Annotated in this window: 44 protein-coding genes and 2 pseudogenes (2 of these 46 cut by a window edge); 17 read left to right on the top strand and 29 right to left on the bottom strand. The window is 59.6% G+C overall.

What is annotated here, in order from left to right; all coding sequences use genetic code 11:
* From PSPTO_RS26205 to alaC, 8 genes are all read right to left on the bottom strand, one after another.
* Window positions 1-497 (bottom strand): IS3-like element ISPsy8 family transposase gene (locus PSPTO_RS26205; RefSeq protein WP_122722792.1). Its coding sequence is split into 2 segments (ribosomal slippage): window positions 1-38 and window positions 38-497, totalling 1,353 coding nucleotides (it extends 855 nt beyond the left edge of the window); the frame shifts between segments, so codons are not numbered across the junction.
* A gap of 106 nt (window positions 498-603) precedes the next feature.
* Window positions 604-1,389: a 2-oxo-tetronate isomerase gene (otnI, locus tag PSPTO_RS26200; protein WP_011105295.1), complete on the bottom strand. Its 786-nt coding sequence runs from the start codon at window positions 1,387-1,389 to the stop codon at window positions 604-606.
* Between the two features lie 22 nt (window positions 1,390-1,411).
* Window positions 1,412-2,869 carry a GntP family transporter gene (locus tag PSPTO_RS26195; protein ID WP_007247340.1) on the bottom strand — a complete coding sequence of 486 codons (1,458 nt, stop codon included), beginning with the start codon at window positions 2,867-2,869 and terminating at the stop codon, window positions 1,412-1,414.
* A gap of 135 nt (window positions 2,870-3,004) precedes the next feature.
* Window positions 3,005-3,643, bottom strand: coding sequence for an aldolase (locus PSPTO_RS26190; RefSeq protein WP_005765392.1), 639 nt, complete (start codon window positions 3,641-3,643; stop codon window positions 3,005-3,007).
* Complete coding sequence (otnK, locus tag PSPTO_RS26185; RefSeq protein ID WP_005765391.1) at window positions 3,643-4,932, bottom strand: 3-oxo-tetronate kinase; 1,290 nt, start codon at window positions 4,930-4,932, stop codon at window positions 3,643-3,645. The genes PSPTO_RS26190 and otnK overlap by 1 nt, the downstream gene beginning before the upstream one ends.
* 10 nt (window positions 4,933-4,942) lie before the next feature.
* On the bottom strand, window positions 4,943-5,875 hold the full coding sequence (gene ltnD, locus PSPTO_RS26180; RefSeq protein ID WP_327191876.1) for an L-threonate dehydrogenase: 933 nt from the start codon (window positions 5,873-5,875) through the stop codon (window positions 4,943-4,945).
* Window positions 5,876-6,089: 214 nt separating this feature from the next.
* Window positions 6,090-6,545 carry a YkgJ family cysteine cluster protein gene (locus tag PSPTO_RS26175; protein WP_003383161.1) on the bottom strand — a complete coding sequence of 152 codons (456 nt, stop codon included), beginning with the start codon at window positions 6,543-6,545 and terminating at the stop codon, window positions 6,090-6,092.
* Window positions 6,546-6,716: 171 nt separating this feature from the next.
* The gene (alaC, locus tag PSPTO_RS26170) at window positions 6,717-7,925 is read right to left on the bottom strand and encodes an alanine transaminase (RefSeq protein ID WP_005739631.1); all 1,209 of its coding nucleotides are present in this window, start codon (window positions 7,923-7,925) and stop codon (window positions 6,717-6,719) included.
* A gap of 339 nt (window positions 7,926-8,264) precedes the next feature.
* On the opposite strand from alaC, the gene ilvD reads away from it, so the two are divergent.
* The 5 genes and pseudogenes from ilvD to PSPTO_RS26145 all read left to right on the top strand — a co-directional run bounded on the left by ilvD (window position 8,265) and on the right by PSPTO_RS26145 (window position 17,117).
* On the top strand, window positions 8,265-10,112 hold the full coding sequence (gene ilvD, locus PSPTO_RS26165; protein WP_011105291.1) for a dihydroxy-acid dehydratase: 1,848 nt from the start codon (window positions 8,265-8,267) through the stop codon (window positions 10,110-10,112).
* Between the two features lie 342 nt (window positions 10,113-10,454).
* A pseudogene (locus tag PSPTO_RS26160) lies at window positions 10,455-13,012 on the top strand (type VI secretion system Vgr family protein).
* Window positions 13,012-15,036: a DUF3274 domain-containing protein gene (locus tag PSPTO_RS26155; protein WP_011105290.1), complete on the top strand. Its 2,025-nt coding sequence runs from the start codon at window positions 13,012-13,014 to the stop codon at window positions 15,034-15,036. The pseudogene PSPTO_RS26160 and the gene PSPTO_RS26155 overlap by 1 nt, the downstream one beginning before the upstream one ends.
* Entirely contained in the window at window positions 15,033-16,697 is a 1,665-nt protein-coding gene (locus PSPTO_RS26150; protein ID WP_011105289.1) for a type VI lipase adapter Tla3 domain-containing protein, read from the top strand. Before PSPTO_RS26155 ends, PSPTO_RS26150 begins: the two co-directional genes overlap by 4 nt.
* A gap of 84 nt (window positions 16,698-16,781) precedes the next feature.
* Complete coding sequence (locus PSPTO_RS26145) at window positions 16,782-17,117, top strand: hypothetical protein (RefSeq protein ID WP_003345152.1); 336 nt, start codon at window positions 16,782-16,784, stop codon at window positions 17,115-17,117.
* A gap of 187 nt (window positions 17,118-17,304) precedes the next feature.
* Here the strand turns inward: PSPTO_RS26145 and PSPTO_RS26140 are convergent, their stop codons facing one another.
* From PSPTO_RS26140 to PSPTO_RS26100, 8 genes are all read right to left on the bottom strand, one after another.
* Entirely contained in the window at window positions 17,305-17,628 is a 324-nt protein-coding gene (locus PSPTO_RS26140; protein ID WP_011105288.1) for a DUF3392 domain-containing protein, read from the bottom strand.
* Window positions 17,629-17,637: 9 nt separating this feature from the next.
* Complete coding sequence (gene hemW, locus PSPTO_RS26135) at window positions 17,638-18,852, bottom strand: radical SAM family heme chaperone HemW (protein WP_011105287.1); 1,215 nt, start codon at window positions 18,850-18,852, stop codon at window positions 17,638-17,640.
* Window positions 18,849-19,445, bottom strand: coding sequence for an RdgB/HAM1 family non-canonical purine NTP pyrophosphatase (gene rdgB / locus PSPTO_RS26130; RefSeq protein WP_046463894.1), 597 nt, complete (start codon window positions 19,443-19,445; stop codon window positions 18,849-18,851). Before rdgB ends, hemW begins: the two co-directional genes overlap by 4 nt.
* Before the next feature lie 30 nt (window positions 19,446-19,475).
* Window positions 19,476-20,096, bottom strand: a complete 621-nt coding sequence (gene metW, locus PSPTO_RS26125; RefSeq protein WP_003377217.1) for a methionine biosynthesis protein MetW — start codon at window positions 20,094-20,096, stop codon at window positions 19,476-19,478.
* A gap of 7 nt (window positions 20,097-20,103) precedes the next feature.
* Window positions 20,104-21,243 (bottom strand): homoserine O-succinyltransferase MetX, encoded by a 1,140-nt coding sequence (locus PSPTO_RS26120; protein WP_005621066.1) that lies wholly within the window; start codon window positions 21,241-21,243, stop codon window positions 20,104-20,106.
* A 289-nt stretch (window positions 21,244-21,532) separates the two neighbouring features.
* A complete protein-coding gene (locus tag PSPTO_RS26110; RefSeq protein ID WP_003377215.1) occupies window positions 21,533-22,123 on the bottom strand; it encodes a YggT family protein in 591 nt (196 codons plus the stop codon).
* A gap of 25 nt (window positions 22,124-22,148) precedes the next feature.
* The gene (proC, locus tag PSPTO_RS26105; RefSeq protein ID WP_005769432.1) at window positions 22,149-22,967 is read right to left on the bottom strand and encodes a pyrroline-5-carboxylate reductase; all 819 of its coding nucleotides are present in this window, start codon (window positions 22,965-22,967) and stop codon (window positions 22,149-22,151) included.
* Window positions 22,968-23,019: 52 nt separating this feature from the next.
* The gene (locus tag PSPTO_RS26100) at window positions 23,020-23,706 is read right to left on the bottom strand and encodes a YggS family pyridoxal phosphate-dependent enzyme (protein WP_011105285.1); all 687 of its coding nucleotides are present in this window, start codon (window positions 23,704-23,706) and stop codon (window positions 23,020-23,022) included.
* Window positions 23,707-23,761: 55 nt separating this feature from the next.
* Here PSPTO_RS26100 and PSPTO_RS26095 point away from each other — a divergent pair, with 55 nt between their 5' ends.
* Window positions 23,762-24,796 (top strand): type IV pilus twitching motility protein PilT, encoded by a 1,035-nt coding sequence (locus PSPTO_RS26095; RefSeq protein WP_003377212.1) that lies wholly within the window; start codon window positions 23,762-23,764, stop codon window positions 24,794-24,796.
* A gap of 96 nt (window positions 24,797-24,892) precedes the next feature.
* Here the strand turns inward: PSPTO_RS26095 and PSPTO_RS26090 are convergent, their stop codons facing one another.
* Window positions 24,893-25,531: a C40 family peptidase gene (locus tag PSPTO_RS26090; protein ID WP_005769426.1), complete on the bottom strand. Its 639-nt coding sequence runs from the start codon at window positions 25,529-25,531 to the stop codon at window positions 24,893-24,895.
* A gap of 292 nt (window positions 25,532-25,823) precedes the next feature.
* On the opposite strand from PSPTO_RS26090, the gene PSPTO_RS26085 reads away from it, so the two are divergent.
* Entirely contained in the window at window positions 25,824-26,228 is a 405-nt protein-coding gene (locus PSPTO_RS26085) for an NINE protein (protein ID WP_005769424.1), read from the top strand.
* A gap of 217 nt (window positions 26,229-26,445) precedes the next feature.
* Here PSPTO_RS26085 and PSPTO_RS26075 read toward each other — a convergent pair whose 3' ends face one another.
* The 7 genes from PSPTO_RS26075 to gshB all read right to left on the bottom strand — a co-directional run bounded on the left by PSPTO_RS26075 (window position 26,446) and on the right by gshB (window position 32,685).
* Window positions 26,446-27,717 carry a dihydroorotase gene (locus PSPTO_RS26075; RefSeq protein WP_007247057.1) on the bottom strand — a complete coding sequence of 424 codons (1,272 nt, stop codon included), beginning with the start codon at window positions 27,715-27,717 and terminating at the stop codon, window positions 26,446-26,448.
* Window positions 27,714-28,718 carry an aspartate carbamoyltransferase catalytic subunit gene (locus PSPTO_RS26070; RefSeq protein WP_005736952.1) on the bottom strand — a complete coding sequence of 335 codons (1,005 nt, stop codon included), beginning with the start codon at window positions 28,716-28,718 and terminating at the stop codon, window positions 27,714-27,716. Before PSPTO_RS26070 ends, PSPTO_RS26075 begins: the two co-directional genes overlap by 4 nt.
* Window positions 28,719-28,730: 12 nt before the next feature.
* Window positions 28,731-29,243 (bottom strand): bifunctional pyr operon transcriptional regulator/uracil phosphoribosyltransferase PyrR, encoded by a 513-nt coding sequence (gene pyrR, locus PSPTO_RS26065; RefSeq protein WP_005736951.1) that lies wholly within the window; start codon window positions 29,241-29,243, stop codon window positions 28,731-28,733.
* 242 nt (window positions 29,244-29,485) lie between these two features.
* The gene (gene ruvX / locus PSPTO_RS26060) at window positions 29,486-29,926 is read right to left on the bottom strand and encodes a Holliday junction resolvase RuvX (protein WP_003377205.1); all 441 of its coding nucleotides are present in this window, start codon (window positions 29,924-29,926) and stop codon (window positions 29,486-29,488) included.
* Complete coding sequence (locus PSPTO_RS26055; protein ID WP_005769417.1) at window positions 29,926-30,498, bottom strand: YqgE/AlgH family protein; 573 nt, start codon at window positions 30,496-30,498, stop codon at window positions 29,926-29,928. The genes ruvX and PSPTO_RS26055 overlap by 1 nt, the downstream gene beginning before the upstream one ends.
* A 75-nt stretch (window positions 30,499-30,573) precedes the next feature.
* Window positions 30,574-31,476: an energy transducer TonB gene (locus PSPTO_RS26050; RefSeq protein ID WP_005736950.1), complete on the bottom strand. Its 903-nt coding sequence runs from the start codon at window positions 31,474-31,476 to the stop codon at window positions 30,574-30,576.
* Window positions 31,477-31,725: 249 nt separating this feature from the next.
* A complete protein-coding gene (gene gshB / locus PSPTO_RS26045; protein ID WP_003377199.1) occupies window positions 31,726-32,685 on the bottom strand; it encodes a glutathione synthase in 960 nt (319 codons plus the stop codon).
* A gap of 244 nt (window positions 32,686-32,929) precedes the next feature.
* On the opposite strand from gshB, the gene pilG reads away from it, so the two are divergent.
* From pilG to PSPTO_RS26015, 6 genes are read left to right on the top strand one after another with little or no spacing between them, the layout of a single operon-like run.
* Window positions 32,930-33,340, top strand: coding sequence for a twitching motility response regulator PilG (pilG, locus tag PSPTO_RS26040; protein ID WP_002551738.1), 411 nt, complete (start codon window positions 32,930-32,932; stop codon window positions 33,338-33,340).
* Between the two features lie 46 nt (window positions 33,341-33,386).
* Complete coding sequence (gene pilH / locus PSPTO_RS26035) at window positions 33,387-33,752, top strand: twitching motility response regulator PilH (RefSeq protein WP_003377196.1); 366 nt, start codon at window positions 33,387-33,389, stop codon at window positions 33,750-33,752.
* A gap of 14 nt (window positions 33,753-33,766) precedes the next feature.
* Window positions 33,767-34,306: a chemotaxis protein CheW gene (locus tag PSPTO_RS26030; protein ID WP_011105281.1), complete on the top strand. Its 540-nt coding sequence runs from the start codon at window positions 33,767-33,769 to the stop codon at window positions 34,304-34,306.
* A gap of 32 nt (window positions 34,307-34,338) precedes the next feature.
* Window positions 34,339-36,381 carry a methyl-accepting chemotaxis protein gene (locus PSPTO_RS26025; RefSeq protein WP_005621029.1) on the top strand — a complete coding sequence of 681 codons (2,043 nt, stop codon included), beginning with the start codon at window positions 34,339-34,341 and terminating at the stop codon, window positions 36,379-36,381.
* Window positions 36,382-36,428: 47 nt separating this feature from the next.
* Complete coding sequence (locus PSPTO_RS26020; RefSeq protein WP_011105280.1) at window positions 36,429-42,392, top strand: Hpt domain-containing protein; 5,964 nt, start codon at window positions 36,429-36,431, stop codon at window positions 42,390-42,392.
* Window positions 42,385-42,855, top strand: coding sequence for a chemotaxis protein CheW (locus tag PSPTO_RS26015; protein ID WP_005769407.1), 471 nt, complete (start codon window positions 42,385-42,387; stop codon window positions 42,853-42,855). Before PSPTO_RS26020 ends, PSPTO_RS26015 begins: the two co-directional genes overlap by 8 nt.
* Window positions 42,856-43,125: 270 nt before the next feature.
* On the opposite strand, the gene selO is transcribed toward PSPTO_RS26015, so the two are convergent.
* The 3 genes and pseudogenes from selO to PSPTO_RS25995 all read right to left on the bottom strand — a co-directional run.
* The gene (gene selO, locus PSPTO_RS26005) at window positions 43,126-44,589 is read right to left on the bottom strand and encodes a protein adenylyltransferase SelO (protein WP_011105279.1); all 1,464 of its coding nucleotides are present in this window, start codon (window positions 44,587-44,589) and stop codon (window positions 43,126-43,128) included.
* A 129-nt stretch (window positions 44,590-44,718) separates the two neighbouring features.
* Window positions 44,719-45,393, bottom strand: coding sequence for a GntR family transcriptional regulator (locus PSPTO_RS26000; RefSeq protein WP_011105278.1), 675 nt, complete (start codon window positions 45,391-45,393; stop codon window positions 44,719-44,721).
* Window positions 45,394-45,552: 159 nt separating this feature from the next.
* Window positions 45,553-45,678: pseudogene (locus tag PSPTO_RS25995) on the bottom strand (Imm5 family immunity protein); the annotation flags it as partial.
* A gap of 162 nt (window positions 45,679-45,840) precedes the next feature.
* Here PSPTO_RS25995 and PSPTO_RS25990 point away from each other — a divergent pair.
* Window positions 45,841-46,146: a hypothetical protein gene (locus PSPTO_RS25990; protein ID WP_046463898.1), complete on the top strand. Its 306-nt coding sequence runs from the start codon at window positions 45,841-45,843 to the stop codon at window positions 46,144-46,146.
* A 224-nt stretch (window positions 46,147-46,370) separates the two neighbouring features.
* The gene (locus PSPTO_RS25985; RefSeq protein WP_024668007.1) at window positions 46,371-46,637 is read left to right on the top strand and encodes a hypothetical protein; all 267 of its coding nucleotides are present in this window, start codon (window positions 46,371-46,373) and stop codon (window positions 46,635-46,637) included.
* A 66-nt stretch (window positions 46,638-46,703) separates the two neighbouring features.
* Here the strand turns inward: PSPTO_RS25985 and mscK are convergent, their stop codons facing one another.
* Together mscK and PSPTO_RS25975 are read right to left on the bottom strand one after the other, a co-directional pair.
* Window positions 46,704-50,093, bottom strand: a complete 3,390-nt coding sequence (gene mscK / locus PSPTO_RS25980; RefSeq protein WP_046463895.1) for a mechanosensitive channel MscK — start codon at window positions 50,091-50,093, stop codon at window positions 46,704-46,706.
* A 38-nt stretch (window positions 50,094-50,131) separates the two neighbouring features.
* Window positions 50,132-51,874 (bottom strand): potassium/proton antiporter, encoded by a 1,743-nt coding sequence (locus PSPTO_RS25975; protein WP_005771787.1) that lies wholly within the window; start codon window positions 51,872-51,874, stop codon window positions 50,132-50,134.
* 250 nt (window positions 51,875-52,124) lie between these two features.
* Between PSPTO_RS25975 and PSPTO_RS25970 the strand changes: the two genes are divergently transcribed.
* Together PSPTO_RS25970 and PSPTO_RS25965 are read left to right on the top strand one after the other, a co-directional pair.
* Window positions 52,125-55,253: a dermonecrotic toxin domain-containing protein gene (locus PSPTO_RS25970; RefSeq protein WP_011105274.1), complete on the top strand. Its 3,129-nt coding sequence runs from the start codon at window positions 52,125-52,127 to the stop codon at window positions 55,251-55,253.
* 136 nt (window positions 55,254-55,389) lie between these two features.
* A protein-coding gene (locus PSPTO_RS25965; RefSeq protein ID WP_011105273.1) for a dermonecrotic toxin domain-containing protein crosses the window boundary here: on the top strand, window positions 55,390-57,671 show its 5' portion. It continues 340 nt past the right edge of the window; the window shows 2,282 of its 2,622 coding nt (coding positions 1-2,282); the start codon lies at window positions 55,390-55,392; its stop codon lies beyond the right edge, outside the window.

Below are 57,671 nucleotides of genomic sequence, written 5' to 3'. Positions count from 1 at the left end.
CGTCGTTGCTGCTCCTTCAACTCTTCCAACTTTTTTAGGTAAGCGTTCTCCATGCGCAGGTATTCGAGCTCTGCCATTAACTGGTCACGCGTCTTCTGCGTATCGTCGTCGATTACTGGTGCGGTGGGATAAGGCTTCTTGGGCATGGCAACAGACTTTCTTCTCTTGGGAACGTAGGGGGCTAGATCGTTACTGTAATGCTGCTGTTCCCAAATGACTATTTGGCCAGGATCACCAATACCAAAATGCGCTGCGGTCTGGCGAAGGGACAGCCCGTGCTCGCGCTTGTGCTCCAGCACTGAGCGTTTGAAGGCTTCGCTGTACCGAAGACCAGGCTTACGATGGCCTGTGTGCCCATGGCTCTTGTAATTGGCGACCCAGCGTCGAAGCAGGCTGGAATCGATCGAGAACTGGCTGGACACCTTGCGAAAGCCTATGTTGCCTGCAAGATAGGCTTTGACGACGGTGAGCTTGAATTGCTCTGAATACTTGGCCATTTGAACACCCCCATTAGGTCGGATTGGTGTCCAACTTCTTGGGGGCAGTCCAAAAGCCAAGCTTTTCGGGCTCTTTCAGAGTTGCGTATGACGCTGAGCGCTCAGTTCAGCCCTTCGCCTGCAACGCCCGCAACCACGACAACCCTTCGCTGGTGTCGCCTTTGGGGCGGTATTCACAGCCTATCCAGCCGGTATAGCCCAGCTCGTCGATAACGTTGAACAGGTGTTCGTAATTCAGCTCGCCCAGGTTCGGTTCATGGCGATCCGGTACCCCTGCAATCTGAATGTGGCCAATACCCGCAAAGTCGCGGCGCAGTTTGCTGGTCAGGTCGCCTTCGACGATCTGACAGTGATAGCAGTCAAATTGCACCTTCAGGTTATCTGCACCCACCTGCTTGCAGATGGCCTGCGCCTGATCCTGACGGTTGAGAAAGAAGCCCGGCATGTCGCGGGTGTTGATCGGTTCGATCAGAATCGTGACGCCAGCTGACTTCGCCTGCTCGGCCGCAAACGCCAGGTTTTCCAGATAAACCGCTTGATGGCGCTCACGCAAAGCTTCGCTGGGCAGCAGACCGGCCATCACGTGCACACGGTCGTTGCCCAGCACCTGCGCATATTCCAGCGCACGTTCGATGCCGCTGCGAAAGTCCGCTTCGCGGCCCGGCAGCGTGGCGATCCCGCGCTCGCAGTTATCCCAGTCGCCCGGCGGGGCGTTGAACAGCGCCTGCACCAGACCGTTGTCGCTCAGGCGTTGTTTGAGTTCCTGCGGCGTGTAGGCGTAAGGAAACAGGTACTCGACCGCGCCGAAACCATCGGCGGCGGCTGCGGCAAAGCGCTCAAGAAAATCATGCTGCGGGTATAGCATGCTGAGGTTGGCGGCAAAACGAGGCATGTTAACTCCAGTCTTCAAAGGGTCAGACGAATGGCCAAAGCAGCAGGGTGATCACAAAGCCCAGCGTGCCGAGCAGCGTGACCAGTACGGTCCAGGTGCGCAAGCCGTCGGCGACGTTGAGGCCCGCCAGCTTGGTGAACATCCAGTAACCGGCATCGTTGATGTGCGACATGGCCAGACCGCCACCGCCCATCGCCAGACACAACAGAGCCAAGTGGTTGGCGCTCAGGTCCAGCGTGGCGATCAGCGGGCTGAGAATGCCGGCAGTGGTCACCAGCGCAACGGTGGTCGAGCCCTGCACCGCGCGCAGCAACAGCGTCAGCAGAAAGCCCAGCGCCAGCACCGGCAAACCGGTATTGCGCAACGCCTCGGAAACCACCGCACCGATACCGGTATCCACCAGCACCTTGCCGAACACGCCACCGGCACCGGCAATCAGGATAACCATCGCCACACCCGGCAAGGCAGAGCCGATTACGTCGGACACCTGCGTGCGGCTCCAGCCACGACGCGAACCCAGCAGCCAGGCGCACAGCAGTGTGTCGATCAGTAGCGCCACCAGAGGCGCGCCGAGAACCGTCAGCACTGCACGCAGCGTGGACGTCGCAGGCAGCAAAGTGGTGGCCAGCGTGCCCATCAGGATCAGCACGATCGGCAGCAGAATCAGCGCAATGATCAGCCCGAAACCCGGTGCAGGCGCTGGAGGCAGTTTGCTCGCCAGGCTGCTGGCGCTTTCTTCCGCGCCCAGGGTTTTGGTTTCGGTGGCTTCACGCGCGCCGGAATAATCGTTGCGCGCCCAAGCTTCCAGGTCTTCGTTGGTGACATGCGGGCCGTAGACTTCTGCGCGAATATCATCGGTCATCGGGTAGGTCTTGCGAGTCATGCGGCCTGCCACGAAGTAGCCGATCATGCACAGCACCGCGACAATCGGGATACCCAGCATCAACACACGACCCAGGTCCGCGCCCAACTGGCTGGCCGCAGCAACGGCGCCAGGGTGTGGCGGCAGGAACGCATGCACCGCCAGCAACGCAGCACACATCGGCAGCGCGAAAATCAGCAGCGGTTTGCGCGCCGCACGGGCCACGCCGTAGGCCAACGGCATGAGAATGATCACGCCGACCTCGAAGAACACCGGAATACCCACCATGAAGCCGGCAACGGTCAGCGCCAGCGGCGTGCGCCTGTTGCCGAAACGGTTGATCAGCGTCTTGGCCAGTGCTTCGGCCCCGCCCGACAGCTCGATGATGCGTCCGATCATCGCGCCCAGGGCGATGATGATCGCGATGTGGCCGAGGGTCTTGCCCATGCCGCCTTCAATGGTTGCCACCAGATCTGCCGGCTTAACACCGGCGACCAGCGCCACGATGATGCTGACCAGCATCAACGCAACGAACGGCTGAAATTTATACTTGAGCACCAGAAACAACAGCAGTGCGATGCCCGCACCGGCCACGACCATCAACATGAGCGGCGTCATGCCCGTGCACTCCGGTCAATGGCAGTAAAGAGTGACAACGAAACAGCGGGGTAAGGGTGAGTCATGCTCTCGATTCCTGTTGTTATTGTTTTTCGGCCGCGAGGCGCAGTGCGCCCCTCGATCAATGTGTGTCCGTTACCACTTCGCGCCGAACACCTGACGCAATTCTTCCAGCGCCGCCGGGGCCAGCGGTGCAGGTTTAGGGTTGCTTATCAGCCACAGACGGGCGGTTTCTTCCAGCTCTTCCAGGGCGTAACAAGCCTTGGCCACCGAGCTTTCCCAGACCACCGGGCCGAGCCGCTCAAGCATCACGCCGCGTACGCTGTTGGCCAGCTCCGCCACGCGCTCGGCGACTTTCGGCGAGCCCGGACGCTCGTAAGGGATCAACGGAATGTGCCCGACTTTCATGACTTGATAGGGCGTCAGTGGCGGCAGGATGTCATCTTCACGCCACACGCCGGCCAGGGTCAGCGCCACCAGATGCGTCGAGTGGGTGTGCACCACGCCGCCGACTTCCGGGTTGCGGTCATAAACTTCGCGGTGCAGCGCCAATGTCTTGGACGGCTTGCTGCCGGACACCCATTCACCGGCCAGATTGACTTTGGCGATGTCTGCCGGGTCCATGCGGCCCAGGCAGGCGTCGGTCGGGGTGATCAGCCAGCCGTCATCAAGACGTGCGCTGATGTTGCCCGCGCTGCCGACCGTGTAGCCACGGCCATACAACAGCCGGCCGACGTCGCAGATTTCCTGACGCAGGGCGTTTTCATCAATCATCAGGCTTCTCCCGCCAATTGCTTGAGGGCCTTGGAGAAGAAGTCGCGTGCGCCGAAGTTGCCGGATTTCAGCGCCAGTGCCAGCGGTTGCGCGCCGCTGCTGACGGTGGCCGGAACGCCCGGATCGATCTGTGCGCCGATCTGCAGCAACTGCACGCCCAGCGCCTGAACGACAGCCCCGGAGGTTTCGCCGCCAGCGACCACAAAACGGCGCACACCCGCGTCCAGCAGCCCTTTGGCGATTTCGCCCAACGCGGCTTCGACCATCGCCCCGGAGCGCTCGACGCCCAGCTCGTTCTGTACGGCTTTGACTTCATCCGGCGTGCTGGTGGCGTAAATCAGTACGGTTTGCCCGGCGTCTCTGGCAAACGCCAGCGCCTGCTCGACCACCGGCTTGCCTGCGGCCAGATCCAACGGATTGATGCGCAGGGCAGGGCGATTGGCTTCCAGCCAGGCCGCGACCTGGCTGTTGGTGGCAACCGAAGCGCTGCCTGCCAGCACCACTTCGCCGCCGCTGATCGCAATCTGTTTGGCCGCGTCTATGTCGCGCAGCTTGCCCGCCTTGCGGAAGTTGCCCGGCAGGCCCAACGCCAGCCCCGAACCACCAGTCAGCAATGGCAGGTCGGCGCAGGCTTCGCCCAGTGTGTACAAATCGGCGTCCGATAGCGCATCGGCAATCGCCATACGCACACCTTCAGCGCGCAGTTCGGCAATTCTGTTGCGCACGCCCTCGACACCTTGGGCAATGCTGTCGTAGCGCAACAGGCCGACTTTGCCGGTGGTCTGCGCTTGCAGCACGCGCACCAGATTGGCATCGGTCATTGGCGTCAGCGGGTGGTTCTGCATGCCCGATTCGCTTAGCAACTGGTCCTGTACGAACAAATGACCGCGGAAAATCGTGCGGCCGTTTTCCGGGAAGGCCGGGCAGGCCAGAGTGAAGTCGCTGCCCAGTTGTTCCAGCAGTGCCTCGCTGACCTGACCGATGTTGCCGGCGGCAGTCGAATCGAAGGTCGAGCAATACTTGAAGAAGATCTGCTCGCACCCGCGCTCGCGCAGCCATTCCAGCGCAGCGAGGGATTCAGCCACGGCATCAGCGCTTGGCGTGGTGCGCGATTTCAGGGCAATGACAATCGCATCGGCGTCCAGGCCTGCAGCCATCTCGGCGCTAGGGATGCCGATGCTCTGCACGGTGCGCATGCCGCCGCGCACCAGCATGTTGGCCAGGTCGGTCGCGCCGGTGAAATCGTCAGCAATGCAGCCCAGCAGCGGGCGAGCGTTATTCAGGCTCATCAGTCGCTCCTCAGGCTTTTTCAGGCTTGGCTTTCGGCAATTCGATGCCCGGGAAAATCTTGATCACCGCCGAGTCGTCTTCGCGGCCGAAACCGGCACTGGAGGCCTGCATGAACATCTGGTGCGCAGTGGCCGACAGTGGCAGCGGGAATTTGCTGCTGCGTGCGGTATCCAGCACCAGGCCCAGGTCCTTGACGAAGATATCCACAGCCGACAGCGGCGTGTAGTCGGCATTGAGGATGTGCGGCACGCGGTTTTCGAACATCCACGAGTTACCGGCACTGTTGGTGATCACTTCGTACAGCGCGTCCGCATCGACGCCTTCACGCAGGCCGAGCGCCATCGCTTCGGCACTGGCAGCAATGTGCACGCCGGCCAGCAACTGGTTGATGATTTTGACTTTCGAGCCCAGCCCGTGAACGTCGCCCAAGCGGTAGACCTTGCCGGCCATGCCAGTGAGGATGGCTTCGGCCTTGGCGTAGGACTCGTTCGGGCCGGAGGTCATCATGGTCATCTGGCCGGAAGCGGCCTTGGCTGCGCCGCCGGAGATCGGGGCGTCGAGGTACAGCAGGTTCTGCGCGGTCAGGCGTTCACCCAGCTCGACAGCGAAAGTCGGCGCCACGGTGGCGCAGCCGATCACCAGGCTGCCCGGACGCAGGGCCGCGATGGCGCCGTTTTCACCAAACAGGACAGTTTCAGTCTGCTCGGCATTGACCACAACGGTAATGATCACGTCGCAGGCAGCGGCCATGCTGGCTGGGGATTGGCAGGCAACACCGCCTTCCTGGGCGAACGCTTCGGTCACGCTGGTGCGCACATCGCAGGCATGCACAGTGAAGCCGCTGCGCAGCAACGAGCGGGCAATGCCCAGACCCATTGCACCCAGGCCGATAACGCCGACATTTTTGCTGTTCATGCAGTAATCCTCAAAGTCAGTGCCGATGCCTGTGTTGCCGGCATTCGAGCGTTTATTGTTCTGATCTGTGAATCCGATAGTGAATCAATGACTGGATAATGTGAAGTATTTTTATTTTTAACAAAATTTAACATCGATAGGGTTTCTCCATCAGGCTTTTCCATCGCCCACAAAAAAGCCCCTGATAGGGGCTTGATTGGAACCGTTCGGTCAGCAACGTAGAGCATCGCTTGCTACACGATCAGAATTTCGGCACCGGTGCGCTGGTGGCGTTGCGCAGCGAGCCGCTTTCCTGACGTACAACCTCTTTGGGCTTGTAGGCACAAAAGCCTGGGCGCGGTCCGATTTTCGGATGGTTGCGGCAGGTGTCCGGGCGCTTTTCATAGATGGTGCACAGGCGGCTTTTGCGATCCAGGTACAGGCAGTCATTGTTGCTCATGCGCTGCAACGTGAAGATTTCCGACTTCTGGTTGTAACGCTCAACGATGCCTTCCTTCTGCAGACGCTTGGCGATGTTCTTCGCCGGGTCGCCACGCTCAAACTCATCGACGATGCCGATGCGGATCAGGTCCTTGATCTTCACTTCTACCGGCAACGTGCAGCAACTGGAGATACAGCCCCCGCACATATGGCTGGAGTACTTGGCCCAGGTGTCGATGCGATCGAGTTCTGCGGCGGCGATCAAGGTGGGTTTCATTTTATTTCAGAATTCCGGGTGTATCGGGGCGCGCGATCATACCGGTCCGCGGCCATTTGCAGTAAGTAAAAATTGCCGAGGCGACTGTCGGTATTGCTCGTATCACCGGTTGCCACTGCCACGCCTGCCGAAAGTACTCAGTCAGCAGGCGTGGTCATGCAGACGGCTGACTCAGGACTTGAGCTTGTCGTCGGCCCTGAACATGCTGCGGATCCCGCGCACGGCCTGGCGGATGCGGTCCTGATTCTCGATCAGCGCGAAACGCACGTGATCGTCGCCGTATTCACCAAAACCGATGCCCGGCGAAACACAGACCTTGGCTTCGGCCAACAGCTTCTTGGCGAACTCCAGCGAACCCAAGTGCGCGTAGGCTTCGGGGATCTTCGCCCAGACATACATCGACGCCTTGGGGTTTTCGACCATCCAGCCCAGTTCGTGCAGGCCTTTGACCAGTACGTTGCGGCGCTGGCGATACTGCTCGGCGATGTCGAGCACGCACTGCTGATCGCCTTCCAGCGCGGCAATGGCGGCGACCTGCAACGGCGTGAAGGTGCCGTAGTCGTGGTAACTCTTGATCCGCGCCAGTGCGTTCACCAGCTCGGGGTTACCAACCATGAAGCCGATCCGCCAGCCCGCCATGTTGTAGCTCTTGGACAGGGTGAAAAACTCGACGGCAATGTCCTTGGCGCCCGGCACCTGCATGATCGACGGGGCTTTCCAGCCGTCGTAGACGATGTCGGCGTACGCCAGGTCGTGAATCACCAGCACGTCGTATTGCTTGGCCAGCGCCACCACGCGCTCGAAGAAATCCAGCTCCACGCACTGCGCGGTCGGGTTCGACGGGAAGCCGAGAATCATCATTTTCGGCTTGGGAATCGAGCCGCGGATGGCCTTTTCCAGCTCGGCGAAGAAGTCCACGCCCGGCACCAGTGGCACCGACCGCACCTGGGCGCCGGCAATCACGGCACCGTAGATGTGAATCGGGTAGCTGGGGTTGGGTACCAGCACGGTATCGCCCTGATCCAGCGTGGCGAGCATCAAGTGCGCCAGGCCTTCCTTTGAGCCGATGGTCACGATGGCTTCGCTTTCAGGGTCGATATCGACCTCGTAGCGTTTCTTGTACCAGTTGGAAATGGCCCGGCGCAGGCGCGGAATGCCGCGTGAGGTGGAGTAACCGTGGGTGTCTTCGCGCTGGGCGACGGTGACCAGTTTTTCGACGATGTGCGGCGGCGTGGCCCCGTCGGGGTTGCCCATGCTCAGGTCGATGATGTCTTCACCACGACGGCGCGCAGCCATCTTCAGCTCGGCGGTGATGTTGAACACGTAAGGGGGGAGTCGATCTATGCGCGCAAAGCGGCGCGGCGAACCTTGGTCAGCCATGAGTGTCTCGCAAACGTAAGCGCCCGGAACCGTCCGAGCGACGTGGCCACATGAGGCGGCCTGCTGCGCAAGATAAGGGGGGCGATGGCGTTTTGTCCACAGGGTTTTTCAGCCAGGCACCGCCCGCGACATTCGGCCCCCACCAAACGGTAGCGGCGGTGTAGAATCGCGCTATTCATCGCCATTCATCCCCCGGCGGGTTTATGAGCTCAGGCCGAGTACACGGTGATCCCGTGGTGTTCGGTTTCTTCGCTGCCTGTGGTCACTGCCGCTCGCCCGCGACGTCAATAGAAGCTCACTCCCTACCCTGATCAGCCCTAGTTTTGCCGGAGTGCTCCAATGCCTGATTACCGCTCGAAAACGTCCACCCACGGCCGCAACATGGCCGGCGCCCGTGCCCTGTGGCGCGCAACGGGCATGAAGGACGAAGATTTCAAGAAACCGATCATCGCCATCGCCAACTCCTTCACCCAGTTCGTACCGGGCCACGTGCACCTCAAGGACATGGGCCAACTGGTCGCCCGTGAAGTCGAACGCGCCGGTGGCGTGGCCAAGGAATTCAACACCATTGCGGTCGATGACGGCATTGCGATGGGCCATGACGGCATGCTGTATTCGCTGCCAAGCCGCGAGATCATCGCCGACTCGGTCGAATATATGGTCAACGCGCATTGCGCCGACGCCATCGTGTGCATTTCCAACTGCGACAAGATCACCCCCGGCATGCTGATGGCGGCACTGCGCCTCAATATCCCGGTGGTTTTCGTGTCTGGCGGGCCGATGGAAGCGGGCAAGACCAAACTGGCCAGCCACGGCCTGGACCTGGTCGATGCAATGGTGATCGCTGCCGACTCCACCGCCAGCGACGAAAAAGTTGCCGAATACGAGCGCAGCGCCTGCCCAACGTGCGGTTCGTGCTCGGGCATGTTCACCGCCAACTCGATGAACTGCCTGACCGAAGCGCTGGGCCTGGCACTGCCGGGCAACGGCTCTGCACTGGCCACCCACAGCGACCGCGAGCAACTGTTCCTGCAGGCTGGCCGCACCATCGTTGACCTGTGCCGACAGTACTACAAGGAAAACGACTATTCGGTGTTGCCACGCAACATCGCCAACTTCAAGGCGTTCGAAAACGCCATGACGCTGGACATCGCCATGGGCGGTTCGACCAACACCATCCTGCACTTGCTGGCGGCTGCTCAGGAAGCCGAGATCGACTTCGACCTGCACCACATCGACCGTCTGTCACGCAAGGTTCCACAGCTGTGCAAGGTCGCGCCTAACATCCAGAAGTACCACATGGAAGACGTACACCGCGCGGGCGGGATCTTCAGCATCCTCGGCGAGCTGGCACGCGGCGGCTTGCTGCACACCGACCTGCCGACCGTGCACAGCAAAACCATGGCCGAAGGCATCGCCAAATGGGACATCACCCAGACTGACGACGAAGCGGTGCACACCTTCTTCAAGGCAGGCCCGGCCGGCATCCCGACGCAGACCGCGTTCAGCCAGTCGACCCGTTGGGAAAGCCTGGACGACGACCGTGAAAACGGCTGCATCCGCAGCGTCGAGCATGCCTATTCTCAGGAAGGCGGCCTGGCCGTGCTGTACGGCAACATCGCGCTGGATGGCTGCGTGGTGAAAACCGCCGGTGTCGATGAGTCGATCCACGTCTTTGAAGGCAACGCGAAGATCTTCGAAAGCCAGGACAGCGCCGTGCGCGGGATTCTTGCTGACGAAGTGAAGGCGGGCGACATCGTCATCATTCGTTACGAAGGCCCGAAAGGCGGTCCGGGCATGCAGGAAATGCTCTACCCGACCTCGTACCTGAAGTCCAAAGGGCTGGGTAAAGACTGTGCGCTGCTCACCGATGGCCGTTTCTCGGGCGGTACCTCTGGCCTGTCCATCGGCCACGCCTCGCCGGAAGCAGCAGCGGGTGGTGCGATTGGTCTGGTGCGCGATGGTGACAAAGTGCTGATCGACATCCCGAACCGCTCGATCAACCTGATGATCGACGACGCCGAGATGGCCGAACGTCGCGCCGAACAGGACAAGAAAGGCTGGAAACCGGTCGAGTCGCGTCCACGTAAAGTGACCACCGCACTCAAGGCCTACGCCCTGCTGGCGACCAGCGCCGACAAGGGCGCTGTGCGTGACAAGGCGTTGCTGGACAAATTGGTGCCTTGATTTGCCCGATCAAAAAAAGCCCTGACGTTCACTAGTCGGGGCTTTTCTTTATTTAACACAGCCCCCTCTTTTCAAGCCCGACGCCTTAAGCCAACGTTGCGGGCCGCAGTCTGATTACTCCGCTCATTACTCTGTAAGAAATGAGCGACAGCCTCTTATGAATTAGCCGACGCGCCCGTTGGCCATCTTGTACTACTTCAACGCCGTATCAGTAGTAACGTTGCTCGACGACCTGATCCGGCAATTTGATGGTGTAAGCCCGGAAAGAAGCGTATAGATTCCCGCCCTCTCTATTTCAGCACTCTTCATCAAAAGAGTCGCCGGTTTTATATCGGAGCAACAATGTTAAAGGATCTAGCCGCTGTATTCGCGCCACAAAACCGTCGCCTGATCAAGTTGTCGACCGTTGCCCGAGACGAACAGGAACTGTTGCTGGAAAAGTTTACCGGCACCGAAGGCCTGTCCAACTGTTCAGTTTTGAGTTATCGATGATCAGCCGCGATGCGGGGATTGAGCTCAAGTCGCAGATCGGCCAGCCGGCGCAATTGGCGATAGAACTGGCCACCGGCGAAGCGCGCTACATCAATGGCTATATCAGTGCGTTCAGCCTGCAAGGCAGTGACGGCGGCCTGGCCCGCTACAGCGCCACACTCAGCCCTTGGCTATGGATGCTCTCGCGGCGTATCGACTCGCGGATTTTCCAGGAACAGACCATCGAAGCCGTTATACGCACGGTATTTGAAGCCTACGGCGCATTGCCCGACTTCAAGTTTCAACTCAGCCAGCCTCTCAAGACGCACAGCTACATCACGCAATACCGTGAAAGCGACCTGACATTTGTTCTGCGACTGCTGGAACACGAAGGGCTGTTCTTCTATTTTGATCACGATAAAGAAAAGCACACGCTAATCATTCTTGATCACTCGCGCGACCTCGTGCCGCTGCCACAACAGCCGCAAATCCGTTATCACACGGCGTCTGTGACCGAGACTTCAGACTCGATTACTGAATGGAGCAGCCACCGACGCCTGCAATCAGGGCGCATGTCCATTCAGACATACGATTACAAGCAACCGCGTAACCAGTTGCCGGTCGGTATGCCCAGTCTCAACGAGCAGGGCAACGTCGAATCGTACGAAGTGTATGACTTCCTCGATCACTACAGCCACGGCACGTTCGCTGACGGCGAACATCTGGTGCGCCAGCGCCTTGAAGCGATTGAAGTGCAGGGCAAGACATTCACTGGCCACAGTAACTGCCGCGCCATGTACCCCGGCCATACCTTTGAATTGACCCAGCACTTTGATCACGACCGCGGTTCTGCCGAAGATCGCCGTTTTCTGCTGTTATCGGTCAAGCACGAGGGCTGCAACAATTACCTCTCGGATGAAGACGCAGGCTACACAAACGAGTTTGAGTGCATTCGTCACAAGATTCCGTATCGCCATCCGATCACCGTGCCCCGCCCGCTGATCCATGGTCCACATACTGCCATTGTGGTCGGGCCACAGGGCGAAGAGGTGTTTACCGATGAACTGGCGCGCATCCAGATCAGATTCCACTGGCAGCGCGGCGACAGCCTTCCGCAGGGCACCACGTGGCTGAGTGTGGCCATGCCCAGCGCAGGCAGCGGCTTTGGTCACCAGTTTCTGCCGCGCATCGGCCAGGAAGTGCTGGTGACGTTTGTCGCCGGGGATATTGATCGTCCGCTCGTCACGTCAGTGGTCTACAACAACCATAATTTGCCGCCGCGCTTCAGTAAGGCTTCGGGGCTGCCGGGCAACCGCACGCTGTCGGGGATCCGTACGCAGGAGCACAAGGGCGACGGCTTCAACGAACTGCTGTTCGATGACACCCCCGGTTCGCTGCGCGCACGCATGGGCACGACCCATCAGGCCACGGCGCTCAACCTGGGCAAACTGACCGACCCACGCACCGACGGCACCGCCCAGCCGCGTGGCAACGGTGCAGAGCTGCGCACCGATGCCGCCATTGCGCTACGTGCCGCGCAGGGCATGTTGCTGACCACTTATGCGCGCACCGACGCCAAAGGCTCGCAACTGGACCGCGAAGAGCTGCTCAAACTGCTGGCCGAGTGCGGCGAGCTGTTCAAATCCCTCGGCGAAACCGCTGCCGCTCGCGGTGGTCAGGCAGTGGACGTCAAAGGCATTGAAGCCTTGCGTCAGTCGCTCGATCAATGGCCCGCGCCGGAGAGCAATAGCCTCGGCGACCCGGTTCTGGCCATGACCGCCGCTGGCGGTATCACCAGCGCCACGCCACGCTCGCAGGTGCACTACGCCGGCGAAAATCACGACACCACCGCGCAGGACAACCTGCAATTGACCAGCGGCGCAGCCCTGCACCTGCAAGCGGGCAAAGGGCTGTCGGCCTTCGCCCAGGACGCCGGCATCAGCGCCATCGCCAACCGGGGCAAAGTGCTGGTGCAGGCCCAGGAAGACGACATCGCCCTCAATGCCCAGAAAAACCTGCACGTCTCGGCTGTCGAAGGCGAAGTGGTCATCACCGCGCCGACCATTCGCCTGGTGGCCGATGACGGCAGTTACATCAAGATCGGCGGCGGCGTCGAGATTGGCTCGCAAGGCAAGGTCACCGTGCACGCCAGCGAACACGACTGGATCGGCCCAAAAACCGACAGCGCCTCGATCCCCTCTTTCGGCCGCGACCCCGCCGCCCAACAGGTCACATTCCACTACCCCGGCCACAGCGAAGCAAGCCCGCGGGCAGCGGCGGACCATTCTTATGAAATCAAACTGGAAGATGGCAGCACAGTGAAAGGATTGACGGACGCAGGCGGACTGACAGAGCGAGTGGAGCGCGAAATGATGCATCAGGCACACGTCTCGGCATTACGCAGCGGCGCACCCAAAGGAGGTGCGTAATGAACGGTGCCGATGAATACGCCGTTGCCCAAGGCAACACACGGCTGATCCCCAACCTCAACACCACCTGCAAAATGGAAGTGCCCGCCGACCTGCCGGGCGTGGTGATCTTTCTGCATGGTGTGAATGATCCGGGGGCTTCTTATGAGTCGGTGGAGACGGGGTTGTGTCAGGGGGTGAATGAGCGGCTGGATCGGCCGGATCTGGTGCCGGGGCGGTATGGGGGAAAATACAAAGAAGCAGGAAACGTCCCCTACGAGAAAAGGGACAGTGACCAGAAAGTCATCCTCGATGATCCTGATACTTATCTCTACCGGCGCGACGCATCTGATCCGAAAACCCATAGCCTGCTAATTCCCTTTTATTGGGGACATCGGGCAGCACCCGATCAAATCAAGCGTGATGACGCGGGCGACCCGTTCAGAATGCGTAATCAGTTTCAGGACATTAATGGCAACCGGCTGGATCGCCACTTTGCCAAAGCGGGAGGGTTTATTGCCAACGCGACCAATAACATACCGGATGTCTATGGTGAAGGTTTTAGGCCCAATCTGAAAAGCATCGCTCTGGAAACGTTCAAGCCAGACAACGCTTTGTATTTTGGTCACTCGCCAGCGCGGCACTATTGCGTATTGGCGGCTCACCGTTTGGCTATGCTGATACGCGAGATCCGTCGCGTGTCGCCTGACGAGACCATAACAATCATGGGCCACAGCCAAGGCACGATAGTCACCTTGCTGGCGCAAGCGTTGCTGGTAGATGGGGGAGACCGTTGCGCAGATACTTTTATCATGGTTGATACGCCTTATTGTGTGTTGCCTGGTAACACTCCCAAAGACCAAGACACATTTTCAACGCTGGTCGGGATCGTAACTGCGATAACCAATATGCCACACACACAACCAGCCATGTCAGAACTCAGGGACGCTAAAACCTACTGCGGCAGAAGCGGTTCTCGATGGTTACCCACTCAAGGTATCCGCAAAAATAAAGTGGGCAGCATGACGGTCTTTCCCGAGCGCGATAACCGAGGAAAGGTGTATCTGTATTTCTGCCCGGATGACACCACTGTCTCACTGGATGACGTCCAAGGCATCGGGACCTATGGAATGCCTGATGCTCTACCTGATGGACGAATGGCAATGATGGTGCTCCCGCAACTACGCTTCTACCAACGCATGTGGACTAAGCGCCATCGCTATGGCGAGGCGATCCTGATCGGCAACACGCCACAACCTGAACTCATGCGTGCCACAGGCGAAGCTCGATACCCAGGTAGCTCATTTGGAGCCGGTATGATTGCTCGCGCGCCTATCCTGGAGGGGCAAGAGCGCCTTATCAATGCAGAAGCGCTGAGTCCGCCTCATGAACCAGAAATGTTCGGCGGCGAAGCGAGCAGGGGCACCCCGACGACTTCAGGTTTGGACAGGCCCGACGATGTTGCGAAGGGCGTTGCGCTGGGAAAGGATGAAGCCACGTTCATGTGGGTAAGAATGCCGTCCGAGTACGATTCTCCGAACATGTCACAACAAGAGGCACAAAACGCTTTTAACGCATTGTCCGACGACCCGGAAAACCATACTCGCGCATTACGAAAAATAAAATCCACGACAAATAGTAGCTCTCATCATGAAAGAGAGGAAACACCCAGAGAAGCACGCGAACGTATGGAGAAAAACCGTGATGCCTGGAGCGAAAACTCCTATCACTCAGGCATACTGCGCAGCCCGGAAAATCATCGCTGGGTGACTGCAATGGACATCGCTATTGGCCAGGCTAAATGCTTGGATGATCCGGCGATGCGTGATGTTCTGATTGCGATTGCGGATTGGAAAATTGACAAAAAAGTATTCGAGTACATTGAAAAGTTACCTGATTGGGTGCGATTGAGCCATAAAGCACAGGCTCTGGTAAAGGCTAGCAATGATTATTATGTAAAAGGTAAATTCCCTCCCTCAAGTTTAGTACCTCTTACACCCCCACCTTTGGTCGGCCCTGCTTTAAATGCAGGAACTGTCGCATGAAAGGCCGCCAATCGAAAAGTCTAATCCGACCAAGCTTGAAGCCTTATCTCGGGATAGCTAGCGTATTACTCATTCTCTGGACTGGATTCGTCCTGTTTGTCTATTACAAAACACAGGAAAGCAACATGAAACTCATCGACATGGGCACCGTGCTACGCTGGAGCATTGCAGTAGTTTTAGGAACCGCACTACTAGCGTACAGCGGGCATTGGTGGGGCAAAGCCATAGCCCATGAGAGAGCCGAACTTGTAGCGTATAAAACCAAGATAATGGCCCAAAATTCTGAACAACAGGCTACGCAAAAACGGACCTATGCGCTGGAAATACGTGGGGTCGGGATTGGTATCTATCACGATCACCAGTCTGAGATCTGGAAGCTCATAAAAAAGAAGAGTAATAATTTTGTCTCAATATACTCCCGAGACCCGAAAGACTATGATGCTTCTGTTGACTCGCGCGAAATAAGTAGAGACATTAAAATCCAAGTAGCGTTCCAGCATTCTGCGGATGCTTCAGTAGCTTACTGGCCTATACCTGTGTTTGCAATTGTCCCACCCAAGCAACCGTCAGATGTTGGTGCTGCCGATAATATTGTCAATGGTAGGAATGCAGCCACCCTAGGGGTAACTCTCTTTTTGTGGCAAGACGCCGATAACACCACACAAGCCCAAAGCATGATTGAGCGTCTTTACAAATTTTTTGATGAAAATCAGCAAGTGCCTCAAGCATTGATTGTAAGTGAAGATGGCGATGTCACGCGAAATGGCCTGCGCGTGGCAGGTACTCCTGGATTGCAACACGGACAGGTTGTACCCACAATCTACGAAAGTATGACTGGATTGTTGGTCACTCGGTCAGATCGGGTGGATCGCTACATTCGTCCCTATGCCATTGATGAAACCGAAAACAATCAGAACAAAAACACAGATCTGGGAAAACTTTGGGCTTTTTACTGGAATCGTGACGACGCATTCACGGAACAGTATGAAAACGAACAAAGCGCCAAAGGCGTTTTAATTCCCAAATCCCCAGGCACCATGTCCACCGCCTACTGGCAAGCCCAACTCCCCACCCTCTGGAAAACCATCAGCAACCGTGGCCCCGGCAATTTCGAGCCTTCCCCTTGGCTGCCCATCCGCTGGGGGCAGCATCAGGTCAAGGAGTTCGACGCCGCGCCGGTGCTCGGCTACCTGCATCGCCCGATCAAGGCGCCCATGCAGGATGAAAACGGCAAGCGCCTGAAACCTGCCTTGCAAGCCAAAGCCCTGCAAGCCGCGTGGATGCAGGCGCTGGACACTCTGCCCGAAGGTCAGAAACCTGTGCGGGTGTTCTACGACAGCACCAACAACCCGGAAGCCGAAATTGCTCTGAACAATGCACTGCACGACCTGAACAAGGACGGCCACGGCCTTGAACTGGGCAACGTCGAAGAAGGCTACGACATCGGTCGCCGTCTGGGTAATACCGGGGTCAGCGGTGCGCTGGTCGAGATCAATCTGGCGACCATCGCCAGCTACAAGGACGGCGGCGTCAGTGCGGTGGTCTACGCAGGCACCGATGGCAGCCTGACCGTACAAATGGTCCGCCCACCCGATGAAGCCCGCAAAGCGAAGAACAGCCAGAACCGTGGTGCCGACCCGTTCACCTACGGCTCACCCTAAGTACGAGCCGCGCGAGAGGTGTGACGTTTTACTATCGAAGAAAAAACCTGCACGCCAACTGTGTAGAAAAACAGGGATCGAACAATGACTACAGAAGCTAAAAATCATATCGGCCACTATTTTATCCTCACGCTCATTGGCTTGGGCATCTGGCTGCCCATTAGCGGTATAGCCTTTTGTATATACGTGCTTCGAACGGCCAGCAATCTAGGCATGGGGGGACTGACTGTCGTCGGAACGATATTCTCACTCCTGTGCATAGAGTTCGTCGCAACTGGAATGTTGCTTATATACGCATATTTGAAAATGCCGTGGAGGCTTTCCAGAAAAATCCGAACAGTTTTTTTCATGCACGCCTTGGCAGCAGGCTTGACCGCACTCTCAGCTTTTATATTATTTTTAATTATCAAGCTGCAATGAGGTTCAAAAGTCACACCCTGAAAAAATAGTTAACCTATGTAGGCGCAAAATTAAAGAAGACTATGATGAGTCGGTCATAGGCGCGGTCTTATCACAAAAGACCAACCTGTAACGAACGCATATAAGAAAGCCCCAACTCTCACGAGCCAAGGCTTTTTATTTACCACTGGTTTTACGCCGGGTGTGTTCACTTGCGGTCAGCAATCACCCCGATCAATACCAGCACTACCAACAGCACCGGTGCCAGGCTGTAGTTGTTGAACTGGTTGAGACCGCGCACCACCCATGGGGTGGCGTAGATCAGTGCTGCGCCGCTGCCGACGGCGCAGAGCAGGGCGATGAGCGGGATGCGCAGGGCGCCTGTGATGCCGCTGATGCGTTGCTCCAGCCAGCCTTTGATGTCCGAGCCGAACAGCACCAGCAGGCAGCCCACCAGTGCGAGGGCGATTTCCGAAAGATTGCTGCGACTCCAGCGCGAAACGGTGGCGAGCAGGTCGAGTACGAAATCCATGCAGGGTCCTTAGATCAGAAAATATTGCAGCAAGTCATTGAGGAACAGCTGGCCTTGCGGGGTCGCGATCAGGCGTGCCGGATCTTCATGCAGCAGGCCTTTTTGTTCGGCTTGCCTGCGTGCCTCGGCGAGCGAATCGAGGCTTAGACCCGTTCTTTCCCGAAATAACGCAGCGTCCACACCATTTGTCAGTCGCAATGCATTCATCAAGAATTCAAACGGCAATTCGTCCAGCGGCAACAGCTTTGAACCGGCCTGAAACGGTTTGTCCGGGTTCAGGTAATCCTTGGGCAGCCGGGTCTTCCAGGTGCGGATAATGCGCCCGTCCGGATGGCTCAGCTTGCCGTGCGCGCCTGCGCCGATGCCGATGAAATCACCAAACGCCCAGTAGTTGAGGTTATGCCGCGCCGGTTTCCCGGGTTGCGCATAAGCCGACACTTCGTACTGCGCGTAACCCTGAGTGGCCAGCAACTGCTGTCCGGTTTCCTGAATGTCCCAAAGAATGTCGTCTTCCGGCAAAACCGGCGGCTGGTTCCAGAAGACGGTGTTGGGTTCCAGCGTCAGTTGATACCAGGACAAGTGCGTCGGCGCGAGGGCGATGGCCTGGCGCAGATCGTCCAGCGCCTCGTCCTGGGACTGGTCCGGCAGGCCGTGCATCAGGTCCAAGTTGAAGTTGTCGAAACCGGCCTGACGTGCCATGTCGGCGGCGCGAATCGCTTCGTCGCCGTTGTGGATACGGCCCAGCGCCTTGAGTTTGGATGCCTGAAAGCTCTGAATGCCGATGGACAGCCGATTGATCCCCAGACCGCGATAGGCGCTGAATTTCGCCTGTTCAGAGGTGCCGGGGTTGGCTTCCAGGGTGATCTCGATGTCGCTGGCAAAGCGGATACGTTGTTCGACGCCTCGCAGCAAACGGCCCAGCGCGTTGGCGCTGAACAGGCTCGGCGTGCCTCCACCGAAGAAGATCGATTGCAGTTCACGGCCGTAGACGTGCGGCAGGTCGAGGTCCAGATCGGCGAGCAGCGCGTCGACGTATTCCTGTTCCGGCAGCACGGGGCTTGCGGTGTGCGAATTGAAGTCGCAGTACGGGCATTTGCGCACGCACCACGGAATGTGGATGTACAGCGACAGCGGGGGCAGGTGCGGCAGTGCAGGGCGTGGCGTCTCTGACGAGAAACCGCTCTCGCCGAGAAACAGCGGCTGCGCAGGCGAATCGTGGGTCATTGCAGACCCAGGCGTTGGCGCAACAGGACCATGGCTCGGGCGCGATGGCTGAGCTGGTTTTTCTCGCTCGGGCCGAGTTCGGCGCTGGAGCAGTTGCGCTCCGGCACCCAGAACAGCGGATCGTAGCCAAAACCGTACTCGCCGCTGGCAGCGTGCAGGATGCGCCCATGCCACAGGCCTTCGCAGAGGATCGGCAACGGGTCGTCGGCGTGACGCACCAGCGCCAGTACGCAAACGAACTGCGCGCCACGCTGCTCGTCCGGCACGTCTTTGAGCGCCTCCAGCAGCTTGGCGTTGTTGGCCGCGTCGCCCTGGCCATCGGCGTAGCGTGCCGAATAGATGCCAGGCGCGCCGCCGAGAAAGTCCACCGCCAGCCCCGAGTCATCGGCCAGCGCGGGCAGGCCGGACAGGCGTGAGGCATTGCGCGCCTTGAGGATCGCGTTCTCGACGAACGACAGGCCGGTCTCTTCCGGCTCCACCAGGCTGAACTCGCTGACCGAGCGCAGCGTCACGCTGCCGCCGAGCATGGCCTGAAGTTCTTTGAGTTTGCCGCCGTTGTGGCTGGCCAGTACGAGTTGGGTGAGGTTCATCATTGGCCTGTCGTGGTGCGTGAAAACGATCGGTTAAATGGCAATCTGGTGGTCCGTCAGGCCTGGGCTGGTGACCCGGTAGATACCGATTTCGCCGAGCAGATTGGGCCACAGTTTGCTGGCCCAGCCGTGACGGTGCTGCTGATCGACGGCTAGCCTGTCGAGCACCTGTGCGTCGCGCTCGCGGCACAGTTCTTCGAAGTCGCCGAAGGTGCAGAAGTGGATGTTCGGTGTGTTGTACCAGGTGTACGGCAGAAAATCCGACACCGGCATGCGGCCTTTGCTCGCCAGATACCAGCGGCAGCGCCAATGGCCGAAGTTCGGGAAGGTGATGATGCACTGACGTCCGACGCGCAGCATCTCGTCGAGGATTCTGTCCGGGTAATGCACCGCTTGCAGGGCCTGGGTCATGACCACCACGTCAAAGCTGTTGCTGGCAAAGTTGCCCAGCCCCTTGTCGAGGTCCTGCTCGATGACGTTAATGCCCTTGGCCACGCATTCGGCGATGTTGGCTGCGTCGTTTTCCAGCCCGTAACCGGTGACCTGCTTGTGATCACGCAGCCAGGTCAGCAATTCGCCGTCGCCGCAACCGAGGTCGAGCACACGGCTGCCTGCGGGGATCCATTCCTGGATGATTTCCAGATCGGCTCTCATGACGTCCTCACAACGAAATTCGGTTCATGTAATTACCGAAAGCCTGCAAGTAGCGCGGAATCGGGATCAGGAAGGCGTCGTGCCCTTGGGGCGCGTCGATTTCCAGGTAGCAGACGTCCTTGCGTGCGGCCATCAGCGCGTCCACCAGCTCCCGCGAGCGGGCTGGCGAGAAACGCCAGTCGGTGGTGAACGACATCACGCAGAATCTGGCGGTGGCGTTGGCGAACGTCTTGGCCAGGTCGTCGTTGAAATTAGCGGCAGGGTCGAAGTAATCCAGCGCTTTGGTCATCAACAGGTAGGTATTGGCGTCGAAACGCCCGGAAAACTCTTCACCTTGATAACGCAGGTAGCTTTCGACCTGAAACTCGACGCTGTGGAAATCGTAGTTGAGCTTCTCGCTCTTCAGGCCACGGCCGAATTTTTCGCCCATCGAGTCGTCCGACAGGTAGGTGATGTGCCCGACCATCCGCGCCAGCATCAGGCCGCGCTTGGGGATTACGCCGCGCTCCTGAAACGAACCGCCGTGGAACTCCGGGTCGGTGAGAATCGCCTGGCGCGCCACTTCGTTGAAGGCGATGTTCTGCGCCGACAGCTTGGGGGCCGAGGCGATTGCCAGGCAATGGCGCACGCGATCCGGGTAACTGATGGTCCATTGCAGCGCCTGCATGCCGCCCAGACTGCCGCCAATCACCGCCGCCCATGTGTCGATGTTCAGCACATCAGCCAGCCGGGCCTGACTGTTGACCCAGTCTTCCACGGTCACGACCGGGAAATTGGCCCCGAACGGCTTGCCGGTGTCCGGGTCGATGCTGCTTGGGCCGGTTGAGCCATTGCAGCCGCCCAGGTTGTTGAGGCTGACGACGAAGAATTTGTCTGTGTCGATAGGCTTGCCGGGACCTATGCAACTGTCCCACCAGCCGGGTTTGCGGTCATCGGCGCTGTGAAAGCCTGCGGCATGATGATGCCCGGACAGCGCGTGGCAGATCAGCACGGCATTGCTGCGTGCAGCGTTGAGCTGACCGTAGGTTTCGTAAATCAGGTCATAGGCTGGCAACGAACGACCGCAGGCCAGCGCCAGAGGCTCGCTGAAATGCGCCGTTTGCGGTGTGACCAGTCCGACAGAATCGTGGGGGAATACCGTGGGCATCGACCCTGCTCTCGCTTGAATGAGGCGTAAGTCTAAAGATCGCGGGGGGCAGCGGCAATAAGGGATGTTGTGAGGCGCAAATTGACGGCACGATAGTTGAGATTATCGTTCCTACGCTCCAGCGTGGGAATGCATTGCGTGACGCTCTGCGTCACAGATCTGCGCCGCGCCGCGCATTCAGGATAGGACGCAGAGCGTCCAGAACGGCATGCGACGCGGAGCGTCGCACGATAATTGAGATTATCGTTCCGCATGCTCCAGCGTCGGCGCGATAGTTACAGAGCGTCGCTTACATCAGCAACCGCAGCACGTCCGGCATGTTGCTCATGGCGGCGAGGTTGTTGATGACCAGCATGTCGAGCAGTTTGAGCACCAGAAATGCCAGGATCGGCGAGATATCCAGGCCGCCCAGGTTCGGGACGATCTTGCGGAACGGTGCCAGGGCGGGCTCGCAGATCTGGTTGACCAGCTCTGCGCCAGGGTTGTGGCTGCCCGGTGCGACCCACGACAGGATCACGCTGATGATCAGGGCAAAGAAGAATATCTTCAGGAACAGCGCCGTCACGCCAATAATCGACCAGAGCAGCAAATGCAGCGGGTCGCCGGTGGTGCCGAACATCAGCAGCAGGGTCAGCGCCATCAGGATCATCTGCACGATGATCGCCAGCACCAATGACGACATGTCCAGGCCGAACAGGCTCGGAATGATGCGTCGCAAAGGCTTGAGCAGCGGCTGGGTGGCGCGCACGATGAACTGGCACAGCGGGTTATAGAAGTTGGCCCGCACCAGTTGCAGCACGAAGCGCAACAGGATGATCAGCAGGTACAGACTGCCGAGCGTTTGCAGGACGTAAATTGCAGCGGTGTTCAATCCGATCATCAATCTGCTCCAGAAAGCCTGAGAATTATTTGCCCAGTTGCTCAGCCAGCTCGGCTGCGCGGTGGTCTGCGGCGGTCAGTGCTGTTTCTACCAGCGCCTCGAAGCCGCCTGCCTGAAAGGCCTTGATCGCAGCTTCGGTGGTCCCGCCCGGTGAGGCGACACGACGACGCAATTCGCCTGCGTCCACATTGCTGCCAGTGGCGATCAGCGCCGAGCCCAGCGCCGTTTGCAGCGTGAGTTTTTTGGCGATGTCTTCCGGCAGGCCCAGCTTCACGCCTGCCGCGGTCATCGCTTCCATCATCAGAAAGAAGTAGGCAGGGCCGCTGCCGGACACTGCTGTCACGGCATCCATGTGTTTTTCCTGCTCGACCCACACTGCCACGCCAACAGCCGACAGCAATTGCTCGGCCTGCTCGCGTTGTGTTGGCGAGACCTTGTCGGTCGCATACAGACCGCTGGCACCCTGACGCAACAGCGAGGGGGTGTTGGGCATGCAGCGCACCACAGGCTGGTCGCCCAGCCATTGAGTCAGGCTGGCACAGGTGATACCCGCCGCGACCGAGACAATCAGTTGATGAGCTTCAAGGCTGGCCTTGAGTGCCTGGCAGACGCTTTTCATCATCTGCGGTTTGACGGCCAGTACCACGACGTCGGCACCCTTGACGGCCTCGGCGTTGTCGGCGAACACCTCGATGCCGTGTTCAGTGGAAATGCGCTCACGGGTTTCGGCACCCGGCGCACTGGCGCAGATCAGCGATGCTTCCACGCCTTGCGCGCGCAGGCCGCCGATCAGGCTGGCAGCCATGTTTCCGGCGCCGACGAAGGCGATACGAGTCTTGCTCATGAGGGGGTCCTTGTGGGCAGATTCAGAGTAGGCAAATTCAGTGTGTGCAAAGTCATGGCTGCCCATAGTCGCGGGCGCCAAAAAGAGCCGTGCCGATCCGCACCCAGGTTGCGCCTTGTGCAATGGCGGCTTCCAGGTCGTGGCTCATGCCCATGGAAAGTGTGTCGAGTGACAGGTTCAACTGCTCCTGCAAGGTACGCACGGCGGCGAAAGAGGCCGCCTGAGCCGCTGGGTCGTCCGTCGGCTCGGGAATGGCCATCAGGCCACGCAGCTTCAATCGTGGCAGGGCGTTGATGGCGGCGGCCAGTGCTGGCAGGTCTTGAGGCGCACAGCCGGACTTGCTGGCTTCACCGCTGACGTTCACTTGAATGCAGATGTTTAGCGGCTCAAGGCCTTCGGGGCGCTGCTCGGACAGGCGTTGAGCAATTTTCAGGCGATCCACGGAATGTACCCAGGCGAAGTTCTCGGCGATAGCGCGCGTCTTGTTCGACTGAATGGGGCCGATGAAGTGCCAGCACAAGGGCAGGTCGGCCAGTTCGAGCTGTTTGCCCAGTGCTTCCTGTAAATAATTTTCGCCAAAGTCACGCAAGCCTGCGGTGTAAGCTTCACGCAGGTCGCCGGCAGGCTTGGTTTTACTCACCGCCAGCAGGCCTACGGACGCCGGATCACGTTTGGCCGCGAGGGCTGCGTCGCGAATTCGCTGTTCGAGCGTTGAAATGTTCGCTGCTATCGTGGACATTGATTTACGCCAGCAAGGCTAAGGTCTGCGGCATTCTATGTGATTGAGGAGCTGTATGGATATTACCGAGCTGCTGGCCTTCAGTGCCAAACAGGGCGCGTCGGACTTGCACCTCTCTGCAGGTCTGCCACCGATGATCCGCGTGGACGGCGATGTGCGGCGTATCAACCTGCCCCCGCTGGACGCCAAGGAGGTCAAGGCGCTGATCTACGACATCATGACCGACCGGCAGCGTCAGGATTTTGAAGAGCGCCTGGAAACCGACTTTTCGTTTGAAGTGCCGGGTGTCGCGCGGTTTCGGGTCAACGCCTTCAACCAGAATCGCGGTGCGGGCGCGGTATTTCGGACCATCCCGTCGAAAATCCTCAGCATGGAAGACTTGGGGATGGGCAGTGTGTTTCGCAAGATTACCGATGTGGCGCGCGGCCTGATTCTGGTTACCGGGCCGACCGGTTCAGGCAAGTCGACGACCCTGGCGGCGATGATCGACTACCTCAACTGCAACAAGCATCACCACATCCTGACCATCGAAGACCCTATCGAATTCGTTCACGAGTCCAAAAAGTGCCTGGTTAACCAGCGCGAAGTGCACCGCGACACGCTGGGGTTTTCCGAAGCGTTGCGCTCGGCCCTGCGTGAGGACCCGGATGTGATTCTGGTGGGCGAGATGCGTGACCTGGAGACCATTCGTCTGGCTCTGACCGCTGCTGAAACCGGCCACCTGGTATTCGGCACGTTGCACACCACGTCGGCGGCCAAGACCATCGACCGGATCGTCGATGTGTTCCCGGCGCAGGAAAAGTCGATGATTCGCTCGATGCTGTCCGAGTCGCTGCACGCGGTTGTCTCGCAGGCGCTGCTCAAGAAGGTTGGCGGCGGGCGCGTGGCGGCGCATGAAATCATGATGGGCACCCCGGCGATTCGTAACCTGATTCGCGAGGACAAGGTGGCGCAGATGTATTCGTCCATCCAGACCGGCGGCTCATTGGGCATGCAGACGCTGGACATGTGCCTGGCCGACCTGGTGAAACGCGGCCTGATTACCCGCGAAAGCGCTCGCGAGCGGGCCAAGGTGCCGGACAACTTCTGATGTTGGCCGAGTGCGACATTTGGCATTTGGCGTCTGGAAATAAAAAAGGGGCCCTGAACGAATTCAGGGCCCCTTTTTTGTCAGGCAAAGATCAGATCAGCGCTGAACGACGCGCAACTGCTGTGCCTGCTTGGGCAGCACGCGCTTGGCGATCTTGTAGTGACTGTTCCAGTACGGCTTGTTCAGCGTGTCGACAGTGACCGCCTTGCCACGTCGTGGCGCGTGGACGAACTTGTTGTCGCCCAGGTAGATAGCCACATGATTGATGTTGCGGCTCTTGATGTTGAAGAACAGCAGGTCACCTGGCTTCAGGTCCTTGCGGTCCACGGTCTGGCCATGACCCTGAGCCATTGCGTTGGACGTGCGCGGCAGGTCGACTTCACGAACATCGGTGTAGGCATATTTGACCAGCCCGCTGCAGTCCAGACCTTTGCCGGGCGTGGTGCCGCCCCAGCGATACGGTGTACCGACAGCCTGTAAGGCGCGTTTTACAACGGCATTGCCCTGTTTGGCAGGCGCGGCGATGGACGCCTGCAAGGCGGCGGCCTTGGCGTTTTTGCGGGAAAGTGGCTTCTGAGTGGCGTGAGAGGTTTTAGGTTGCAGAGAGACTGGTGTGGCTTCCTGGGGTGCATTGCGAGTCGCGAGTGCCGGTGAAGAGTGACTTTTGGCGGTGTAGCCCGTGAAGCTCGCAGGAAGTTGTTGCTCACGATTGGTGGCGTGGGCGGCCAGTGGCATAAATAGGCAAATGGTTAGCCATGTCTTGAAAAGAGGACGCATTCGGCAAGGCTCATAGTGGTCAGCGCGCAACTTTATAACAGCTTTTTCAAAAATTCTGACCCCATTTGTCGATCGCGTCACACTGGCATCATTACGTTTTATGCGACAAACTCTTTCTTTTTTCGCGTCAATCCCTTTAACGACAAGGGCTTGGCGGCGTGAAACCGACTCGTTTGCCATACGTCGGAATAGGGAAACGAAGTCACAAATTTGTTATGTATTTTTTTCTATCAGCGCAAAGAGGGTAAAAATGAACGGCTATCGTTCTGACACGCACAGCAAAGTCATGGGCTACCTGATGTGGATTTTCGGGTTTCTCGGTGCGCACCGTTTCTACTATGGCAAGCCGGTCACCGGGACTATCTGGTTCTTCACCTTCGGCCTGTTCGGCATTGGCTGGCTGATCGACCTGTTCCTGATCCCGTCGATGGACCGCGAAGCCGACCTGCGCTTTACCCCCGGCTCAACCGATTACAGCCTGGCGTGGATCCTGCTGACCTTCCTCGGCCTGTTTGGCGTACACCGCATGTACCAGGGCAAGTGGATCACCGGCATCATCTACCTGTGCACGGGCGGATTGTTTCTGGTGGGCATTTTGTATGACTTCTGGACAATGAATGACCAGATCTCGATGAAAAACGCCCAGCGCGGGTGAATGGTTGAGGTTATCGTTCCTCACGCTCCAGCGCAGGCATGCCTTGCGTGACGCTCTGCGTCACAAACCTGCGCCGCGCTGCCGCACTCAAGAGCGGACGCAGAGCGTCCAGAACGGCATGCCGACGCGGAGCGTCGCACGATAGTTGCTGTCGTTGCGCACGCTCCAGCCCCGACACTTGTCGTTCCTCACGCTCCAGCGCGGGAACGACCTTGCCTCAACGGCTATAGCTGATCCGTCCATCCACCAGTGTGTAGCGTACCGAGCCCGGCAGGCAGTGGCCGATGAAGGGGCAGTTATCGCCCTTTGACAGCCAGGTCTCACCGGCGACGGTCGAGGCTGTCGGGTCGAACAGCACGATGTCCGCAGGCGCGCCGGCGCTGAGCTTGCCGGCAGGCAAACGCAAGGCGTCTGCCGGGCCGCTGCTCAGGCGGGCGAGCAGGGTTGGCAGGTCAAGGAGGCCGTCGTCCACCAGCGTCATGGCCAGCGGCAACAACAACTCAACACTGCTGATGCCCGGCTCGGTGGCGCCGAACGGTGCCAGCTTGGCGTCACGCTCATGCGGCTGGTGATGGCTCGAGATGGCTTGAATCACCCCGGACCTCACGGCTTCACGCAGGCCGTCGCGGTCTGCGCGGGTGCGCAGCGGCGGCTGGACATGATACAGGCTGGAGAAATCGATCAGCGCCTCATCAGTCAGAATCAACTGGTACAACGCCACATCCGCCGTTACCGGCAGCCCACGCGCCTGTGCTTGAGCAATCAGGGCCGCGCCGCGTGCGCTGGTCAGTTGGCTGAAGTGCGCGCGCACGCCGCTTTGCTCGACCAGCAGCAGATCGCGAGCCAGCGCCACGGTCTCGGCTGTTTCAGGAATGCCCGCCAGACCCAGAAACGCCGCCGTCGGGCCATCATGGGCCAGACCGCCTTCGGCCAGATCACGATCCTGGGAGTTGAAAATCACAGTCAGGTCGAAGGTGGCGGCGTATTCCAGCGCCCGGCACAGCGTACGGGTATTGCTGAAGCTGCTCAGGCCGTTGCCGAACGCCACGCAGCCTGCGTCGCGCAGGGCGATCAGTTCGGCCAGTTGCTCGCCTTCCAGGCCCTTGCTCAGTGCACCAACAGGAAACACTTTGCTGAAACCGGCTTCACGGGCACGGTCCAGAATCAGTTCGGCCACCGCCGAGGTGTCGAGCACCGGTTTGGTCTGTGGCGGGCAGCACAGGCTGGTTACGCCGCCTGCGACCGCAGCGCGGGTTTCACTGGCGATGCTGCCTTTACGGCTATAGCCCGGCTCGCGCAGGGACACGTTGAGGTCGACCAGGCCGGGCGCGGCAACCAGCCCGGTAGCGTCGATGACCTGAGTGGGTTCAAAACCGGCCGGTGCGGCGCCGATTGCGACGAGTTTGCCTGCCTCGATGTGCAGGTCGGTGGTCTGATCCAGCCCGCTGACCGGGTCGATGACGCGAGCGCCGAGGATGCTGAGCTTCACTGGGCGTTCTCCTGTTCGAATTGGCGTTGTGCGTTTTGTCCGCTCATGGCCATCGACAGCACTGCCATGCGGATCGCGATGCCGTAAGTCACCTGGTTGAGAATCACCGAGTGTGCTCCGTCGGCGACGGCCGATTCGATTTCCACGCCTCGGTTGATCGGGCCGGGGTGCATCACAATCGCATCCGGTTTAGCGCCAGCCAGGCGCGCGGTGGTCAGGCCGAACAAGCGGTAGAACTCGCCTTCGCTGGGCAACAGGCCACCGGTCATGCGCTCACGTTGCAGGCGCAACATGATCACCACATCGACGTCCTTCAAACCTTCGTTGAGGTCGGTGTAGACCTTGACCCCGTATTGCTCGACGCCGACCGGCAGCAGGGTTTTCGGGCCGATCACGCGGATGTCCGGGCAGCCCAGCGCCTTGAGTGCAATCATGTTGGAGCGCGCCACCCGCGAGTGCAGGATGTCGCCGACGATGGCCACCGACAGGTTTTCAAAGCCACCCTTGTGACGACGAATCGTCAGCATGTCGAGCATGCCCTGGGTCGGGTGCGCGTGTCGGCCGTCACCGCCGTTGATGATCGCCACGTCCGGGCACACATGCTCGGCAATGAAGTGCGCAGCGCCGGAGTCTGCGTGGCGCACGACGAACATGTCGGCGGCCATTGCTTCAAGGTTGCGCAGGGTGTCGAACAGTGTTTCGCCCTTGCTGGTAGAGGAAGTCGAGACGTTCAGGGTGATCACGTCGGCCGACAGCCGCTGGGCCGCCAGTTCGAAAGTGGTCCGGGTGCGTGTGGAGTTTTCGAAGAACACGTTGCACACCGTCTTGCCGCGCAACAACGGGACCTTCTTCACCGCCCGTGCGCCGACTTCAAGGAACGAGTCGGCGGTGTCAAGAATTTCGGTTAGCAGCTCGCGGGGCAAGCCGTCCAGAGACAGAAAATGGCGCAGCTGGCCCTGATGGTTGAGCTGCAGCGGGCGCTTGGCGTCGAGAGGCGTCATCGCAATGGACTCTTAAAGGGCGGTGGAGAGGTCTTGAAGTTCAAGTGCCAACGGCTCGGGGCCGGACAGTTTGATGCGCTCGTTGGGTGCCAACGACAGGGTCGCGCCAACCACGTTGGGGCGGATCGGCAGTTCACCGGCGTTCAGGTCCAGCAGGCAGACCAGCGTGACGCTGGCCGGGCGGCCGTAATCGAACAGTTCGTTGAGGGCTGCGCGAACGGTGCGGCCACTCATCAGCACGTCGTCGATCAGCACCAGATGCTGGCCTTCGATCTCGAACGGCAGCTCCGAAGGGCGCACTTGCGGATGCAGGCCGTTCTGGCTGAAATCATCGCGGTAGAACGAAACGTCGAGGGTGCCCAGCGGCGAGGGGTTGTTCAACGCCTCGAGCAGCGCCTGAGCGACCCACACACCGCCCGTGCGGATGCCGATGAAACGAGGGTCGCTGATGCCGCGCTTGCTCAGATGAGCGTTCAGGTCAGTGGCCATCTGACGAATCAGTTCGGCGGGATTGGGCAGGCTCATATTTGCTCCTTTGAGGCTCGGGCAGCGTCCTTCCCAGACTGTGTAAAAACTACTGCGCTTGGCAATACTGCGTTAAAAACAGGCGAAAAATGCTCATTTAGAACACCTAGACTCCGCTTTTTCGCCTGTTTTTGCCTTGTCTTGCCTTCGCTCGTGACGTTTTTACACAGTCTGGTCCGTGGCGCGTTACTCAAGCAATAACGTGGAATCCGGGTATCTCGAAGCGGTATGGGCTGCGAAAGTCACACATTCAGCAATTCGGGGTGCTCGTCGAGCCAGCCTTGCAGCAGCAGCGCAGCGGCAATGGCGTCCACCGGGTTGTCGCGATAGCTGCCTTTCTGGCCGCCGCGAGCCATGCGCTCGCCCTTGGCCTCGAAGGTCGTCAGGCGTTCGTCGTGGGTGTAGACCGTGACGCCGAAGCGGCCGTTGAGTTTGCGCGAAAACTTCTCGGCGCGGGCACTCATCTCGCTGGGCGTGCCGTCCATGTTCAGCGGCAGGCCGACCACGATGGCGTCAGGTTTCCATTCGTTGATCAGCGCCTGGACCTTGTCCCAGTCCGGGACGCCGTTCTGCGCCTTGAGCGTACAGAGTTCGCGGGCCTGGCCGGTAATCGCCTGGCCGACCGCGACGCCGATCTGTTTGGTGCCGTAGTCGATCCCCAGCAGCAAGCGTAAAGCAGCCATCAAGCGTGCCCCGCCTGAGTCGAGATAAGGGCGAGATTGATGCCCAGCCGTCTGGCTGCGGCATCGAGGCGCTGATCGCTGTCGACATCGAACAGAATGGCCGGGTCGAACGAGCAGGTCAGCCAGGCATTGTCAGCCATTTCCGCATCCAGCTGGCCAGCGTCCCATCCCGCGTAACCGAGGGTGATCACATTTTGATCAGGCCCGTAGCCGTCGGCGATGGAAAACAGCACGTCCTGTGACGTCGACAGCGAAATCCCGCCGGGTAGATCGACGGTGGCCTGAAAGGTCTGGCCGCTGGGGTGCAGGACAAACCCACGGTCGGTCTGCACCGGGCCGCCAGCATGGATGGCGATTTCCTGGCAGCGTTTTGGCGCAGGCAGTTCCGGTCGCAGTTGCTCGAGCACATCCGCCAGGGTCAGGCTTTGCGGACGGTTGATCACCAGCCCCATCGCGCCATTGGCGTTGTGCTCAACGACGTAGGTCAAGGTCTGCGCAAAGTTCTCGTCGTGCATGTGGGGCATGGCGATCAGGAACTGATGCTTGAGATAACTCGGAGAGACTTTTTTCATGAGTCCTAGTGTGGCGTCGTGTTACAGACCTGACAACTGGCACTTATACGTGTCGAGTGTCCGTTGGCAAAAATGTCAGTTGCTGGACAGCTTGTCGCCGCGTGCGAATTTCCAGGTGCGGATGATCTCTAGCCGGTCGATGTCTGCCAGATCGCCGGTGAACGGCGCAAAAGGCGCAGCAAGACGCACGATCCGCTGTGCGGCCTGGTCCAGCAACGGTTGCCCTGATGATTCCAGCACCAGCACTTCGTACAACGACCCATCCCGATTGATCGACACAAGAAGTCGCAAATTGCCGTAAATCTGCTTGCGGCGAGCTTCCTCAGGATAGTTCAGGTTACCGACTCGCTCGACCTTCTTGCGCCAGTCGTCCTTGTACCAGGCACCTTTGTCGCGCATGGTCGAGGCGGCGTTGAGGCGGTGGATCTTGGGGCGCTTGGCGTACAGCTGCTGTTCGGTCGAGAGTTCGGCTTCCAGGCTGGCGATTTCGTTGCTCAGGTCCGAACTGTCAAAGGTCGGCGCGGCCTTGGTAGTGGGCTCGGGCTTGACTTCGTCGCGCTTGGCGACGGTTTTCTGCGGGCTGGCCGCAGTGGTCGCGACGGCTGTCTTGGGCGCTTCCTGCTTGACCACCGGCTTGCTGGACGGTGGCGGCGTGACTTTATTGACCTTGGTGTCCTGATACGGCGCAAGCTCGGTGGTCTTCAGCGTTTCGGCCTTGTCCAGCGTGCCGCTGCCTTGTTGATCGTCCTGGGCCAGAAAGTCGGCCTGTTTGGGCTTTTCTTCGCTCTTGAACGTGGCGAGGGTGATTTCCAGGGTCTGCGAGATCTGTTCCGGCTTCACATAGGTGAAGCCCACGCCGAGGATCACCGCGAGGTGGATCAGCGCAGCGATCATCATGGTAAAGCCCAGCCGATCGGCAGGACGCACACCCACATTGGCGAGTTCGAGGGGCAGGTCGTTTCTGGCCATGGATGTCATCAGCGGTTCAGTGTCTCGTCAGCCTGCATGTCAAAATCCGTGTCGTGTTACAGGTGGCGCATGATAACGCAATGTACGGTGCAACCTGGCTGCGGATCAGACGAAGGGGCGCCGTGGCATAGGGTTTGCTCCATAGCCGGCGGCGCTCGTCGTTGTACATAACGCTTGAAATACACGAAAACGCGAGCCTTTGTGGGAGCGAAGCGTCGCCCGGTCCGCTCTCACAAAAAGCCCCATCTCCGGGGGACCTTAGCCCTTGCGCGCCTGCAGCTTCTTCTCGATCGCATCCATCAACAGGCCACCGATATTGGTGCCGAAAGCGTTGTCGATTTCGCGGATGCAGGTCGGGCTGGTGACGTTGATTTCGGTCAGGTGCTCACCGATCACGTCGAGGCCGACGAACAGCAGGCCTTTTTCGCGCAGGGTGGGGCCGATCTGTTCGGCGATCCAGCGGTCCTTGTCACTCAGCGGACGCGCTTCGCCACGCCCGCCTGCGGCCAGGTTGCCACGGGTTTCGCCAGCGGCAGGGATGCGCGCCAGGCAGTATGGCACCGGCTCACCGTCAACCATCAGGATGCGTTTGTCGCCGTCCTTGATGGCCGGCAAGTAGCCCTGCGCCATGATCTGCTGGGTGCCGTGGGCCGTCAGGGTTTCGAGGATCACCGAGAGGTTCGGGTCGCCCGCACGATGACGGAAGATCGACGCGCCGCCCATGCCGTCCAGCGGCTTGAGGATCACGTCGCCCTGTTGCTCGGCGAACTCGCGCAGGATGTCGGCGCGGCGGCTGACCAGTGTCGGCGGGGTGCACTGCGGGAACAGCGTGGCGAACAGCTTTTCGTTGCAGTCGCGCAGGCTCTGCGGCTTGTTGACCACCAGCACGCCAGCGCTCTCGGCCTGTTCCAGCAGGTAAGTGGTGTAGATGAATTCCATGTCGAACGGCGGATCCTTACGCATCAGGATCACGTCCAGATCGTCAAGACCTGCGTCGATTTCGGCTTCGAACTCGAACCATTTGGCCGGATCGGCGAACACCTTCAGCGGCTTCATGCGCGCGCGGGCCTGGCCTGCGTTCTGGTACAGGTCTTTCTGTTCCATATAGAACAGCGTCCAGCCGCGATCCTGTGCGGCAAGGAGCATGGCCAGCGAGCTGTCCTTTTTATAGGAGATGCGCTCAATGGGGTCCATGACAATCCCTAGGCGAACGCTCATGGGCAATATCCTCTGATCGGTAAGGGCCGCAACGGCCATAAAATTGGCATCAGGGTGGCGCTCCGAGTGCTCCCGGTCAAGGGGCAGGTCTGCCACGGTGCGCTTTATGGATTGAGTCCGGAGAGTATGCTAAAAAGGCTCGGCATCCAGGCTTCGATCCCTGTGGATCAATGAAGCGATACCGTCAGGCTCTCAATGCCTCGCAGAATGCGCAAAAATTCGCTGCGGCGATGGAAGAGCAGCTATGGAACAACACGCCTCTGCATTGAAAGTCATGGTCATCGATGACTCGAAGACCATCCGCCGCACCGCCGAAACGCTGCTTAAAAACGCAGGTTGCGAAGTCATCACTGCGATAGACGGTTTTGACGCGCTGGCCAAGATTGCCGATAACCACCCACGAATCATATTCGTCGATATCATGATGCCGCGTCTGGACGGCTACCAGACGTGCGCACTGATCAAGAACAACCGTGCATTTAAGTCCACGCCGGTCATTATGCTGTCCTCCAAGGACGGTCTGTTCGACAAGGCCAAGGGGCGAATCGTCGGTTCCGATCAGTTTTTGACAAAGCCTTTCAGCAAGGAAGAACTGCTCAGCGCGATCAAGGCTCATGTGCCGGGCTTCGTTGCAGCAGAACAACACATATCGTGACGCCCGCGCCTGATGTCGCGCGCTCGTAATCTGACGGGGAACACCCATGGCTCGAATACTGATCGTCGATGACTCGCCGACTGAAATGTACAAACTCACGGGCATGCTGGAAAAGCACGGCCATGAAGTGCTCAAGGCCGAAAACGGCGCTGATGGCGTGGCTCTGGCCCGTCAGGAAAAGCCCGACGCCGTATTGATGGACATCGTCATGCCGGGGCTCAACGGTTTTCAGGCCACGCGCCAGCTGACTAAGGACGCCGACACCAGCAACATTCCGGTGATCATGATCACCACCAAGGATCAGGAAACCGACAAGGTCTGGGGCAAACGCCAGGGCGCGCGGGATTACCTGACCAAGCCGGTAGATGAAGAAACCCTGATGAAAACCCTGAACGCGGTGCTGGCCGGCTGATTGCCGGAATCGCCATGGCCGAGCCTCGTACCGCCTTTGAACTGCTGCTGGATATGGACCGACGCTGCCGTTCGCTGGCGGCGGGCCTGCCGTTGCAGGAAACCCACCAGCAGGACTGGGTCGGGATTGGCTTTCGCATGGGCGATCAGCGTTTTGTGGCACCGATCGGTGAAATCGCCGAAATTCTCCATGAGCCCCGACACGCTGTCATGCCCGGCGTGAAATTCTGGGTGGCGGGTGTCGCCAATCTGCGCGGTCGGCTGTTGCCGCTCATGGACTTGTGCGGGTTCTTCGGTCACGAACTGACGTCGGCACGCAAGCAGCGCCGGGTAATGGTGGTCGAGTACAACGACATATTTGCCGGCCTGGTGGTCGATGAGGTGTTCGGCATGCAGCGTTTCAGTCAGTTGAGCCTGATACCCCACACCCCGCAGGACGTCGATCAGCGCCTCGTGCCGTTCCTGCGGGGTCAGTTCATTCGCGAGCAGGCCTGGCAGATATTCAGCCCGTGGGCGTTGGTGCAGTCTGCAGATTTCATGGACCTGGCGTCCTAGGTTCACAATTGGTCCAGGCGGGGGCCTGATTAATGAGCAGTACAGACAGGTCAAGGGAAGGTGCACGAAGCCGTACGCAGATTATTCTGCTGTTCGTCGCGTTGATTGTTTTCATCATGTTGCTGTTCGCCAACTTCGCGTACCTCAATACTCAGTCGAACTACGACAAGCAGTACATCGGGCATGCCGGTGAGCTGCGCGTGCTGTCCCAGCGCATCGCCAAGAACGCCACGGAAGCGGCTGCCGGCAAAACCCAGGCGTTCAAATTGCTGGCCGATGCGCGCAACGATTTCGACGTGCGCTGGGGCTACCTGAGAAAAGGCGACCCGGCCACCGGGCTGCCTGCGGCTCCCGAGCTGATACGCGACGAATTGCGCACCGTGCAACGAGACTGGGAAGGGCTGCGCAAGAGTACCGACGTGATTCTGGCCAGCGAGCAGACCGTCCTTTCGCTGCATCAGGTGGCGGCGACCCTGGCCGAAACCATTCCGCAGTTGCAGGCCGAATACGACAAGGTCGTCGAAAACCTTCTGCAAAGTCGTGCGCCTGCTGCGCAGGTCGTGGTCGCGCAACGTCAGGCGCTGCTCGCCGAGCGGATTCTCGGTTCGGTCAACACCGTACTGGCTGGCGACGAAACAGCGGTGCAGGCCGCCGATGCCTTTGGCCGTGACGCCAGCCAGTTTGGCCGGGTGCTTAACGGCATGCTGGAAGGCAATGCGACGCTGCGCATCACCCAGGTCGAAGATCGCGATGCCCGGGCGCGGCTGGCGGAAATCGCCGAGCTGTTCGAGTTCGTGTCCGGCTCGGTGGACGAAATCCTCGAAACCTCGCCCGAGCTTTATCAGGTGCGCGAGGCCTCGGGCAACATCTTCAACACCTCGCAGACCCTGCTGGACGAAACCTCGGTGCTCGCCAACAGCTTGGAAAACCTCGCCAAACGCCGCACCATGAACACCGTCGGCGGTTATGTGCTGGGCTTGCTGGCGCTGATGTCGATCATCCTCATCGGGCTGGTCATGGTTCGCGAAACCAACCGCCAGTTGCGCGAAACCGCTCAGAAGAGCGAGCGCAATCAGACGGCGATCATGCGTCTGCTGGACGAGATCGAAAACCTCGCCGACGGCGATCTGACCGTGACGGCTTCTGTTACCGAGGACTTCACCGGTGCGATTGCCGACTCCATCAACTACTCCATCGATCAACTGCGCGAACTGGTGGTGACCATCAACCTGACGGCCGAACAGGTGGCCTCGGCCGTCACCGAGACCCAGGCCACGGCCATGCAGTTGTCTGCCGCGTCCGAGCATCAGGCCTTGCAGATCAGCGCGGCCTCCACGGCGGTCAACGACATGGCGGCATCGATTGATCAGGTGTCGGCCAATGCGTCGGAGTCCTCGGCGGTTGCCGAGCGTTCGGTGGCAATTGCCAACAAAGGCAACGAGGTGGTGCAGAACACCATCCACGGCATGGACAACATTCGCGAACAGATTCAGGACACGTCCAAGCGCATCAAACGCTTGGGTGAGTCTTCGCAGGAAATTGGCGACATTGTCAGCCTGATCGACGACATTGCTGATCAAACCAACATTCTTGCGCTCAACGCGGCCATTCAGGCGTCGATGGCCGGTGATGCCGGGCGAGGCTTTGCGGTGGTGGCTGACGAAGTGCAGCGGCTGGCGGAGCGTTCCTCGTCGGCGACCAAACAGATCGAGACGCTGGTGCGCGCCATCCAGAACGACACCAATGAAGCAGTGATCTCCATGGAGCAGACCACCAGCGAAGTGGTGCGCGGCGCGCGGCTGGCGCAGGATGCTGGCGTAGCACTCGGGGAAATCGAAGGCGTTTCCAGGGTGCTGGCCGAACTGATCGAAAGTATCACCGATGCAGCCCATCAGCAGGCCGAGTCTGCCGGTCAGATCTCGCAGACCATGACCGTGATTCAGCAGACCACTTCGCAGACCACGTCCGGCACGTCGGCCACCGCCGAAAGCATTGGCAATCTGGCGAAGATGGCCAGCGAAATGCGTCGCTCGGTATCGGGTTTCACCCTGCCGCCCTCGAAGAAGATCGGATGATGTTCAAGAAATGAACAATCTTGGTTGGGTAACAGGCGGGCCTCGTCATGGCTGATCGTCACGATTACGTGGCCCTTGAATGGCTCAAGGGCGAGATCGCCGAAACGCTGCGGCAGGCCCGCCATGCGCTGGACGAATTCATCGAAGATCCGGCCAACGGCGCGGCGATGGCCGAGTGCCTGAACCTGGTGCATCAGGTTCACGGCAGCCTGCAAATGATCGAATTCTATGGCGCGGCGTTACTGGCCGAGGAAATCGAGCAACTGGCGCTGGCAGTTCAGCAAAATCGCGTCAGCCATCCGGTCGAGTCCGAGCAGCTTTTGATTCAGGCCATGAGCCAGTTGCCGCTGTACCTGGAGCGTATTCACTCCGCGCGCCGTGATCTGCCGCTGGTGGTTTTGCCGTTGCTCAATGACCTGCGCAGTGCGCGGGGTGAAAGCCTGCTCTCGGAAACCAGCCTGTTCGCCCCGCAACTGGTCGTCGTCCCAGCCCTTGATGAGGAAGAACTGGCGCGACGCAATACCCCGGAACTGCCAGGCCTGCTGCGCAAGCTGCGCCAGACCTTGCAGGCAGCGCTGGCGGGCCTGATGCGCGAGCAGGGCGTACAGACCCAGCTCGGTTACATGGCCAAGGTCTTCGCCCGGCTCGAGCAATTGTGCGAAGACGCGCCGCTCGGTCCGCTCTGGCGAATTTCCTCGGCGCTGGTCGAGACCATGCTCAACGGCAACTTCACCAATAGCCCGGCCCTGCGCAGCCTGTTGAAAGACGCTGACAAGGAACTCAAGCGGCTGGCCGAGCAGGGCGTGGCGGGCATCAATCAGCCTGCGCCGGAAGAATTGCTGAAAAGCCTGCTGTTCTACATCGCCAAGTCCGACAGCCTGGCGCCGAAAATGCTTGATCTCAAAGATCAGTACGCACTGGCCGACGCCTTGCCCGGCAACGACGTGGTCAATGAAGAGCGGGCGCGCATGGCCGGGCCGGACCGCGATGCCATGCGCTCGGTGATCGTGGCGTTGTGCGAAGGGCTGGTGCGGGTCAAGGAACGGCTCGATGTGTTTGTGCGCGGTGACCGCCAGCATGTCAGCGAGCTCAACGCCTTGCTGCCGCCGCTGCGACAGATCGCCGACACCTTGGCGGTGTTGGGCTTTGGCCAGCCGCGCAAGGTGATCATCGACCAGCTTTCGGTTGTTCTGGGGCTGGCGCAGGGGCAGCGCGAGCCCAGCGACGGCGCGCTGATGGATGTGGCGGGCGCGTTGTTGTACGTCGAATCGACCCTCGCAGGGATGGCCGGTAATAACGAACAGTCGAGCCGCGAAGAAAGCCGCCTGCCGACCACCGACCTGACGCAGATTCATCAACTGGTGATTCGCGAGGCCCGTAACGTCTTGCAGCAAGCCAAGGACGTGATCCTCGACTACATCGATGGCGAATGGGACCGCCAGCGGCTTGACCCGCTGTGCGCGCTGATCGTACAGGTTCGCGGTGCCCTGGCGATGATCCCGCTGGCGCGTGCGGCGAGCCTGCTGGCTGCCTGTAACGAATACATTCAGGAACACCTGCTGGTGGATGAAACCCGACCCACCGGCGTGCAGCTCGACTGTCTGGCCGACACCATTACCGGGATCGAGTACTACCTGGAGCGCATGCTCGAAGACCACGAAGCGCCTGGCGATCAAGTTCTCGACATGGCCCAGCAAAGCCTCGCGCGTCTGGGTTATACCCCCGCAGCGGATACGCTTGAAGTGCCGCTGCTCGACGAGATCATCACTCAGGACGAACTGCTGGAACTGGACGACCGCAAGGCCTTGGTCAGCCCGACGCAAACCATTGCACAAGTGCTCGCCAGCCCGATGTCGGCGGTCAACCCTCCGGCGCGCAACGTGCCCACCAGCCTGCTGCCGCCTTCGCCTGACGAAGAGGCGGTGGATGAGGAGCTGCGCGAAGTTTTTCTGGAAGAGGCCGACGAAGTCCTCGACGCGCTGCGTGAGTATCTGCCGCGCTGGTTTGCCTCGCTCGGCAGCGGCGGTCACTGGGACAGCACGGCACTGACCGAGGTGCGCCGGGCGTTTCATACCCTCAAGGGCAGCGGCCGTATGGTGCGCGCGCTGATCCTCAGTGAACTGGCTTGGTCGGTGGAAAACCTGCTCAACCGGGTGCTGGAAGGCGACGTACTTCCGGGTTTGGAAGTGCAGCAACTGATGGGTGAAGTGTTGGCGCTGCTGCCCTCGGTGATACGCGACTTCGCTGATGACGCGCAGTGCCAGCGCAACGACGTCGACCTGCTGGCGGCCCGCGCCCACGCGCTGGCCAATGGTCTTGAAGCACCTTCTTTGTCTGTTGCCGACTCGCATGCGCCAGGCGAAGTGCTGGATCCGCAGTTGCTGGAAATTTTCCGCCAGGAAGCGCTGGGGCATTTGAATACCCTCAGCCGCTTTCTCGACAACGCCGAACAGTCCGCATCGCCTTCGATCAGCGACGCGGTGCTGCGCGCACTGCACACGCTCAAAGGCAGCGCGCACATGGCTGGTGTGCTGCCGATTGCCGAACTGGCCAGCCCGCTCGACCAGTTGGTGCGAGAATACAAAGCCAACCTGATCGACATCGGCGCGCCCGAACTCGACGTGCTGCGCCGCGCCGAACCGCTGCTGCGTATGGGGCTGGAGCAGCTGGACACGACTCCGCTGGGCGAGATTGCGGGTGCGGCGCAGTTGATCGATGCTGCCTTTTCGCTGCTCAATGAGCGCCTCACGGCGGTGCTGCGTGACTCGGACAGCGGCTTGCGGATCAAGCGTAACCCCACGCTGCTGGCGGGCTTTCTGGCCGAAGGCATGGACATCGTGCTCGATGCCGAAAACCTGTTGCGGCGCTGGCGTCAGCATCCCGGTGAGCGACAGGAGCTTAGCGCGCTGCTCGATGAGCTGACCACGCTGGGGCATGGCGCGCACCTGGCCGATTTGCCGCAGGTCGATGAGCTGTGCGAGGCCTTGCTCGACTTGTATGGCGCTGTCGAAGAAAGCAGCCTGGCGGTCAGCGAGCGCTTTTTCGACGTAGCCGAACAGGCCCATGAAGCCTTGATCAATATGCTTGATCAGGTTGCGGCCGGCCAGAATGTCGAGCCACGCCCCGAGTGCGTGCGCGCCTTGAACGATCTGCTGGATCAGGCGCTGGACCCGTCGGCGACCGGGCTGGTCAAGAGCGATGGCCACCGTACCCTGAGTGTTACAGAACTCAATGCGGCCACCGAGCAACTGGCCCGTGAGGCCGTGCCGCCGGAGGTTTTCAGTCCGGACGACGAGATTGTCGAGATATTTCTGGAGGAAGCCGTCGATATCCTCGACAGCGCAGGGCAAGCCCTGCAACGCTGGCTGGCTGATCCGGAAAACCCGGCACCGTTGAGTTCGCTGCAACGCGACCTGCACACCCTCAAGGGCGGTGCGCGGATGGCCGAAGTGGTTGAAGTGGGCGACCTTGCCCACGAGCTGGAAAACCTTTACGAAGGCTTGATCGACCGACGCTTCAACCACTCACCGACGCTGGCCGAGTTGCTGCACAAGAGTCACGACCACCTGGCGATTCTGCTGGAGCAGTTGTATCAGCACGCAGCGCTCAGCGATCCCTCGGCGCTGATCGAGGCGTTGCGCGGCTGCCGCACGGTCGAGAGCGCAGTGCCCGAAGCGCCATTATCGTCCCAGGCCAGCGCAGACCTGCCTGAGCATGACACCGAGTTGCGTGAAGTCTTCCTTGAGGAAGGTTTCGACATCATCGAAAGCTCCGGCGCGGCACTGGCCCGCTGGCAGGCTGACCCGCACAACCTGCTGGAGGTCGAGAACCTGCTGCGTGACCTGCACACCCTCAAGGGTGGCGCACGGATGGTCGAAATTGCTCCGATAGGCGACCTTGCTCACGAGCTGGAAACGCTTTACGAAGGGCTTTGCGCGGGCAGCATGCAGGCTGATCCTCTGATGATCAGCCTGTTGCAAAGCGGCCACGATGTGCTGGCCGACATGCTCGATGCGGTGCGCTCTGAAAAGCCGCTGTCTGACGCAACCCTGCTGATCGAAAACATCCGCCGGCTGGCCAGCGATGGCCCGACGGGTGGGCAGTTTGTTGCGCAGGCCATCGAGTCCGGCCCGGAACCGGTTGTGGCGGTCACGCCTGTTGTTGACGGCGAGGGCGAGCGCAGTGGCCCGGAAATGGTCAAGGTGCCTGCCGAGCAACTGGAAGGCCTGGTCAATCTGGCGGGCGAAACATCCATCTTCCGGGGGCGCATTGAGCAGCAGATTATCGATTCGCAGGTCACGCTGGTAGAAATGGAAACCACCATCGAGCGGATGCGCGACCAGTTGCGTCGTCTGGATATGGAAACCCAGGGGCGCATTCTCAGCCGTGAGCAGGTTCAGGCCGAGCGGTTGGGTTACGAAGAGTTCGACCCGCTGGAAATGGACCGCCACTCTCAGTTGCAGCAGTTGTCGCGCGCCTTGTTCGAGTCTGCGTCCGACCTGATGGACCTCAAGGAAACCCTTGGCGCGCGAGCCCGCGATGCCGAAACACTGCTGTCGCAACAGGCCCGGGTCAACACCCAGTTGCAGGAAGGCCTGATGCGCACGCGCATGGTGCCGTTCGAGCGACTGGTGCCGCGTTTGCGTCGCGTGGTGCGACAGGTGGCCTCGGAACTGAACAAGAAAGTGCATTTCGAGGTCGGCAATGCCGATGGCGAGATGGACCGCAACGTGCTGGAGCGGATGGTCGCGCCACTGGAGCACATGCTGCGCAACGCCGTCGATCACGGCCTTGAAAGCACCGAAAAACGTATCGCTGCTGGCAAACCGGAACAGGGTCGCATCAACCTGGAGCTGATGTACGAAGGCGGCGACATGCTGATCGAGCTGAGCGATGACGGCTCGGGCGTCGATCTGGCGGCCGTGCGCCGCAAGGCCATCAAGCGCGGCATGATCCACCCGGACGCCGACCTGGCCGATCATGAAGTGTTGCCGTTCATTCTGCAGGCGGGGTTTTCCACCAGCGAGATCATCACCCAGATTTCCGGGCGAGGCGTGGGCATGGACGTGGTGCATGCCGAGGTCAAGCAGTTGGGCGGCTCGATGGTCATCGACTCGGTGCCTGGCAAGGGCACGCGCTTTCGTATTCGTCTGCCGATTTCGGTGTCGGTCAACCGGGCGCTGATGGTGACCTGTGGCGAAGAGCAATACGCAGTGCCGCTCAACACCGTCGATGGCATCGTGCGCGTCATGGCCAACGAGCTGGACGGTTACTACCAGACCAGCCCGCCGCGTTATCAGTACGGCGGGCGCAGTTACGAGTTGCGTTATCTGGGTGAGTTGCTGGGCAACAGCCCGCCACGGTTGGTCGGGCAATTGCAGCCGTTGCCGGTATTGCTGGTGCATTTGCAGGATCAGTGGGTGGCGGTGCAGGTCGATGCGCTGGCCGGCTCGCGGGAAATTGTGGTCAAGAGCCTTGGCGCGCAGTTTTCCAGAGTGCAGGGCATTTCCGGCGCGACCATTCTGGGTGATGGCCGTGTGGTTCTGATTCTTGATCTGATGGCGCAGCTTCGCACCTTGCAGGGCCTGCCTTTCAGAGGCTTCACGCCAGCAGCGTATAACGAGATCGAGCACGCCAGGCCATTGCTGGTGATGGTGGTGGACGATTCGGTGACGGTGCGTAAAGTGACCAGTCGGTTGCTTGAACGCCACGGCATGCATGTGCTGACCGCCAAGGACGGGATCGACGCCATGAGCCTGTTGCAGGAGCACACGCCGGACATCATGTTGCTGGATATCGAAATGCCGCGCATGGACGGCTTTGAAGTGGCCAGCCAGATCCGCCAGGACGAACAGCTCAAGGAACTGCCGATCATCATGATCACCTCACGCTCCGGCCAGAAACACCGCGACCGGGCCATGGCGCTGGGCGTCAACGAGTACCTGAGCAAGCCTTATCAGGAGAACGTGCTGCTGGAAAGCATCACTTACTGGAGTCAGGTCGATGTCTGAAGGTACGTTCCAGACCAGCCGGCTGACCAGCCTGACCGGCCTGCTGTTGCCGCTCAGCGACCGGCACTTGTTGCTGCCCAACGTCGCGGTCGCCGAGCTGATCGATTATCAGGACAGCAGCGCCGGGCCGGATGCGCCCGAGTGGTATCTGGGTGTGATCAGCTGGCGCGAACTGAGCCTGCCGCTGCTCAGCTTCGAAGCCGCTTGCGGCGGCCGAACACGCGTAGGAGGGCGTGCGCGAATCGTGGTGCTCAACGCGCTGGGCGGGCGCAACGGCGTCAGGTTCATCGCTTTGCTGACCCAAGGCATCCCGCGCTCGTGCAAGGTCGACAGCCAACTCAGCTACGTTGACGTCCCGCTGGCCGAACTGGAACTGGCCGCCGTGCAGATCGGCGAAACCGTCGCACGCATCCCCGACCTGGAAGGGCTGGAGCAGTGGCTGGTGAATGCTGGGCTTGCGTAGATAAAGCGGACGCAGAGCGTCCAGGCCTGCATGCGACGCAGAGCGTCGCACGATAGGTAATCAGCGGCACGGTAGTTGAGATTATCGTTACTCACGCTGAAGCGCGGTAATGCCGTGAGTGACGCTCCGCGTCCAGACCTGCATGCGACGCAGAGCGTCGCACGATAAGTAATCAGCGGCACGGTAGTTGAGATTATCGTTCCTCACGCTCCAGCGTGGGAATGCCGTGAGTGACGCTCCGCGTCACAGATCTGCGCCGCCCTCCAGGCCTCACGACGAGCAACTGATCTCAAGGTGCTTGCCCCAGTCCGGTGGACGTTGCGCGTAGCCTTCCATGCCGGGTTGTTCGGTGAAGGGGGTGCAGAGCACTTGGTGCAGGCGGCGGACTTCTTCGTAATCGCCTTTTTCGGCCGCTTCGATGGCATTTTGCGCGAGGTAGTTGCGCAGGATGTACAGCGGATTGACCGCGTGCATCCGCTCTTTGCGCGCCTGCTCGGTGCCGTTTTCCTCAGCCGCGATGCGTGCCTGATAGGCCTGTGCCCAGTCATCGAAGACTTTGATGTCCACGAAGTCATCACGTAACGCGCGCAGCGCTTGTGCGGCAGGTTGATCGCCCAGACGGCGGAAGAACAGGGTGTAATCCACGCCGCTGTTCTGCATCAGTTGCAGCAGTTGGCTGACCAGCTTGTCGTCCTGATCCTGCGCAACCGTCAGGCCCAACCGACGACGCATCAGGTCCAGATAGTGCGCCTGGTACAGCGGCAGAAACAGGCCAATCGTCTCGCGCAACGCTTCCACACTGACAAACGGCGTCAATGCCTGCCCCAGCGCGCTAAGGTTCCACTGCGCGATGGGCACCTGATTGCTGAAGGAGTAACGGCCTTCATGATCGGAGTGGTTGCAGATGAAGTGCTCGTCGAAATCATCCAGAAACGCAAACGGCCCGAAGTCGAAGGTAATGCCCAGAATCGACATGTTGTCGGTGTTCATCACGCCGTGGCAGAAACCATAGGCCTGCCACTTGGCGATCAGCTCGGCATTGCGCTCGACGATTTCCCGGAACATCGCCAGATAGGGCTCGGGCTGCTCCTGACAGTGTGGGTAATGCATTGTCAGTACATGCTCGGCCAGCGTCTTCAAGTGCTCTGGCTGCTTGGTGTAGAACAGGTATTCAAGGCTGCCGAAACGCACGTGGCTCTGTGCCAGACGCAGCACCATCGCCGCATATTCCTGTTTCTCCCGCCATACTGGCGTGTTGGAACTGACCACACACGCGGCGCGACTGCTGGGGATGCCCAGCGCATGCAGCGCCTCGGAAGCCAGAAACTCGCGAATCGAAGACCTCAGCACCGCACGCCCATCGCCCATCCGCGAATAGGGCGTGCGGCCAGCACCTTTGAGGTGCAAGTCCCAATGCTCGCCGGCGTCGTTGTAAACCTCGCCCAGCAACAGCCCACGCCCGTCGCCCAGGCGCGGGTTGTAGGAGCCGAACTGATGGCCGGAATAAACCATCGCCCGTGGCTCTGCTTCGGCCCACAGCTTGTGACCGCTGAAAATTTCTGCGAACAGCGGCAGTTCAGACTGCTCAGGGGCCAGATCCAGCAGCGCCAGGGCTGATTCGCTGGCGACCACCAAGCGCGGCGCGTCGATAGGCTCGGGCAATACGTGGGTGGAAAACGCATCACCCAGGCGGGCAAAGCGGTTGTCGAAAACGAGTTCGTCGAGTGCTTTCAAAGCGTGTCGCCTCCAGAGGAGAATTTCAGGCGTGCAACAGAGCGGCGGCCTGTGTGGCTCGTCGGGCGGGTTTCAGCGATCAGAACCCGTAGACCCCAAGCCATCAACGGTAGTTCTGGCAATCGGCAGTCAGGCCTGACTGCCGGTTCGGTTGCGCTGGAAAGCGGCCAGAATCGTACGTTCCGATTGCACCAGGTAGTCTTCGAGCATGCGCGTTGCCTCATCGGTCTTGCCAGCGTCGAGACAGCCGAGCACGGCGGCGTTCATGTCCAGATAAGGCGAGTGAAGCAATTCAGGATTGTTCAGCAAACCGAAGGCCAGGCGCAATTCTGCCGAGATCTGCCCATAAAACGCCGTCAGACGCGGGCTGTCAGCCAGCTCGACGATCGCCTTGTGGAACATCATGTTGGCCGTGCCGACCGCCACCCAGTCGCTTGCTTCACGCGCCTGGACTCCCGCCTCGACCGCTTCGCGCATGTGCCGCACGCCCGGATGCTGCGGATAAGCCTGGGCAATCGCCGTGCATTCGATAAAACGGCGCACGCGATAGATGTCGATGATCGACGCCATGTCCGGCTCGGCCACGGTCACGCCACGATTAGGCTCATGAGTGAGCAAGCCTTCACGGGTCAGCACTCTGAACGCTTCTCTCAAGGTGTTTCGGGAGATCTGCAGGCTGTCCGCCAGCGCCGCTTCCGAGAGGCGCTGACCGGGGACCAGCTCGCCTTCCACCAGCATTCTGCGCAGCTCCTTGGTGATGGATTCTCCAAGTGTGCGGGGCAGGGTGGGAGCAGCGTTGTTCATAAAGAGTCCATAGAGAAATTGCCCTGCCGATATTCCACGAGAGCTTGATGGCTGGCAAGGAGCAGGGCTCACATGGAGCCTCACTCGTTCGGTCAGGCTTTGGTAATGACCTGGATGAAGCCCGATTAATACTCAGCTATACGCCAGCGCTCTGGTAGATCAGGCGTTGAGCGGCACGGCAACACACAGATACCACCTCCAAAAAGCACGCCGCAATTGCGGGTCGCCATCATCAGATAACTTGCTCGCGAACGCCAAACCGCCCGCAAACGCTGATGCGACAAGTTTTCTATACTCTATAAACCTTATGATGCCATAGGGGGGGAGGTAGTTGACCTCGTATCAACGAGAGTTATTCAAACTAGTAGGCTGAGGCGAGTTATGAAATTTAATTCTGCGCTAGAATATATAAATCACGCATCATTGCTGGCGCCGCCAGAGGTGTATATGGATATCGAAAAGCTTAAACAGAAAACGCAAAAGCTACGTGAGGCCATTGAAGATTTAGAAAAATCAGATCGCGTTGTTGAAAAACTTCGAATTGAGATAGAACCCCTGATGACGCTAGCCGAATCTGGCATGATACCGGTGAAGCTGCAGTGGAGAGATATTCCAGGGCGTTACCTTTTTACAGAAGAGAGCTTGCAACAATATCCCCTTCTTGAGCACGCTTTCGCAGAGTTCAGAATTGAGCTGACCGGTGGAGAGACTCCTTTGTTGCGTAAATTGAAAAGTGAAATGGGTGGGGAATGAGTTGACTATCATTGTCAGCAAAGTTTTGCTCTGTACTAATGGTTTTCGACCAAGCTAACGGACGCGATATTGAACGGGCGTAAATATGAATATTCAAGCTTTGAAAGTTTTACGCCAATCGCTCTAGAAATCTCTACCAATGAAGGCTGTGATGCCTGCTTTCTCGGTTGCTCAAATTCCTACCCAATGGGGCCTGTACAGCCATGAAGTCCCAAAGAAAATGCATGGAAAAAATCATACACGCCATCAAGTGCATCAACGAAGCTATCAACCTGGCCGATCCAAACGTGCTGGCATTCACCACAGTAAGCCAGCTCGAGCATTTCAAACAGAAACTTCAAGTCGTTCTAGACTTGATTGCGCAAAATGATCTCCCAGAAAAACAGAATCGCGATCTGGGTATCTCAAGAGTCATCGTCGACCAATGGCCCTATGACTCGAAGCTCGGCGTGATCATTGTTGAAGCTGAACAAGCCTTCAAGGGGCTATAGCCGTTCAGCTTGTAGACCGAGAACAACCGACAGCCACCCAAACCGCCGGTCACTCCCCATTCAGCCTCAGTCCAGCCTCAACTCCGGCGGCTCTGGCGCATCTTTGGTTGCCGGGGCTACTTTGGTGTTTACCGGTTGCAGCGTGGTTTGCCCAGCCGGTGCGCCGTGCTTTTCGCCTGGTTCGGCGGGCACCAGTTTGTATTCCAGGCCCTGGGTGTTTTTGAGGTAGATCTCCATCTGGCGGAACGAGATGTTGATGTGCTGTTTCTTGAACTCGCGGTTGATGAAGCGGTTGATCTCGTCGAGTACCGGGTTGCGGTCGCCCAGGTCGCGAACGTGCATGCGCAGTTCGTGGTCGAGGGTGCTTTCGCCGAAGTTCAGGAAGTAGACAATGGGCTCTGGCTCCTTGAGCACCCGAGGGTTTTCCCGTGCGGCTTGCAGCAGCAGGGAGCGCACGAGGTCCAGGTCCGAGCCGTAATCCACACCCAGCTTGAGCGTTACGCGGGTGACGGTGTCAGTCAGTGACCAGTTGATGAGCTGGCCGGTGATGAAGGTCTTGTTCGGGACGATAATGTCCTTGCGGTCGAAGTCGGTGATGGTCGTGGCGCGGATGCGGATCTTGCTGACCGTACCCGACAGGGCGCCGATGGTGATGGTGTCGCCGATCCGTACCGGGCGCTCGAAGAGGATCATGATGCCGGAAATGAAGTTGGCGAAGATCTCCTGCATGCCGAACCCCAGGCCCACCGACAGCGCTGCGACCAGCCACTGCAGCTTGTCCCAGCTCACGCCTAATGTGGACAGCGTGGTCACAAAGCCGATGCCGGCGATGGTGTAGGAGAGCAGCGTGGTGGTCGCATAGGCGCTGCCTTGCGCCAGGTTCATGCGTGACAGAACCAGCACCTCGAGCAAGCCGGGCAGGTTGCCCGCCAGCACAAAGGTAATGACGATGATGACCCCGGCACCGAGGAAGTCGCTCAGGCTGATCGGCACCATGCTCATGTTGGCGCCTGTGCCGCTTGTGTATTCGTAGAGGATGATGTTGTCCAGGTAGGCGAACACCGTGATCAGCTCGGCCCAGACCAGGTACAACGCGCCGACGAAACCAGCCAGCAAGGCCAGACGAATCAGGCGCAGCGACTGCTGGTTGACCTGTTCGATGTCCAGTTTCGGTTCTTCGACGGGGATGTCGCTGTCACCGTTTTCTCGCGCAGCCTGACGTTTGGCCAGCGCACGCTGGTAGGCCAGTCGCCGCGCGGCAACGCCCAGACCACGAACGAAGGTGGCCTCGACCATCAGCCAGATCATCATCAGGTACAGCGTGTCGATCAGACGGTCGCTGAGCTTGAGTGCGGTGTAGTAGTAGCCGAAGCACACCGCCAGAAACAGCGCGACCGGCAATGCCGTGAACGCCACACCCAGCGTCTTGCGGAACAGCGACGCGTTGTGGTGCGTAGGGCTGGAGAGCAGCAATCGGCCCAGCAGCCAGGTCATCAGCGCGTAACAGGTCAGCACCACGCCGATACCCAGCACGTCGTCGGCCAGCGCGGCCGGTTGATGCTCGGCGACCGCCACCACGGCGACCAGCGCCAGCACCACCAACCCCAGGCGACGAACCCAGCCGCGCAAGAACGCGACCTGCGCCGGTTCCCAGCGAAAGTGCAGTTGCGCAACGCCGGACGGGGCCAGCACGCGGTAGGCGGTGTAGAACACTAGCCAGGCCAGCGCGATCTGCAGCAAGGCCTCGCCAAGGTTGGCGTTTTGCCCGCGCGCATCGATTTGCAAGGCGTAGCCGCACAGCGCCAGCCCCAATGCGACCGGCATGGCCAGCAGCACGTTGATCAGCAGCGCCAACGGGGTTTTCCACTGACTGTCGCGTTTGAAGTGGCCGATGTCGGCGTGCAGCCGGTTGAGCTTCTGGTAAAGCGCCTTGCGCCTCCAGGTCAGTACACCGATCAGCAGTAACAATGGCAGAAACAGCAGCGGGCGTTGTGTCAAGCCGTCCGACAGCTCGCTGAGGCTGGACGTCCAGGGCAGGGTCGCGACCTGTTTTTGCAGGCGCGGCCAGATGTTCTGGAACCACTCCAGATCCAGCGGCTTGTTGCTGGGGATCCAGAACATCTGCTCGTCCAGCGTGGAGCGCAGGCCGACGGCGGTACTGGTCAACTGCTTCTGGTTCAATTGCAGCGTGATGGACTCGTTGAGCAACGCGCTCAGCTCGCGGTTCAGGCGTTCGAGCAGGTCGCTGCGGGTGATGGCCAGATCAAGCAGCGTCCTGCGCAGTTGCGGGGTGATATTTTCCGGGGGCTGGGTGGCGAGCAGTCGTTCGACGTAAGCGGTCGGTGTGCTCATCTGCTCGCGTTGCTGATTGATGTCGAACTGATAAAGGCGGATGTTGGCGATTTCGTCAGCCAGGCCTTTGTCCAGTTCCAGGTGCGGCAACGACTGTTTTTGCTTGTAGAGAATCTTGGACAGCAGCAGGCTGCCGCTCAGCACGTTGATCTGCTCGCTGAGGGCTTGATCGGTCTGCGTCAGGTTGTCCAGTTGCTGCTTGGTCTTGAGGTTTTGCTGGGTCAGCTCGTTGAGACGGTCGGTGCCGCGCAGCAGGTAATCGGACAGCTTGAGGTTGGCGGCGCTCTCGGTCGCCAGGAGGCTGCTGCCACCGGATTTCTGCGCTTCCAGAGACAGGTCCGCCACGGTTTTCTGCGACTGGGCTCGGCGCTTGTCGTTGATCAGGGTTTGCAGGTCCTGAATTTCCTGCTCCTGGCGGGCGACTTTTTCGGTCAGCAAGTCGTGCTGGCTGTTGCCCAGGTCCTGTAACTGGCTGTTGCCGGCCAGTTCCTGACGGCGCAGCAGGTTCAGCGCGTTGATCGAGGCCAGTTCCGCATTGAGCAGATTGCGCTGATCGGCACTCAGGGTCTTGCCGTTGTCTTTGCCATTCTTGAGGATGGCATTGATCTGCTGGATGCGTGTCTGATTGGCGCTGATTTCAGTCTGCGCCCGCTCCGGCCGGGTTTGCGCGGTGATGGCCAGGCTGTTGGCGTCGTTAAGCTCGCTTTGCAGATCACTTTGCTGGGTGCTGCGCTGGCTGAGCAGTTGCTCCAGTTGCGGCACATCGAGGCCACCGTAGCGCTGTGCAACGGCAACGACTTTGCTTTCTTTCAACCGGGCCAGCTCGCGCTGGTTGTCCGAGGTCTGTTTTGGCGCTTGAGCCAGCTGCTGCTTGAGCGCGGTCAGCTTTTGCTCGCTGTCGTCTTTGCTGTTGAGAAACGCCAGCGTCTGCTCAAGCACCTGCTGCAAGGCCTTCTGATCGGCATCCGGCAGCTTGCGGTCGGCAATCTTGTCGAGGCTTTGCTGCACGGCATCGCGGGTGGGCGGCTCGGCGGCCAGCGCCGGGAAGATAGACAGGCAAAGCGCAAACAGTGCGGCAGCACAAATGGAACGCAGGGAAAACATAGACACCGGTCGCATGATGATACGTGTGGATTGGCAGTTTAAAGGAACAGTCCGGGGCCCGGGCGGGTTCCTTCGGGGAATTTGACGCCGACTTTCTGGATCTTGTTCCCGTCCATCACGGCAACGGTCCAAATAGTGCCGTTCCATTCAATCTGGTCACCCACCACAGGCTCGCCGCGATTCTTTTGCACAATGAACTGGCTGAGCGGCATGCCGGGGTCGATGCCGTCGAGTTTCAGGCCGTACAGCGCCGCCACTTCGCCCAGTCGCGCATCGCCTTCGAGCACGAAATCGCCGAAAAAGCGCAGGTCCAGACCGCGTTGCGGTGCCTGGCTGAACAGTTTGCCCAGCGCAGGAAGATCGTGTTCATGGCCGATCACACACAGCAGGTCACCCACTTCCAGGGTCGTACTGCCGGACGGGTGAAGCAACTGCTGGCCGCGGAACAGTGCGGCAATCCGTGTGCCTTCCGGCATCTTCAATTCGCGCAGCGCCGCACCGATGCACCATTTTTCAGCGCCCAGCCGGTAGACGAACAGCTCCCATTCGCTGGTGACGTGCACCTCCAGCGCAGCCCGGGAAATAGGCGCGGGGTCTGGCGGAACCGTCACTTTCAGCAGCTTGGCCATCCACGGCAGGCTGGTGCCTTGCAGCAGCAGCGAAACCAGCACGATGAAGAAGGCGAGGTTGAAATACAGTTGCGCGTTGGGCAGCCCGGCCATCAGCGGGAACACTGCCAGAATGATCGGGACCGCCCCACGCAGGCCGACCCAGGCAATGAACGCCTTTTCGCGACCATGAAACGCCTTGAACGGCAGCAGACCGACCATCACCGACAACGGGCGTGCGACCAGAATCATCCACAGCGCCAGGCCCAGCGCCGGTATCGCAATCGGCAGCAGGTCGTGCGGTGTGACCAGCAGGCCCAACACCAGAAACATGCCGATCTGCGCCAGCCAGGCCATGCCGTCGAGCATGTGCAGAATGCCGTGGCGGCTGCGGATCGGCCGGTTGCCGAGCACCAGGCCGCACAGGTACACCGCAAGAAAACCGCTGCCATGAATGGCGTTGGTCAGGGCAAAGATCGCCAGCCCCCCCGCGATGACCAGAATCGGGTACAGCCCGGCGGCCAGATTGATACGGTTGACCAGTTGCAGCAGGATCCAGCCGCCACCCAGGCCGATGAAGCTGCCGATGCCAAACTCCTGAATCAGGTGCCCCAGCAGCCCCCAATGCAGACCGGTCTGGCCGCTGGCGAGCATGCCGATCAGGGTCACGGTCAAGAACACCGCCATGGGATCGTTGCTCCCCGACTCGATCTCAAGGCTTGCGGTGACACGCTCGTTCAGGCCTTTGCCGCCGAGCAGCGAGAACACCGCTGCGGCGTCTGTGGAACCGACAATGGCGCCGATCAGCAAGCCCTGAATAACGCTCAGGTTGAACAGCCACGCGGCGACCATGCCGGTCAATACGGTGGTAATCAACACGCCCACCGTTGCCAGCGACAAGGCCGGCCACAGCGCTACCCGAAAACTGGCCACCCGCGTTCGCAGGCCGCCGTCGAGCAGGATGACGGCCAACGCGAGATTGCCGACCAGGTAGGCGGTAGCGTAGTTATCGAAGATGATCCCGCCGCCATCCACGCCCGCCACCATGCCCACGGCCAGAATGATGACCAGGATAGGGATGCCGAGGCGCGATGAGAGAGAACTGACCAGGATGCTTGCGGCTACCAGCAACGCGCCGATCAGGAACAGGCTGTTGATGGTGGTGGCGTCCAAGGGCGGTACTCCATAGAAAACGAAAGTGAAGCGAAAAGCGCGAAAGCTGACCATGCAGTCCGCGTGCCAAGGGATTTAACCTGTTGAATTGCTTGGCTGTCAAAGTGCAATTTCGAGCAGTTGACGCGGATCCTGCGCTGCAGGGCACACGACTCGTTGCAATTCGGCGACCAACACAGATCTATATACCGCAAGCCAAGCCTTGTAGCGGCCTATTGTCGGCGCTCCAGCCATCAAGAAGGTTTTCATCATGGACGATGAATTTGTAGCAAATCAGAATGCCGGAAATCCGTTCGGCGATGACCAGGATTCGGACGCAGCGTTCTGGGAACGAGTATCCGAAGACTTTTCGGTCAGCGATTACTTCCGCCTCAACCCGATCAACCTGCAGTCACCTGCTGCCCTTGCTGCGCGGGATGTGGCACAGGAATGCCAGTCAAAGTGGGGTATCGAGATCGATCCGGACGACACTTTGATCACCACGCTGTATATCGAAGACCCGAAGCTCTACCCCGCACCTCACCGCGCCAATGTCGCTCACTCGATGACGCTGACCGAGGCGCTGCTGCGCAACTGGCAGCAAAAGGGCAATGGTGACTGGTTTGATCACCTCGGGCATTTGCAGCCCCATCACGAGGGCGGTCTCGACTGTCAGGTCGTGGATGAAAAACTGCCGCCCTATGACTGCGTCGCTTATGAGGCGGTGTACCGGAAATCCGATCCGCAGCACTACGATTCGACGACGCAACTGCGCCTGACGGCCGAGGCGTTCAAGCAGTACATCTGGGATCACAACCTGCAAGCCGGCTATCTCGCCTACCTGAAACAGTTCTGGCAGGCGCACGCAGACGACTACAACCTGATGCTCAAGGCCGGTCTGTTCAGGGCGGCCTGGCTGCAAGCCGAGGAAAACACGCTCAAGGCCGAGCACAAGGACATGGTGCTGGAGGCGCTCGGGCTGCCCGCTGATCAGGGTTGGAAACAGCTGAGTTTCGACGCTTTTGTCGCCGCGCCGATTTCTACTCGGGTGACGATTTCCGAATTGCAGGTGCATGGCTACAGCGCGGTCGACATCATGGTCATACGCAGTGCCGATTCGCCGACCGTGCTGCTCTACATCCCCGGCAACTCGTCACCGATTCACACCTTCGCCAACGCTGATGCGCTCAAGGAGTGGGTCGCGCTGATGTGCAAAGATCCAGGCAAGCGCCGTTCGTTCGAGGCGCATTTCAGCGCTACGGATGATGTTGATGGTTTTTTCTACAGCGGCGTTGCCACTGCCCTGAAAGGCTTTGCGGTCTACCCGAAACTGCTGGACGCCGCGACCGGCGCATGGAACCCCCGCAAGCTGGTGCAGTTCGGCGAACCGTTGCAGCCTTGGCCGTTCTCGCACTTCAAGGATCGGATCAAGGCAAAGTCCGAAACCGATGCGCTGCAAAAAATCCGCAACCACGACGACTACTGGAAAGAGGAAGTCAGTGGTGGCTTGAGCGAGTGCGTGTCTGTCCTGGGCGGCGTCGCCATCGTCTTTCCTGAACTGATTCCGGTCATCGCGGGGCTGTCTCTTGCGCTGGTCGGGCTGGGCGTCGACGCGGCGGTCAATGGCCGCACGCTGGACGAGCGCCAGGCGGGGCTTGGGCGGATTGCCTTCGGGGTATTGAACGCATTGCCGATCCTTGCCGAGGAGGGCGCTGCGGTCGAGGCGGGCGCCGAAATCGGGCTGATTGACGAGGCGGGAGACGGTTACGAGGTTTCAGGCACAACCGCTCCGATCGACCCTGCTGTCGAGGTCGAGCCGATTCCGGTGTTCAGGGAAGAACCACCGGCCTTGCGTTCGCTCGATGCCAAAATGCGCCGTCTGTTGCGCGCGCTCGAAGTGACTCAAGACTTGCCAGGGCTGGCGTCGGGTGAAGTGGCGGGTGTCTATCCGCTGGAAGGCAAAAGCTACATAGAGTTGCATGATCGTGCTTTCCGGGTGGAGTGGGTGCCGCAGGAAAGACAGTACCGAATTCGCTCTGCCTCGGACCCTCGTGTGTGGGGACCCTATGTGAAGACTATCGACACCGGCTACTGGGACCTGGACCTCAAACTGGGGTTGCGCGGCGGGGAAAGCTTCGATGGTTCGCAGCTGCCGCCGGCCAGTGAGGCAGAAAGCGCCATGCTGCCTGTTGTGCCTGACGAGCCAGCCGTTGAGATTCAGCGCTGGGGCCCCAAGGTGCAGGTCGAGTTGCCTCTGGATCAGATCATGATCGAGGAGGTACAGAGCCAGGCAAAAGGGACGGTTGTAGAGAAGTACTTCATTCAGATCGGAGGGATCAGGAAGAACGTCTATTACGATGCCGATATTCCGTGCTGGCGCACTGATCCGTCTTCAAACGGACTGGTCTGGCTGGACCGAAACGGGGTCTGGAATAGCGGGTCGGAGAATGCATTCAGGAAGGAAGAGGCAAAACTGCCACAGAGCCGCCGCTTTGAGATCTATTCTTTCCCTCGCGTGCCCAGGTTGCCTGCAGATGCCGAGCCCATCAGCCGTGTGATTCATCATATATGGCTGGGCGAACGAATGCCGGGCGATAACCTGCTGGAAAAGATGCTCGACAACATGCGCACCAGCCCGGACTTGCGCTTCGAACTGCATATCGATATCAACCACCCGACGGCGCATCAGCAGTTGCTGGATTACTTCAGCGCACATCCTCAGATGCAGATTTCCATGCTCAAGGAAGAAGCGTTCTTTCCCAAGTTCCTGAGTGGCGAAAATGGCGAAGCCTTCAACTATTTCATGCACTCGGATAATCGTAATTATGCGGCCGCTTCGGACATTCTGCGTTATCGACTGATCAACGAATACGGCGGCATTTATCTTGATTGCGATGACACCCTTGATGTCCCTTTTGCAGGCATTCCGTTGAAGGCCGGGCCCAATGATGTATTGCTGGGCAGGCGTCTGGATGCGCAGCAACTGAGCTACACCGGGCCGGGTAACAGCCATTTCGCCAGCCACCCGGACAACCCTGTCCTGAAGAGGATCCTGAAAGAAATAAATACACGCTTCCAGAATGAAAAACAGACCAACAAGGCGTTTTTCAGTACGCGCAGACCCTTTATCGACCACAGCAGTGAAGCATTGCGTAGCGCCTCGAGAGACCGAATGACACCGTACATGACGCGCATTTCCGACCTGACCGGTCCTAAGCTCATGTCAGACGTCTTGAGAAAGCTGCGACCTGACTATTTTGATCTGCTGGAGCGTTCCTATTTGCCGGTCGATGAGGTCTTGTCCGTGTTGTACATCGAACACCTGAACGAGGCCGTGGACTTTTATTTTCCATTCAAGGGCAGGGCGAAAATTTCCCCGGGCTCCGAGAATGGTTGGTAAGGCTTCAGTGTTTGCAGCGGCTCATCGGCTGGGCCGCTGCATGCATTCAACGTCAGCTGAAGGATATAGATAGTTAGCGCCACCAACGCACTGATGAATGATTACGTGCATGACTTCTCTCATTCAGGAAGAAGTCATGTCATCCCAACCCCCGGCAACACCTAAAACTGATCAGCAACTGCTGCGTGAACGCGCGCGGCAGTTTGTTCTCGATTATCCCGACCTGCACGATCTGGCTTATAACGCAGCCACCAGGATCATGCTTCAGCACACGCAAAAGGTGTTCAACCCTGACAAGGTGTACTGGCATCGTTTCAGTAGCGCCAGCAGCAGCCCGCGCACCTTTACCGGCTGGCAGCATGCCGGGAAGCCAGTGCAGTCGATGACGTTGATCGAGCTGCTTATGAAGCACTTCAGTGCCCACGACCAGGAAGCCAGCGACGAGCTCTCCCTGTACGGCGGTTTCTATACCGATGGCCCGGATCACGAGTTTTTCGACGAGCGCAATGAGGTGCCCATGCTGCCTCAGGATGTGCTCAAGGACATGTGGACGCTCGATTTCAGCGGGCTGTACACCCGGCGTATGGAGCGGTTCTGGAGCCTGCACAGCGAGAATTTTTGCACCTTGGCCAAGGCACGCTATCTGGTTGCAGCCAGTCACTGCCTGCGCAAGGGCCAGCTTTCAGCCGATGATTTCAAGCGCGTCACGTGCGTTGTCATCGCCGACCCTTTGCAGACGCCTACGCTGAAGGCGTTGCAGGGCCCGCTTTCTGCAACTCCCGGCGTCACGGTACATACGCTGGATATCGATGGCATCAAGGCCCATGACATGCTGCGTATCGTCACCGCCGCTGGCCGCGAGATCATCTACTGGCCCGATGCCGAGCAGCCGTTCATGGCGTTCCATAGCGAACGTGCGGTGTACCGCTGGCTCAAGGCCCGGTTCATGGACGAGCGCACCGACAAAGCGATAACACGTCAGTTTCTGCGTGGTGAGGCGTCCCGGACAAAGGACGGTGCGCAGTTTTTTCGCGCGGTGAGCCAGTTACTCGCGCATGACTGGCGTGCGGACGTCCGACTCGTCAACCTGGCGCAGGCACCTATTGCGGGTGATCCCTTCGCGTACCTGCGAGACGTCGCCCGACAGGGGATGACCGCTGATGCGCGTGAGCTGCTGACCTCCAATGCGGATCTGCGCAAACAGATGTGGATCGGCTACCTGGGCGCATTCATGCAGGCGTTTGGCGGGCTTGCGCCGTTGGGCTGGCCGATCGCCTTGACGCTGGTTGGCGCAAGTCTCGCCAATACCGGTTTGAACATCGATCAGGCGGTCAATGGCAAGACCGCTGCGCAGCGCAAGGCGGGCGTGCTGGGCGCGATCATCAACATCATTTATCTGCTGTTCAATCTGCCGTTGTTGATGTCCATACGCGCCGTCCCCCAGCCTGTGCCGGTGGCCGCAGTCGGAGGGCTGCCGATCTCCAGCGAGGTACTGGAAGGCAGCAGCGCGCCGGCCCATCCACTGGACAATATGGAAGGTAACTTGCTGCTCGACAGCCTGACGCCTTCCGCCGCAGAGGGCAGGTTTCGCGGCATTTACACGCTGGTTAATGGCGAAACCTGGATCAAGCTTGCGCACCTGCCCTATCGCGTGATGTTCAATGAACAGCAGCAATGCTGGTTTATCGTCAACCCGGACAACCCGTTTGCATTCGCAGGCAGCAAGCCGGTGCGTCTGAGTACCGACGGGGAGTGGGCGTTACTTGACTCGCCCGGTCTGCAGGGCGGTGCCCCGATGGATGTGCCGGTGCCGTCAAGCAGCGCATCCGCCGCGACGGGCAAGCCTTATATGACCGTGCGCTCGGCCTTTTGGGACAGGTATCTGCAAACGGACCTGTTCAATGAACAGCACTATGCCGAAGTGGCATTGGCCCGGCAGAAGGACGTGATGATGATTTGGGAGCCAGGCCCTGAAGAGGCCCCTGTGTCTGACTCATCACCCGACGGCGACGAGGTGTACAAAGACCCTTGGCATGGCAAACATCGGGTTTTCAAGCTCGGTGAGGACGACTATTACGGCAGAAATATCATGCTCTATACCCAGGATGACGCTGAATTCAATCAGTTCCTGCGTACGGGCGAGGGCAAAAGGGCCAATCAGGTGCAATTCATCGAACGACTGGCCGATGACATTCAGGTGGTGGGGTACAACAATGATGTCGAGTTGTACCGCGGCGGCAGTGGTGATCGAGGGACCTCGGGTGCCGTGTTCCGCAGCGGGCAGATCAAGGTCGGTGATGTGCTGGTCAATACCGATGTCACTTCGTTCAGCGAAAACCCTTATGTGGTCAGCGCCTTCGCCAGCAGTCGGGCCGGGGCGCCCATTAACGCAACGATTGGGCCGGTAACGTTCGATGA

This window comes from Pseudomonas syringae pv. tomato str. DC3000 (assembly GCF_000007805.1).
In the GTDB taxonomy this organism is placed as follows: Bacteria; Pseudomonadota; Gammaproteobacteria; order Pseudomonadales; family Pseudomonadaceae; genus Aquipseudomonas; species Aquipseudomonas avellanae.
Note: the sequence above shows the minus strand (reverse complement) of the source record. Positions and strands in the feature narration are given on the sequence as shown.

Bases quoted from the DNA above. Each gene is read 5' to 3' on its own strand.
- PSPTO_RS26015 (WP_005769407.1), top strand. From the start codon at position 42,385: ATGTCTGAAGGTACGTTCCAGACCAGCCGGCTGACCAGCCTGACCGGC.
- PSPTO_RS26190 (WP_005765392.1), bottom strand. From the start codon at position 3,643: ATGATTGATGAAAACGCCCTGCGTCAGGAAATCTGCGACGTCGGCCGG.
- proC (WP_005769432.1), bottom strand. From the start codon at position 22,967: ATGAGCAAGACTCGTATCGCCTTCGTCGGCGCCGGAAACATGGCTGCC.
- PSPTO_RS26145 (WP_003345152.1), top strand. From the start codon at position 16,782: ATGACTACAGAAGCTAAAAATCATATCGGCCACTATTTTATCCTCACG.
- PSPTO_RS26100 (WP_011105285.1), bottom strand. From the start codon at position 23,706: ATGTCCACGATAGCAGCGAACATTTCAACGCTCGAACAGCGAATTCGC.
- PSPTO_RS26110 (WP_003377215.1), bottom strand. From the start codon at position 22,123: ATGATCGGATTGAACACCGCTGCAATTTACGTCCTGCAAACGCTCGGC.
- otnI (WP_011105295.1), bottom strand. From the start codon at position 1,389: ATGCCTCGTTTTGCCGCCAACCTCAGCATGCTATACCCGCAGCATGAT.
- metW (WP_003377217.1), bottom strand. From the start codon at position 20,096: ATGAGAGCCGATCTGGAAATCATCCAGGAATGGATCCCCGCAGGCAGC.
- rdgB (WP_046463894.1), bottom strand. From the start codon at position 19,445: ATGATGAACCTCACCCAACTCGTACTGGCCAGCCACAACGGCGGCAAA.
- PSPTO_RS25990 (WP_046463898.1), top strand. From the start codon at position 45,841: ATGGATATCGAAAAGCTTAAACAGAAAACGCAAAAGCTACGTGAGGCC.
- PSPTO_RS26090 (WP_005769426.1), bottom strand. From the start codon at position 25,531: ATGCCACTGGCCGCCCACGCCACCAATCGTGAGCAACAACTTCCTGCG.
- PSPTO_RS26155 (WP_011105290.1), top strand. From the start codon at position 13,012: ATGAACGGTGCCGATGAATACGCCGTTGCCCAAGGCAACACACGGCTG.
- PSPTO_RS25970 (WP_011105274.1), top strand. From the start codon at position 52,125: ATGGACGATGAATTTGTAGCAAATCAGAATGCCGGAAATCCGTTCGGC.
- PSPTO_RS26175 (WP_003383161.1), bottom strand. From the start codon at position 6,545: ATGAAACCCACCTTGATCGCCGCCGCAGAACTCGATCGCATCGACACC.
- PSPTO_RS26085 (WP_005769424.1), top strand. From the start codon at position 25,824: ATGAACGGCTATCGTTCTGACACGCACAGCAAAGTCATGGGCTACCTG.
- PSPTO_RS26140 (WP_011105288.1), bottom strand. From the start codon at position 17,628: ATGGATTTCGTACTCGACCTGCTCGCCACCGTTTCGCGCTGGAGTCGC.
- mscK (WP_046463895.1), bottom strand. From the start codon at position 50,093: ATGTTTTCCCTGCGTTCCATTTGTGCTGCCGCACTGTTTGCGCTTTGC.
- PSPTO_RS26030 (WP_011105281.1), top strand. From the start codon at position 33,767: ATGGCCGAGCCTCGTACCGCCTTTGAACTGCTGCTGGATATGGACCGA.
- PSPTO_RS26025 (WP_005621029.1), top strand. From the start codon at position 34,339: ATGAGCAGTACAGACAGGTCAAGGGAAGGTGCACGAAGCCGTACGCAG.
- pyrR (WP_005736951.1), bottom strand. From the start codon at position 29,243: ATGAGCCTGCCCAATCCCGCCGAACTGATTCGTCAGATGGCCACTGAC.
- alaC (WP_005739631.1), bottom strand. From the start codon at position 7,925: ATGGCTGACCAAGGTTCGCCGCGCCGCTTTGCGCGCATAGATCGACTC.
- pilG (WP_002551738.1), top strand. From the start codon at position 32,930: ATGGAACAACACGCCTCTGCATTGAAAGTCATGGTCATCGATGACTCG.
- ruvX (WP_003377205.1), bottom strand. From the start codon at position 29,926: ATGGCTGCTTTACGCTTGCTGCTGGGGATCGACTACGGCACCAAACAG.
- PSPTO_RS26195 (WP_007247340.1), bottom strand. From the start codon at position 2,869: ATGACGCCGCTCATGTTGATGGTCGTGGCCGGTGCGGGCATCGCACTG.
- pilH (WP_003377196.1), top strand. From the start codon at position 33,387: ATGGCTCGAATACTGATCGTCGATGACTCGCCGACTGAAATGTACAAA.
- ilvD (WP_011105291.1), top strand. From the start codon at position 8,265: ATGCCTGATTACCGCTCGAAAACGTCCACCCACGGCCGCAACATGGCC.
- PSPTO_RS26095 (WP_003377212.1), top strand. From the start codon at position 23,762: ATGGATATTACCGAGCTGCTGGCCTTCAGTGCCAAACAGGGCGCGTCG.
- PSPTO_RS26020 (WP_011105280.1), top strand. From the start codon at position 36,429: ATGGCTGATCGTCACGATTACGTGGCCCTTGAATGGCTCAAGGGCGAG.
- PSPTO_RS26120 (WP_005621066.1), bottom strand. From the start codon at position 21,243: ATGCCCACGGTATTCCCCCACGATTCTGTCGGACTGGTCACACCGCAA.
- PSPTO_RS26070 (WP_005736952.1), bottom strand. From the start codon at position 28,718: ATGACGCCTCTCGACGCCAAGCGCCCGCTGCAGCTCAACCATCAGGGC.
- otnK (WP_005765391.1), bottom strand. From the start codon at position 4,932: ATGAGCCTGAATAACGCTCGCCCGCTGCTGGGCTGCATTGCTGACGAT.
- gshB (WP_003377199.1), bottom strand. From the start codon at position 32,685: ATGAGCGTTCGCCTAGGGATTGTCATGGACCCCATTGAGCGCATCTCC.
- PSPTO_RS26050 (WP_005736950.1), bottom strand. From the start codon at position 31,476: ATGACATCCATGGCCAGAAACGACCTGCCCCTCGAACTCGCCAATGTG.
- PSPTO_RS26000 (WP_011105278.1), bottom strand. From the start codon at position 45,393: ATGAACAACGCTGCTCCCACCCTGCCCCGCACACTTGGAGAATCCATC.
- PSPTO_RS26150 (WP_011105289.1), top strand. From the start codon at position 15,033: ATGAAAGGCCGCCAATCGAAAAGTCTAATCCGACCAAGCTTGAAGCCT.
- hemW (WP_011105287.1), bottom strand. From the start codon at position 18,852: ATGACCCACGATTCGCCTGCGCAGCCGCTGTTTCTCGGCGAGAGCGGT.
- PSPTO_RS25985 (WP_024668007.1), top strand. From the start codon at position 46,371: ATGGAAAAAATCATACACGCCATCAAGTGCATCAACGAAGCTATCAAC.
- PSPTO_RS26055 (WP_005769417.1), bottom strand. From the start codon at position 30,498: ATGAAAAAAGTCTCTCCGAGTTATCTCAAGCATCAGTTCCTGATCGCC.